Below are 57671 nucleotides of genomic sequence, written 5' to 3'. Positions count from 1 at the left end.
GTCTCGAGAAACGGGACGAAGCCGGTGGCGGCGGTGAACGTGAGCACGTACACGTAACTCGTCGGCGTTTCGTACGGCCGGTACGGCAGGCCCGGCGGCATCTCGAGCGTGACGGTTTGCTGCTCGCCCGCCTGCAGCCGCAGCACGTGCCGCGAACCGGCGGCCGCCACCGTCACGACGTTCGGCTTGATGCCGTTGGTCACGCGCGCGTGCAGGCGCACGATCTCCTCGCCCAGCCAGCGCCCGCCGCCGAGGTCCCGCAGCGGCGCGCGGACGATCACGTCCGAGCGCCGGCCGCCACGCAGCCAGAAGCTGTCTCCTTCGGGCGTGTAGGCGTTGTCATCCGGGAAGTACGCGAGCATGCCGGCCGCGAGGCGCCTCTTGGACCGATCGGGGCTGGCTGCAAACGGGAGGTCGTTCAGCATGCTCAGCTCGATCGGCAGCATGCGCAGCGGACCGGACTTCGGATGTTCGGCGGGATGGAACGAGCTCCAGAACGGATTGAACACGATCTTGGCGGTGAACAGCGCGCCAACGGCGAAGGCGGCCAGCGCCGGGGCGACCGACGCCACCGGCGGCATCAGGAACAGGAAGAGCGGATAGAAGCTGAGGAAGTAGCGATTCCCGATCGGCCCGCCGCCCCCCGCCCAGGTGTAGGGCGTAATGAACAGCAGGGCGAACACCTCCGCCGCGACCGCTCCGACGAGCAGCCACTGCCACCAGCAGCGCGCGCGCCGCCGCACCAGGAACAGCGCGAGCGCGAGCACGCCGGGAAAGAAGTATGGCAGGAAGCCGCTGTAGCGCCCGAGCAGGAAGTACCCGGCGTTCTTCCAGAGCACCTTCAGCGTGTCGCGGTTCGCAAGCGTATCGACGAGCACGTCGCTCCGGCCGTGGACATTCCCGATGCTTTCGAACGTCTCGCGCTCGTTGGCGAACGGGAAGCCGATCGAGCTGTAGAACGTCTTCCGATACCCTCCCTGGTAATTGAACTCGCCGGTGATCGCGGCGTTCAGGCCGTACAGGGCGCCCGCCGCCGCCGCGAAAATCGCGCCGGCCAGCAGCGCGCGCCGCCACTGGCGGCGCGAGGCCGCGAGCAGGACGAGGGGGGCGATGAGCGGCGCGTGCGTGGGCTTGGAGAAGGTCAGGACGCCGACCAGCGCGGCCGCGGCATAGTCGGCGCCGGGTCCGGCAAGAACCCTCCCTCCGGCGGCGGCCACCTCCTTGTAGCTCCAGAGGAACACCGCCGCGAGCACCAGCGAGAAGTTGAACACTTCGGGGGTCAGCCAGATGAAGTACACAGGCGTGACCGACGCCAGCATGAAGGCCAGTGCGAAGACCGCGGCTCCACGCGGATCGGACCCGCGCGCGGCGAGCCACAGGTACGCGAGCCACAAGTCGAGCGCGAGGAGCAGCGCGTGAAGGACGAGGAACCCGCTGGTGCCGAACATCCACACGAACGGCGCCGCCACGAGCGGATAGATGTACGCCTTGCCGAAGTACAGCCGCGAGCGATCCGCGTCTTCGGCCTTGGCCCAGCGCACGAACGGGAAGGCACCGTCGAGTGAAACACGGACGTCCTTGCCGCGTTTCAGGAACACGCCCTCAGGCGCGTGGTATTCCTCCCAGACCCGCACGAGGTCCCGGCGTTCGTACGTGAAGTCACGGTCGCGGGCCAGGCTGTGGCCGAGCAGGTAATACGTCGCCTCGTCTCCCTTGAAGCCGAGCCCCGCACGCGGGAAATCGACCGACACCGCGATGCCGAGGAGCACGAGGCCGAAGGTCAGGGCCAGCGTCGCGCCGACGCGGTGTCCCCCGCGAACGCGCGCGCGCGCGAGGCGCTCCTCGCCTGGAGCCCGGGCCGTTACGGCGTTGGGATTCGACATCGGCGTCTCACACAAGCAGCAGTTTCGGGACCGTCTGTTCCCACGTCAGCCTCGCCGCCAGTTCCGCGCCCGCGCTCCCGAGGCGTTCGGCCGCGGCGCGGTCCCGCATCACGCGGGCGAGCGCGATCGCGAGCGACGCCGGGTCGGGAGCCGCGAGGTAACCGTTCACGCCGTCGCGCACCAGTTCGACCGGCCCGCCGCTGTCGGTGCACGTGACGACCGGCTTTCTCGCGGAGAAGGCCTCGACCGTCACGAACCCGTAGTCCTCATCGTACGGCGCAAAGCAGACGGCGCGGCAGCGTGCGAGCTGATCGACCAGCTGCGCGCCGTCCACGCGGCCGATCAGCTGCACGCGGGCTTCGAGCCCGCGCTCGCGCACGAGCGCCCGCAGCCGCGGCTCCTCCTCACCTTCGCCCGCAATCACGCACCGGATCCCGTCCGCCTCGGGCCGTGCGAGCGCCTCGACGAGCAGGCCCAGTCGCTTGAGCGGCGTCAGCCGCGACGCTGCGAACAGGTAATCGTCGTAGGCGTCGCAGCGATACGCGCGCGGCGGCGGCGGCGGATACACCACCGTCGAGCGCACCCCCTTGAGGACGCTCAGCCGCTGCTGGATCGTCCGCGACTGCGCGACCAGCTTCGTCACGTTCTTCGTGAGCAGGTACCGATCCGCGGCGCGGACGAGCGTCCGGCGAATGCCCTCCTTCAGCCGCCCCTTCCGGCCGAGGCCGGCGACCAGGCGCGGCCATAAATCGTAGTACTCCCGCATGGTGTGATTCAGCCAGCACAGGTGGCGCTCGTGCCGGACCGCGTAGCTTGGAAAGCGGAACGAGATGACCTGGTCGATGCGCCGCCCGAAACCGTCGACGCCCACGTCGGTGAGCCAGTTCGCGGCGTACGCCGCCGCCTGCCGCCCGAAACGGTTCTGGGGAGTGATGACGAGGTCCGCCTCGTGCCCGGCCTCCCGCAGCGCCCCGACGAGCGCCCGGGCGATGACCAGGTGGCCGCCTTCGACGAAGGGCGGGCTCGACGTCACGACGGCGACGCGGCTCACGTGGTCGCCCGCTCCGTCAGGAAAGACACGTCGTGGGTCAGCACCGAGCGCCGGCGCGTGGCGCGCGACGTCTCGTGCAGCAGGACGTAGAGCTGTTCCATCTTCCGGACGAACGCCCCGATGTCGTAGGCGCGGCCGCTGAGCCTCGCACCCTCGCCGAGCCGCCGCCGCTCGTCGGGATGATCCATCATCCACACGATCTCGCGCGCGAGCGCCGCCGCATCGCGTTTCGGCACGATGCGGGCGTCGCGATCGTGGGCGAGCACGTCCAGCAATCCGTCGGCATCCGTGGCGACGATGGGCTTGCCCATCGCGAGCGCCTCGAACACGGTCAGAGGGGTCCCCTCCCACAGCGAGGGAAACACGGACAGGTCGAAGGCAGACACCACGCGCGCCACATCCCGCGCAAACCCGTGGAACACGAAGCGGTCGCCGAGCCCGAGGCTGTGCGCCTGCGCCTCGAGCGGCGCGCGCAACGGCCCCTCCCCGACGAGGTAAAACCGCACGTTCGGCCGATCGTTCAGCACCAGGCGCGCCGCATCCACCAGGAACGAGTTGCCCTTCGAGTCGTGCAGCCGCGTCACCGTCCCGATCGCGAACTCGCCGGGCGCGACGCCAAGGTCCTGCCGCGCGCCGGCGACTTCGTCCTGGGTTCTGGCGCGGCTGAACTCCTCGAGCGGCACTCCCAGATACACGACCTTCACCCGCCCGGCGGGCACCTTGCGCGCGTGAATCAGGAATTCCGCGGTGCTGGCCGACACCGCGATGCCGATATCGGTCACCGGCGCGAGCGCGGCATCGGCGACCTTCTGGAACCACGGCGTATCCGTCAGGTTCGCGTGCTCGTGCACGATCGTCGGGATGTGCCGCATCCCCCCCGCCAGCCGGCCGAACGTCGTCGCGCCGTAGCCGTGCAGGTGCAGGATGTCGATCTTCCTGCGGTCGATCACCTTCAGCAGCGCGGGCAGCGTCGCCGGATCGAACTTCGACTTGTGCAGGTACGTGATGTCGATGCCCAGCGCATCCAGCGTCTCCTCGGACAGATCGCGCTTGCGCAGGCTGACGAGCGACACGTTGAAGCGCGTGGCGTCGAAGCGCGGGATCATCCACCCGAACAGCCGCTTGACGCCGTGCATCCGGGAGCCTTCCCATCCGAGGTGGTCGCAGATCTGGAGGATGTTCAGCACGATAGGTTCAGCACGATAGGTTCAAGACGATAGGTTCAAGACGATAGGTTCAACACGATAGGTTCAAGACAAGAGGTTCAAAACGCAAGGGTCTAAACGCGAGGTTCCAAACGAGAGGTTGACACAGCTTGCGTCATTCGCGCCGTCCGTCTTGAGCCCGACGCCTTGAACCCGACGCCTTGAACCTAACGTGCAGAACCCGCTTCATGAACAATCCGTGCGGGAATGCCGACGGCGGTTGCGCCGGCGGGCACGTCGCTCCGGACAACGGCGCCGGCGCCGATCACCGCGCGGTCGCCGATGTGCACGCCGTCGAGCACCTTCACGCCCGCGCCCAGCCACGCGCCGGCCCCCACGGTGACGCCGCGCGACACCCGGCCCTGCTCGAGCACCGCCTTCGACGCGTCCGCGGCATCATGATCGCCGCCGATCAAATAACAGTACGCCGCCACCAGCGTGCCCTCCCCGACGACGACGCGGCTGGCCGAGAACAACTCGCAGTTGAAGCCGATGTTCGCGCCGGCGTGCAGCTCGATGTCCCCGTTCTTGCACGACAGAATCGTGTTGCGGCCGACGAACGCGCCGCTGGCGATCCGGATGCCGCGATTGCTCTCCCCTTTGGCGTCCAGCAGGCAATGGTCGTCGATCACCACGTGATCGCCGATTTCGATCTTGTGCGGATGCCGCAGCACGACGTTCTGGCCGAAGATCACCCCGCGGCCGCATCGGCCGAGCAAGGCCGGGTAGAGCGCCTTCCGCAGCGCAAACCCGAGCGCACCGGGGACGGATTGCGCCACGAGCGTCACGATCTCGTGTTTGAGCAGCGCGCCCCACCCCGGCCGTCCCACCACCAGCGCAGAGTACTTCTCACGCGCCGACCGCCGGGCGTCGAAGATCTCGTCCTGCGCGCGAGGAATGCGGGTCCGTTCTACAGCCATCCGTGCTCCCGATACCACCCGAGCGTCTGGCGGATGCCCTCGCGCAGCGTCACGCTCGGGGCGTACCCCAGCTCCCGGCGGGCGCGCGTGATGTCGAACGCCCGCGACTTGGTGAAGAAGTCCACGCGCCGGCGGTACAGCGGCGGCTCGACTCCAAGCGGCGCACAGACGGCCTCGCACACCGCCCCGGCGATCCAGAACGGCCACACGGGAAGATGCAGCCGCGGCGGCAGTACGTTCGCTTCGGAGGCGATGATCCTCGTCAGCTCGTTCAACGTCGTCACCTCGCCGCCGGCGAGGATGTATGTCCGCCCGGCCGCAACCGGCACCTCACCGCACAGGCGGAAGCCCTCGCACAGATCGTTGACATGCGTGAGGTGGTAGAAAATCTTTCCGTCGCCCAGAATCACGAACCGCTGCCGCGCCACACCGCGAAACAGCTTCAACAGCCGGCGGTCACCCGGCCCGTAAATGCCGCTCGGCCGCGCGATGACCAGTTCGACGCCCGTCTCGGCTGCCGCCTCGCGGCCGAGCCGCTCCCCTTCCACCTTCGTTTCCTGGTAGACGTCCCCAGGACGGAGTGGCGCGTCCTCGCTCGCCGGCGGGTGCTCCACGTCGCCGTGCACGCCCACGGTGCTGCAATGCACCACGCGACGAACGCCCGCCTCGGCCGCGCGCCGCACCAGGAGGGCGACCGCTTCCGCGTTGACCGTGCGATAGGTCGACGCGGGCAATCCTGCCTGCCGGTAGAGCGCCGCGATGTTGTAGGCCACCTCGACGCCGCGCAGTGCCGCGTCGAGCGATGCCGCGTCGCGCAGGTCGCCGGTCACCAGCTCGACGCCCGCGCCGGCGAGGTCCGCCGCACGCGCAGGGGCCCTGACGAGCGCGCGCACGCGATTCCCTCGCGCCGCAAGCCGGCGCGCCAAATGACCGCCCGTGAAGCCCGTCGCGCCGGTGACGAGTGTACTAGTCACGTGCGAGGTGCCACGTGCGACGTGCGAGGTGCCACGTGCGACGTGCGAGGTGCCACGTGCGACGTGCGAGGTGCCACGTGCGACGTGCCACGTGCCACGTGCGTCACGTGCGGCGTGCGCTCGGCCAGCACCGTGACGGGCGAGCCGAACAGCCGCAGCAGCCCGACGCCGCGCAGCAGGCCTTCCGACGCGCGCGTGAACGCGCGGGATCCGATCGCCTTGTGCACGGCGATCGGCAGCACGAACTGCCGGTGGACTCGCGTCACGCGGAAGCCGCGCTCCGCAAACGCGCGACGGATGGTCCGGCCCGAGAACACGCGGTACGCTTCACGGTCGCGCGCCAGCCCGGCCCTCCGCGCGAGCGATTGCAGGAGCGCGAGGCTGCGCGCCGCCGGGTAATCCACGATGACGCGGTGGCGCGACACGCGGCACAACTCCGCGAGGCACTGGTCCCATCCGGGCGTGTGCATCAACACGCGCAGCGATACCGCCGCGTCCACCGAGCCATCCGGCAGCGCCAGCGCGTGCGCGTCCCCCGTCGTGAACTCGATGTCGAGCCCCGCCTGGTCCGCGCGCCGGCGCGCCACCGCCAGCATCTCGGCCGAGGCGTCGATCCCACGCACGGTGGCCCCGCGCGCAGCCATCGCCAGCGCGGCGCGCCCGGTGCCCGTGCCGACGTCCACGATCGCCTGGCCGCGGACATCGCCAAGAAACTCGAAGAGCACGCGTTCCTGCGCCTCGGCGATCAGGGTCCCAATCGGGCCGCTGAACCGCGCCCGGTCGAACCGCTCGGCCATCCCGCGATCCGCGTAGACCGTGTAGCTGTAGTGGCTCTCGTCGCGATGCCCGACACGTGCGCCGCTCACGCAACGCCTCCGGCCGCGACCTGCGGCGCCGCCGGGGGACCCGCGAGCCAGTCGCAGGCCTGGCGCGTGCGCCGGAGATACGCCTCGTAGCTGTACTTCGTCTCTGCGAGCGCCCGGGCCCGCGCAGCGACCGCCGCGGCCCGCCCGGGGTCGGCGATCAGCTCGAGAATCCCCGCTGCGAAACCGTCCGGCGTCGGCTCGGTCAGGACCGCCACGTCATCGTCGAGGACCTGCGTGTGCGTCAGAAGCCGCGTGGCGACGATGGGCCGGCCGGAACGCAGGTACTGATAGATCTTCAGCGGCGTGTTGGTGCCGGAGCTGCGCGGCGATACCAGCACGCTGGCGGCGTCCAGATACGCGGGCACTTCTTCGGCGGGCCGCTGCCCGGCAAAGATCGTCGCGCTCCGGATTCCCGCAGCCTCTGTCTGCGCGATTGCCGCGGCGACTTGCGCCGGGCTCCCCCCCACCATCAGGAGTCGCGCGTCCGGCCGCGCGCGGTGCACGCGCGCGAACGAGTTGAAGAGCAGGTCCAGCCCCTGGTAAGCCTCGAACGTTCCCGTATACAGCACGACCGGCGTCGACGCGCCGACACCACGCGGCGCGAGCGCCGCCCGCACGCTCGCGCCCGCGCCCGACTCGGCGACGTCCCCCGAACCCGGCGCGTTTTCAATCAACACGACAGGAACGCCGGCGCTGACCGCGCGCACGGTCTCGACCAGGTTCTGGCAAATGACGATGACGACCTTCGAGCGGCGGATGACGAGCCGCTCCATCCACTCGAAGGCGCGGCGCACCAGGCGCGAGCGGCTGAAATCAAAATTCGTGAGCTGCTGCGGCAGGCTCGAGTGCATGTCGTAGAGGTGCGGAATGCCGAGCAGCCCCGCCAGCACGATCCCAATCGCGGCCCCCTCCTCGTGCGAGTGCACCGCGTCGTAGCGCTCGGACAACACACGCCGGACGCACGTGAGGGCCAACAGCAGATCCAGCGGAATCTTCGCGAGCGACGGCCCGATCCGCACGTGCTTCAGAAACGGGGGGCGGAGCGAGCGGAAAATCCGCAGGCCGGGCATCTCGACGTCGCGACCGAACGGATACGTGACGAGATCCACCGTATGGCCGAGCTCGAGCAACGCACGGATGCGGTGATACTCGCTGAACGGAGTGCCCCGGGGCTCGAAGAACGGCTCCGGTGCGATCATCAAAATCCGCATGGAATCAACGAATTGTAGCAGACGCGCATGGTAGACTGGCTCGTTTCCTGAGATGAGAGTCGGGCGTCATGCGCTGCTGGTTGCGCTCAAACTTGCGGTCAGCGTCAGCCTGCTCAGCGTGCTGCTGCGCCGGGCCGATCTCGGTGGAATTGCCGCCGGCCTGCGCCAGGCTGAATGGAGCTGGATTGCCACTGCGCTGGGCCTGTATTTCCTGATGCTGGCGGTCAGCGCCTGGCGGTGGCAGCAACTCCTGTTCGCGCAGGGCGTGGATCTTCCCATCGGGCGGCTTTTCGAGTCGTTCCTGGTCGCCACCTTCTTCAACAACTTCCTGCCAAGCAACGTGGGGGGCGACGTCGTCCGCATCGCGGACACGGCGCGTCCCGCCGGCTCAAAAACGCTGGCGACGACGGTTGTGCTCCTCGACCGGGGGGTGGGCCTGCTCGGCCTCGTGCTCGTCGCGGCGGTCGGCGCCACAATCGCGCGATGGTCGGCGAGGGAGGCGGGTCCCGTTGGCGCCACGACGCTTTGGGCCGGGCTGGTGGCCGGCACCGTGGTGTCGCTGCCGGTGTTTCTCGCGCCCAGGACGCTGCACGTGCTCGCGGGCCCCATCCGGCGGCTGCACCCGGAGTGGATCGACGAGCGACTGGACCGGCTGACCGGCGCGCTCGTCCGGTTCCGGCAATCGCCCGCCGCGATGGCCGCCTGCTTTGGCGGCGCTGTCGTGGTGCAGCTCATCCTGGTGGCGTTCTACTACGCGCTCGCGCGAAGCCTGGGGATTCCCATCGGGTTCGCGCAGTTGTCGCTGCTGGTGCCCGTCAGCTTTTTGGTGCAGATGGCGCCGATCTCGATCAACGGCTTGGGTGTGCGGGAAGCGACGTTCGGTTTGTACTTCCGCCAGCTCGGACTGCCCCTCCATTCCGCCCTGCTGCTCTCGCTGGGCGGCGCGGCGGCGATCATGGCCGTCTCGGTCGCGGGTGCGGGAGCGTACATCGCCCGTCTGCGGCGCAGGCAGCGCATCGAACGCCCTTGACGGCAAGCAGTTACCGGCTTACTCTTTGAGCTGGCCCACGAACGGGCGCTCCCCCAACAAGCAACTCAGTCTATAGCTGGTTACAGGTCCGGCCGATAGCGGATCTGCGCGGTTCTTTACGTCCGTGCGCGGCCGCCGGTCTGTTTCGTGTGAGAGAACTGCCATGGCAGGATTAGCCCGACGTTCCACCCGCTCGCTGGTCGCCATTTCCGCGCTCCTGGTGCTCGGCGCCTGCGAGCACTCCAAGAGCTCGAATCCGCTCAGCCCGACGATCGCGGGCCCGCTGCCCGGCGTCGAGATTACGCAGCCCGTGCTGCTCGAGCCGGGCCAGGGCTGGAAGTTCAGGGACAAGCAGCAGCCGATCACGCTGCTCGTCGAGAACGCCTCCACCAACGGTGTGCGGCCGCTCGTGTATGCGTTCGAGGTGGCCGTGGACGCCGGCTTCAAGAACATCGCGTACTCGCGGCGCGACGTGGCGCAGGGCGACAACGGCCGGACGGCCCACAGGCTGCAGGACAACCTGCAACTGGGGCGGACCTATTACTGGCGGGCGTGGGCGTACGACGGCGCGAATACAGGGGCGTATCCCTCGACCGTGAGCTTCGAGGTGTATCCGCCCGTGGTGATCAACCCGCCGCAACTGGTCTCGCCAGGCAGCGGGAGCACGACCGGCTCTCTCTTCGTTGAACTGCGGGTGGCCAACTCGGCGCGCAGCGGGCCGGCGGGCAACGTCAGCTACGCGTACCAAGTCGCCAGGGACCAGGCGTTCACGCAGGTCGTGTCGGCGACCGGCGGTCAGCCCGAAGCGGTCTCGGCCGGGCAGACAGTGTGGGCGCCCACAGGACTTGCGAACAGCGTGACGTACTACTGGCGAGCCTACGCGACCGATGGCGAGGCCCGGAGCGGCTGGTCGTCCGTCTGGTCGTTCATCACGCCTGCGGAAGCGCCAAGCGGCGAAGGCGGTTCCACAACGCCGTGCGGCCCGCCCTATCCGACCACGCACCTGGGCATCATCGAATGCCAGCGGAGCAAGTTCGGCTCGCACATGTCGTCCGCCCAGCTCGTGACGTTCCTGCGGGCGTCGGCGCGCGACCTGAACGCAGGGGGACTCTCGGGCGGCCCGTTTGGAATCCTGCGCAAGACCAGCGGCACCAACTGCGGCGGGTACTCCTGCGACATCCTCTGCGCCGGCTCGGGCAGCTCACAGAAGCAGTGGGACGTGCTCGGCGACGCGGACGGTGCGCAGACGCCGGCGTGGATCGGTCCGAAGGTCTTGCCGGACATCCGCGTCGATACGTGCGAGATCCAGTAATGCGGAAAGCTCGGAAACAGCAAGGGCCAGCCTTTTCGGCTGGCCCTCTGTTTCTGTGAATGGACGGAACGCCTCAGAAGCGGAATCGCACTCCGCCGAGGACCTGCAGGCCGCCCACGTTCACCGAATCCACCAATCCGTCCACGTCGGCAGAGGCAAACAGGTACCTGGCGGTGGCACCGACGCCGATGCGCGGCGTGATGGCGTAAGCGGCGTCAACGCCGGCGTTGAAACCGACCGTCGTCTTCCTCTGCTCGGTGACCGTGATCTTGTCGATTCGCGGCTCGGTGAACGGAGGGTTCTCGGACAGCAGGTTGGCCCCGGTCACCACGTCCTGCTTCACGAAGACGATCGACGGCCCGGCGAACACCTGGAAGTCGATTTTTCTGGTGAACGGCACGAACCAGATGCCGTTGAGGTGAAGCGCTCCCGAGGTGTGCTTCACGCCGGACGCCTCGAAGCTCGCGACGCGGACCTGGTCGAAGAAGACCGGATGCGGCACGCGCGCGAGCACCGCGACGTTATCCTCGGTCGTGTAGAACGAGAAGGCCGCGCCGACGCCGTAGCGATTGCTGAACTGATACGCGAGGCTGGCGTCAAAGACGGGTTTGCTCTTGAGTTCACCGGCTGAGCTGAGCGTCGCCGTTTCCTCGAACGCCTCGAACGTCGTTTCGGTCGCGATGTCCTGGTTGATGATCTGGTAGCCGCCGTTGACGCTGACGAAGAACCGCGGCTTGGCGGGCGGTGTGTCCGGCGCCGGCTGCCGAGGCCGTGTCGTGGCCGGCGGTGCCAGTTCGATTTGCGGCGTGGGGGACGGCGGCGGCGGCTCGGTGGACGGGGGCGTCTGCCCGGAAGCGGAGATGCCGATAAACATGGTCAGGCCGACGGCCAGTGCGATTGGGCTCGTGATCCGCATCTATCTCCTCGTGATCGATGTGTGTCAGGGAAAGAACGCGCCATGTTATCACGCATTCCCGTGATTTCGCGGTTCGGCGCGGCGAAAGTTCAGGTATCATACGTGGAACCCCCAGTTGGTCGATCGAGAACGAACCGCTTTTCCTCAGGTGGAGAACAACTGAGCATGTCCCGAAAGTATCTGCTTGCCTCCGGTCTGGCCTGCGTCCTTTCCGTAGCAGTCGGCTGCGGGAAGGAGGCACCGACGCCTGTTTCCCCCACCACGACGGCTGATGTCGTGGACAACTCCGCGAACGCCGACGGCTCCACGCTGAAAGCGACCGCTCCCTCGATCCAATCCCCGACTGGCGGAACGCAGGTGGAGGGCGACGTCGTCCTGACGGTCGGGAACGCCGAAGCGAAGTTCGCCTCGGTTCCGCTGTCGTATCGCTTCGAAGTCTTCAACGACCAGAACGCCAAGGTCTACACCTCCCCGCTCGTGCCCGCGGGCAGCGGCCGGACGCAGCACGCGGTCGGCGGCGCGCTCGAGTTCAACAAGGTGCACACGTGGCGTGCCCGGGCGGAGTACCTCGGCGCGGCCGGCCCGTGGTCCGCGACCGCGTCGTTCAAGACGCCGGAAGGGGGCTACATCCGCGGCAGCGAGGTGATGGATCCGCTGACCAACGGAAAGACCGTCGGCGATGCCGTCGGCGTCACGTTCGTTCCGGGCCAGGGCGCGTTCATCGAAACCAACATGAGCCGCATTACCTATACGCTCGGCGCGACGCTGCAGGAAGGCGAGTACTCGTTCGTGGCGCAGGGGGTCGACGAAGGAAACCAGGGCGACAAGTCCAAGGTGATGTCCATGGCCGAGGGCTACGGCGACGTCACCAACAACGATTACCGGCAGACGCTCGAAGTCCGCGGGCGCGACTACGGCGGCACGCCGGGTACCGTGTCCTACCGCATCATCACGGGCGACGCAAACGATGAAGGGCGCATCTTCGACGTGCCGCGCCGCGTGAAAACCTGGTCGCGGCAGCAGACGTACTTCTTCCGGATGTGGTGGCGGCTGGGATCTGCCGGATACGAAATCCGGCTGGACGGTCCGGATGGCCCCCTGCACGACGAAGGGTCGATCTCGACGGGCAGCCGCCCGTACAGGCCGGGCGCCGACGGCTCGAATCCGCACGTCGCGCATATCGGAGCGCCCCTGACGCGGGCCGGCGAGCTGAACGCGTCGCATCCGCAGATGACGGTGCGCAACGTCTGGATCTCCTCGCGACCGCGGCCCCGGTTCTAGCGCCGGCCGCACGAGGCTCAACTCCCACGGGGCGCCGGTCTCGCCGGCGCCCCGTTCTGTTTCAGGCTCAGCGTGTTACGATAGGCGTCACTCGCATGGCCACCAACACGTTCCGGCTGCAGTACCTCGCCAAGACGGCCGCGGGCGTCCCGCGCGACCTGGTCAATACCTTCATCGCGACCAGCCTGAAAGCCATCCGCCCGACGGTGCTCATCTACAACTGCACCTGGGTTTGCGATGCGCGCTGCGAGATGTGCAGCAACTGGAAGTTCGGCGACCGCAAGAGCGACATGACGCTCCCCCAGCTCGGGCCCGTCTTCGAGCACCCGTTCTGGGGCGCGGTCGAGAACCTGAACATTTCCGGCGGAGAACCGACCACGCGGAACGATCTGCCGGAGATGGTGGAAATGTTCCACCGCCGGCTGCCGCGGATGCGCAAGGTCGGCATCAACACGACCGGACTGACGCCGTCCCGCGCGATCCCGATGCTCACGCGCATCGTCGAGTTCTGCGCGGACAAGGGGCTCCCGATCAGCATCCGGGTCTCGATCGACGGCGTGGGGGACCTGCACAACCAGGTTCGCAACGTGAAGCGCGGTTTCGACAAGGCCTCGCAGACGATCGACGCGATGCAGGCGCTCGCGGAACGGCACGACAACTTCCAGTTCGGCATCGCGTCCACGATTTTCGCGACCAACCTGGAGGACGCCGAAAACATCCTCGCATGGGCCCGCTCCCGCAAGCTGGACATCGTGTTCAACATGCTGCGGTTCACCGACGCGATGCTCCACAACAAGGAGCTGGAGGAAAAGATCGGCTTCCGCACGCGCGAAGAGGAGTACATGCGGAAGTTCTTCCTGGATCGCGTCCAGGAGGAGTCGGTCCTCTCCGGACAGACGTTCATGTACATGCACTACGCGGACATGATCGCCAACGGCTACAAGCGCACGATGCCGTGTCCGTTCCAGCGCCAGGGGCTGCTGCTCAATCCCAACGGCGATCTGTTCTACTGCGAGAATTCCGCGAGGCTCGGGAACGTCCTCGACACGCCCGCCGAGACGCTGTACTTCGACAGCGCGCACCTCGCCGGGCGCGAGGAGCTGAAGGCGAAGGTGTGCGGCACGTGCCTGAGCCCGTGCCAGGTCAACGTCGGCGCGATGAAGCAGTTCATCCCGTATGCGAAGTTCCTGAAGCGCGCGTACCAGGTCAAGCGCGCACCGGACAAGCACGCGTCGACCCTGCCCGCCCCGACCGCGTGAGTTCCGACGGCCGCAGCCCCAGGCCCCCCGGCGCCGGATCGGCAATTCTCTCCGCGTTTCTTTTCGGTCTTTCGCTGCTGCTGGCGGTGTGGTGGGCTGCCGGCATCGGCGGCGTGCTGTACGCAGGCGTGTACGCGCTCGCGGTCGCGCCGGGCCTCCCGGCTGGGTTCGCGCTGTTCGGGCGACGCCACGCCGCCGGTTGGATAGCCGGGATGCTTTTCGGCTACGGCGTGCTGCAGCTCGCGCTGTGGGCAGCCATCGCCGCACGCGTGGCCAGCGGGCCGATGTTCGTGCTCGCCTGGGCGTTACTCGCCTGTCTCAGCTGGCGACTGCATCGGCGACGCCGGAATGCGCCCGCCGTCACGCTCCCGTCCTGGACACGTCCGGACACGCGCGCGCTGTTTCTCGTGCTTCTGATCGTTCCGGCGCTGATGGCACCCCCCTACCGGAACCTGGGCCGCGCCGACGCGGAAGGCAATCGCTACTATCGCGCGTACTTCACCGCCGACTTCGTCTGGCACTCTGCGCTCGCCTACGAGCTGGGCAGGTTCACGCTGCCGCCGCGCAATCCATACATGGCGCCGCGGACCATGAACTACTACTGGACGTACTTCCTGCTGCCGGCGACGGTGGCCGAAACCGCGCCGGCGCCGCTCGGTGACGTCGAAGTGTGCCTCAAGACGAATGCCATCCTTCACGCCGCCGCGATGCTCGCGGCGCTGTTCGTCGTGGTCCGCACTGCGACGCGGCGCGCCGGCGCGGCCGCACTTGCCGTCCTGCTTGCGGCGGTCGCTGCGAGTTACGAAGGCACGCACACGCTCATCGATTTCTACCGCCGCGGTCTGCCATTCGACCTGCTGCGGGAGATGAACATCGACGCCGTGACGGCGTGGCAATGGAGCGGGTTGCGCATCGACAACATGCCGCGGTCGATGTGGTACACGCCCCAGCACACCACGGCGGTCGGCCTCGGGCTCCTGGGTCTGCTGCCCGCGATCGCGCAAGGGTCAGCCCTCAGCCCGCGCGGCGCTCTGGGCGCCGGTTGCGCGCTCGGGCTGGCGACCGCGATGAACCCGTTTCTCGGCGCGGCGTTCTCGGCGATCTACGGCGTCGTCATCGCCGTCGATACCGTCGCCTCCCGAACCGGCGCGCGGCCGCTGATCCGGCACGTGCTGGCCGCTGCTCCCGTGGCCGCCGCAGTGGCCTGGGGCATGCTGTCCAGGATGACGGATGGTGCGGCGGCGGCGGTCACGATCGGGTTCTCCGGCTACGCGCGTCAGCGACCGGTACAAACGCTGCTTGTCTCCCTTGGCCCGATCCTCCTCCCCGCGCTGGGAGGCCTCTGGCCCGGTCGCGGCTGGCCGTGGCGGCCGGTCGCCGCGGCGGCTGCCGGCCTGGCGGTCGGTCTGGGTCTTCTCTACTTCGTCACGATCTCCGAAGCGTCGTGGGTCGGCTTCCGCGCCGGGCAGATCCTGCTCGTCTCGATCCCGATCCTGCTGGCGCGCGTGCTCGATCGCGTTCCCGTGCTGGCGTGCAACGCCCTCGTCGCCATTATTCTGGTTGCCGGTCTGCCCACGACACTCATCGACACGTACAACGCGCAGGACATTCACAATCGCCGGCCGGGCCCCGGGTTCCGCTGGACGCTCTGGACGACCGCCGCGCAACAGGAGGCGTTCGCGTGGATTCGCGCGCACACGGCGCCGGACGCCATCGTGCAGATGGAGCCGATCGTGCGCGGGCGGGAGCACTGGACGCTCATTCCGTCGTTTGCCGGCCGGCGGATGGCGGCGGGCCTGCCGATCTCGCTGCTGCCCCAGCCGCAATACACCGAGCGGTCCGGGATCGTGCAGCAGATGTACATCACCGCGGAGCCGCGGGCCGCGTGGACGATCGCCAAGCGATTCGGCATCGATTACGTGTATGTGGATTCCGCGGAGATGGCGGCGTACCCGGCCGGGATGCCCAAGTTCGAGGAGCGCCGCTACTTCGATCGCGTCTTCTCGAACGCCGAAGTGCGGATCTACCGGGTTCGCTGACTCCCGGCGATCAGCCGTTCCTGAACCGGAAGAACGTTCGGGCGCCGGTGAACCAGTCGCGCACGCCGATCTTCTTCCCCTCCGCCCGCGAACGCGGAAAATACGAAATGGGAACTTCCACGATCTTCAGCCCCCGCGCCAGCATCTTCGCCGTGATCTCGTGATCCAGCTCGAACCCGCTGGTCGTCAGCGTAAGTGACGCCAGTTCCTGGCGCGGAAACAGCTTCAGCGCGGTCACCGTGTCCGACAGGTAGGTCCCGGTGAAGAGCCGGGCGACGAGGCTCAGGCTGCGGCCGCCGAGGTAGGCGGCGAGCGACTGGCCGGCATGCCGGCCGCCGGCGAGATAGCGGCTGCCGTACACGATGTCGCCACGCCGCTCCAGCAGCGCGCGGAGCATGGGGACGTAATCCCGCGGGTCGTATTCGAGGTCGGCATCCTGAATGATGAGCAGGTCGCCGCTCGCGATCGCGATCCCTTCCCGGACGGCGCGTCCCTTCCCGACGTTCCGCTCCAGCCGCTTCAACGTCACGCCCGGCACCGCCGCGACGATCTCCGGCGTCCGATCGCTCGAGTGATCGTCAATGACGATGATTTCCCTGCCGACGCCGAGCGGCTCGAGATCCACCGCACGGATCCGGTCCAGGAGCGTCCCGATGAAGCGCTCCTCGTTATACGCGGGAATGACGATGGAGAGCGTGCGGCGTGTCATGCCCGGCCGCGAAAACGCGCGCGCACGACGGTGCCGACGGCGCGGAGGCCGTCGACGGCCGTCGTCCGCCGGACCTGGTCGGGAGAGATCGAGAAAAACTGCACGGGCACCTCGAACATCTCGGCCTTCCGCCCGAGCAGGATCGGCAGCAGGTGCTGGTTCGCCTGTTTGTGGGTGAGCGGCACCGGCACGGCGAGCGCGTCTGAGGCGCGCACCGCGCGCGCCGCCGAGAGCGTGTCCGACACGTAGCGACCGTACAAGCCCAGATACATCAGGCTCAGCGCGTGGCTGCCGAGGTACGACACCGCGCCGGCCACGGCGCGGCGCCGGTATTTCAGGCGGTAGGATTCTTCGATGTCGCGCACTGACAGGCGGCGGCTGCCCCACACCGAGTCAAGGCGTCCCATGCTCAGATAGGACGCCAGCGTCCTGACATCCTCGCCGTTGTACATGCCCGAGGATTCGAACAGGATGACGTAATCGAAATGCTCGTCGGCGAGCGCCTTGCGGAAGGCCCGGTCGCGCTGCGATTCATCCCCCTCGAGACGCCGTACGGCGAACCCGAGCGACTGCGCGAATGGCTCGTCGAGCGGTTCCGGCGCGTCGTGAAAGACGGTCAGTGCCAAGGGAAGGTCGCGCACGCCGGCGCGGATCATCTCGAGGAGGCTCTGCACAAGCTTGTTCGCGGTCCGGGCCTCGTAAAAGAGCACCGCAACCTTCTGCGTGTCGTTCCAGCGGGCCAGAAACGCCTCCACGAACGGCCCGAGGATCTTGGCGGCGTCATGCCTGCCGGTGATCCCTTCTTCATAATTGCCGACGCGCACCAGGCGCGGGTCCTCGAGCGACTCGAGGCGGCCCAGCGGAACGTACGGCCGCTCAGGGCCGCCGCCGCGGGGATCGTTGACCAGGTAGTGCGTGATCAGGCATGGCGTCGGGATCGTCAGCCGCCCTTTTTCCTTCAAATAGAACACCGCGCGGTCGATGATGTCGACGGCGCTCTGGCCCGTGATCTCCGCGTCGGTCTCGATGTTGGTCACCAGCAGCTTGATCGCCGGCAGGTTTCGCGCGATCGCGCCGCTCAACCCCGGAGTCAGGTAGGACGGAAACAGGCTCGAGTGCTGCGTGCCGGGCGCGTACACGATCAGATCGGCGTCGGCCAAGGCCGGTTCGAGGCGCGGGTTCAACCGCACGGACCGGTCCGCGGAGTGCTCCCGGAGAAAGCGGTCCTGCGCCGGCCGGCCGTCGGCCGCAAGCCGGGCGCGCATCTCTTCGCTGACCGCGACGTCGAGGAGGTGGATGTCCTCGACCCGGTTGCGGCGCTTGGCGTCGACAATCTCCTCCTCGCTGCGCAGCAGCCGTCCGTCGGAGTCTACTCCGACCAGGAAGGCGTTCCTGCCGTCGGTGACGTTCTCGATCAGGCCGCCGGGAAGCGCCATCAGCCCGCAGCAGTAGTCGTCGACCGCCCTGTTGAAGTCACGCGCGCAGAGGAGGAACGAACCTGCGAACACGACGTTGCCGAGCGCGCAATCGCAGAAGCGAAACGGGCGGCCGGCCTGCAGCTCGCGGCTGAACGGCCGCAGCCGCTCGAGGACGGCACCGCGAAGCGACACCGGCAGCGCGCCGGCGAGCCGTGCCGCAGATGCCAGCGGGCCGTCGGCAGGCGCGGCCTGACCGTCGATCGCCGCGATCAGGCGCTCCCCCGCCGTGCGGACGTCGCCGTCCATGTCGACGCGCAGATCCAGCAGTTGGACGAGTTCCACGGGCCGGGTGCCGAGCAGCCGCGTGAGATGAGCCGCGTTCTTGCGGAAATCGGACGGCCCCAGCGCGTCTCCGAGGAAGCGGCGCACCTCGCCTGTCGATGCCCCGTCATCGTACCCGTTGATGGCAACGGTCAACGCGATGCGGGGGTTGGTGACAAGCTGCTCGGTCAGCGCGCCCGACCCGCGGCCGCCTGAGAACAGCACGACGCGCAGGTGCGAGCGCTGGGGTTGTGCGGGAGACACCGCGACCATTATGGCATGCGGGTCTCGAGTTGATCATGGGTGCCGCTCCCGTATAATTAATCCATTCATCATGCATGAACCGACCCGGGCCGACGTGCTCGAGCACGTCAGATGCGTTCTCTGCGGATCGGACGACGCCGACCTCGTGTATGAGGCTCAGTACCATCTCGAAACCGACGCGGACCTGGTCGAGAAGTTCCGCGCCTCCGGCGACGAGCTGCTCATCGATCAGGTCGTGCGCTGCCGGTCCTGCTCCCTCCAGTACATCAACCCCCGTCTCCGCGGCGACCTCATTGTCTCCGGCTATACCGACGGGGAGGATCCCACGTACGTGTCGCAGCTCGACGCGCGCGAACGCACCTTTGCCGGCTCGCTCGGCGCCATCGAGCGCGCACTCGGCGGAAAGGGACGGTTGCTCGACATCGGGACGGCCGCCGGGGCGTTTGTCGCCGCGGCGCGCAAAGCCGGCTGGGACGCCACGGGGTGCGAGCCGAACAAGTGGCTCGCGGAGTTCGGCTCGCGGCACTACGGCATCCATATCCGCCAGGGCAGCGTCTTCGACCACGATTACGAGCCCGGCAGCTTCGACGTGGTGACGCTCTGGGACGTGATCGAGCACACGCCGGACCCCGTCGCGGTCGTGGAACACTGCCGCACCCTGCTCAAGCCGGGGGGCCTGCTCGTCATCAACTATCCGGACGTCGGGAGCTGGATCGCGCGCGCGCTGAGACGCAAGTGGCTGTTCCTCATTTCGGTCCACCTTTTCTATTTTGACCGGCGGACCATGTCGCGGTTGCTCGGCGAACACGGCTTCGACGTCGTCCTCATGCGACCACACTGGCAGCGCCTCGAACTCGACTACGTGCTCCAGCGAGGCGCCAGCCTCGCTCCTCGTCTCTCGTCGGCGGCGCGGCGGCTCGTGTCCTGGCTCGGCGCCAGCCGGCTGCATGTCCCCTACTGGCTGGGCCAGACGTTGGCGATCGGACGTGCGGTGAAGCTGCTCGTCCCTGTGCTACTCTCTGATTTCTCTCTGATCCCGGTCGCGGAGGCATCGTGGTTAAGCACTCTGTCCTGATTCCCTTCATCGGCGCGTGCGCGATCGCCGCCGCCTGCTCCGGGTCCGGGGGCTCCCGCGAAGTGCCGGTCAGCCCGACGGCGCCCGATGGCACCGCGCTCCCCGCGCCGACCCTCGTCTCACCGTCGGACGACGCGCAGCTCGATACGCTGCGGCCGACCCTCACCGTCAACAACGTGTCGTCGGGCGCGGGGTCGCGCACCTACGAGTTCCAGGTGGCCGACAATTCCGGCTTCGCGCTGATACCCGGCCGGCTGGCGAGCTTTGCCGTCGCGTTCACGCAGTCCGGCGTGCCCGAAGGATCCAGCGGCCAGACCTCGGTGAGCGTGCCGACCGACCTGCAGCCGTCCACCCGGTACTATTGGCGCGCGCGCGCCATCCAGGGCGCGAGCGTGGGTGCCTGGTCCGCCGCGTCGCGCTTCAAGACGAAGATCGACAGCTTCAAGAGCGGCAACCAGGTGTTCGATATCCTCACGAACGGCCGAACGGTCGCCGACATGCAGAGCAAGGTGTTCTTTGTCCTCGACGACCAGAGCCCCGGGTTGAAACTGGACGACTCGGACAGCTATCTCGGGTATCGGATCTCCGCGCTGCCGGAAGGCGAGGTGTCCTTCGTCGCGATTCGGATCAAGCCCACCGGCGACTCGAGCTTCGCGGGGCAGTCGAAGATCCTGCTGATGCAGGACGGCACGGGATCGAGCAATCTCGCCGGCAACCAGCATCGCGTCCTCGTCGACCGCTTCTGGGACAGCGGCGCGGTGCGGTTCGACTGGAGTGGCGCGGCGGGAACGCCCGCCTGCGGATCTTCGAGGGCACGTCGGAAGCCGGGGCCACGAAGGTCGATCTGAGCACGACCTACCCGGGGAGCTACAACCCGGCCAGCCAGACCATCGTCATCGGGTCGCTGTACAACGACACCATGCGCGACATGCGCGTCAGCCGCGTGTACATCGGTCCAAACCCGCGGCCGATCTCGCTCGGCAGCGCGCTCAACGCCCAGTAGCCGCTTTGACTGCAGGCCGGCTCGCGCGGATTCTCGTCGCGGCCGGCCTGTTTCTCTTCCTCCTCTGGCGCGCGAACCCCGCTGCGGTGCTCGCCGCGGCGCGCGGCGCCAACCTGGCCTGGATCGCCGCGGCGGCCGGTCTCGTCCTGTTCGATCGCGCCCTGATGGCGTATCGCTGGCTGGTGCTGTTGCGCGCTGTCGAGCCGCGGCAGCGGCCGCCGCTCGCCGCCGTGCTGCGCGTGTTCTTCGTGAGCACCTTCGTCGGCACGTTCCTCCCCAGCGTCGGCGGCGACGTGGTGCGCGCGTACAGCCTCTCGTGCTACGGCGTGGACGCCGCACAGTCGGCGGCATCGGTCGCGATCGATCGGGTGCTCGGGGTCGCCTCGATCGCGATCGTAGGTGTGGCGGGCCTTGCGCTTGCCGGGGCCCGTTTCGCCGACCGGGGCGTGGCCGCCACGCTGGCGGTCTCGCTCGCCGTGTGCGCGGCGGGCGCGCTGGTCGTCTTCAGCGAGCGGGCGGCCGGCCTCGCGCGGCACGCCGCGCGCCGGCTGCCCGGCGCGCGCGTCCGGCATGCCGCTGAATCCCTGGTGGATGCCACCCGCCGCTACGCGCGCCATCGCGGCGGTCTCGCCAACGTGCTGGCCGGGTCCGCGGGGGTGCAACTGCTTCGGATCGTCCAGGCCTATTGCCTCGGCCGCGCGCTCGACATCGCGGCACCCTTCTCTGTCTATGCCGCGTTCGTGCCGCTGATTCTGCTGATCATGCTGCTGCCGATTACAATCAACGGCCTCGGCACGAGCCAGCTCGCGTTCGTCTGGTTCTTCGGTCAGGCCGGCGTTCCCCAGCCGGCTGCCTTCGCGCTGTCCGTGCTCTTCGTCGCATTGGGTGTTGTCGGGAACCTGCCCGGCGGGTTACTTTACGCCACCAGCGCGGGCGCCGCCTCGCCCGGCCGGCCGAAATAGATCCTCGCCGTGCTGTACGCGCTTCCCTTCGCCGCTGCCGCCTTGCCGGGAATCCCCCTTGGCCGAGCGCTCTTCGGCCCGCGTCATCCGGCCGCGTACGTGGGCGGGGCCATCCTGGGCTATGCCTTCAGCACGATAGGTCTCTGGGCGACGATCGCCGTGGGCGCGGCATCCAGGCCGGGGTTTCTGGCCGCATGGGCCGTCACGCTGGCGGCGGGCTGGATCGCCGCACGTGTGGTCCGGCCGCTGCCGATCTTCGCGTGGACGCGGGGCGACACGATCGCGCTCACCCTCGTGTGCGCGCTGACGCTGGCCGTGGCCGTACCCCCCTTCGCGCGCGTCGGCCAGCAGCAGCCGAACGGCGCGCGCCTGTATCGCGCCTATTTCACCGCCGACTTCGTGTGGCACATGGCGCTCACCGCGGAGGTCGGCAAGTTCCAGATGCCGCTGCGCAATCCATATCTCGCGCGGGAGCCCATTCATTACTACTGGGGCTATTTCATCGTCCCTGCGGCGGTCGCCGGGCGCGGCCCGGCGCCGCTGCGATCGATCGAAGCATCTCTGAAAGGCAACGCGATCGCCACCGGCCTGCTGTTCTGCGCCGTCCTGTACTTGCTGGCGCGCGTCGCGGCGGCGCGCCCCGCCGCCGCGGGGATCGCCGTTGCGCTGGCGATCGTGGCGAGCAGTGCCGAGGGCCTGTACGAGATGTGGCGGCTCTGGCGCCGCGATGTCCCGCTGTGGTACCTGCGGCACACCAACATCGACGCGATCGCGAACTGGCGGTTCCAGGGGCTGCGCATCGACGGTCTGCAGCGGGCGCTGTGGTACGTCCCGCAGCACACGATGGCGTACGCCGCGGGCGTTCTCGCGCTCGTCATCGGCGCGGCCGGCGGAGCGGTGGCGCCGATATCCGCGATTCTCGCCGGCGGCGTTGCGCTGGGCGCGTCGGTCCTCTGCAACCCTCTCGCCGGTGGGATGTTTTCCCTGGGCTACGCCGGCACGGTGATCGTGGATGCCGTCAGGACTGGCACGGTCCGGCGCGTCCCACTCCACGCGTTCGCGGCGCTGCCCGTGCTGGCCGCCATCGCGTGGTGCGCGGGCAACCACATGCTGGAAGGCGCCTCCCACGCGCTGACGTTCGGGCTCCACGGACTTGCGGCGAACGCGCCGATTGCGAGCCTTGCCGTGTCGCTTGGGCCCGTCCTGGCGGTCGCCCTCGCCGGCCTCATCGGTCCGCGAGGGCAGGCGCCGCTTGCCGCCGCGACACCTGCCCTTGTGATGATCCCGCTCTCGCTCGCGCTGATGCACTTCGTGAGCCTCGACGTGGACACGGCCTACATCGGCTTCCGTGCGGGACACATCCTGATCTGCGTGGCGGCCATGCTGATGGCGCGCGCGGCGATGGGGCTGTTCGACCGCGGACGTGTCGCGGGCGTCACGGCGGCGGTGATCGCGGCCGCGGCGATTGCGGGCCTTCCCACAACGGCGATCGACTGGTACAACGCGCGCGACACGGCCAACTACGAGCGCAGCATCGGCGGATTTCGCTGGACGATCGACCTGACCCCTGACGAGCAGGAGGCGTTCCGGTGGCTCAAGCGCGCGACGCCCGCTGGAGCCATCGTCCAGATGGAGCCCATCAGCCGGGGACGCGAGACGTGGAGCCTGATACCCAGCTTTGCCGAGCGCCGGATGGCCGCGGGCCTGCCGATCTCCCTCCTGAAGGTGCCCGCCTACAACGAGCGCTCCCGCGAGGTGCAGGAGATGTACGAGACCGCCGATGCCGGAGAGGCGCGCCGGATTGCGGCGCGGCTGGGCATCGAATACATCTACGCCGATCGCGTGGAGCGGGCGCTCTATCCCTCAGGGATCGAGAAGTTCGAGCTGCATCCCGAGTTCTTCACGCCGGTGTTCAGCAATCTCGAAGTGCGCGTCTTCGCCGTTCACTGAATCAGGCCGGCGGCCGCCGGCGCAGGGCCTCTTCAATCATCGCAAGCTCGTCGGGCGTGTTGACGCCGACGGCCTCGATATCTTCGGTGGCGGGAAACGTCACGATCGCACGCCGCGCGGCCAGCCAGGGAATGAACGGCAGGAAATTCCGCTCGCCCGTCGCAGCGCCCGCCTCGACGGCGCGTTCCGCCGCGAACCGCGGCAGGTCCTCCAGATAGGCGTCGCGGGACAGGCTGAACACCCCCATCTCGCTCTCCCCCGCCGCCGGCATCGGGTCGTGTTCCCGCCTGTACCGCACGCGAACGATCCTGCCGGTCTCGTCGCGCTCGAGCAGCGTGTAGGGATGCGCGCGATGCAAGGTCGGCAGAGCAAGGGCCACGCCCGGCCGGTCCGACGTCCGCGCGAGCGCCGCCACCGTCTCGTCGCGCACCGCCACCTGATCCGCCCACGTGATCCAGATCGTCTCCGCGTTCGCCGCGCGCACGGCACCCGATGCGAGCAGGATCGCATCCAGCATGCCCGTGGGGACGGCCTGGACCGCGAAGTCGACGGCGCCAGGCTGGACACGCGCGCAGTGCTCGCGAACCGCCTGCTCGGATTCGGGGTTCACGACGATAACGAAGCGCCCAACGTAGGGCCGGTACAGCGCAAAGAGGTGATCGAGCATGGGACGGCCCGCCACCGGTACCAGCGCCTTCGGCAGGGCCGAGTTCAGGCGCGTGCCGCGGCCGGCGGCGGGAACCACGAGCATCCGCTCAGGCATGCCTCTCGCGCCCTCCGGCACACACGATGACTCGCAGGCGCTCACTGGACATCCGCGCGCCGCTTCCAGATGTAGATCGTGGGACCCGGTCGTGACACCCCGTAGAACCCTGCGTACGGCATGAAGAACGCGTCCTGGTAATCGTAGACATTCCGTCGCTCGGATGCGGGCAATCCACGAATGACCCGGACCAGCTCGTAGCCCGCCTTGATGTCCTGCTGCATGCGCGGCGCGACGTAGCTGTACGGCAGCGGTGACTCGTGGACCACGATGTACTGGGGCAGCCCCGCGCGGGGGGACGCGCGGCGCCGGTGGAGATCGACGTAAGTACCCCACGCTTCCCAGTACTCCCAGTTGCGATAGGGCGCGTCGAAACCGAACCCTACTCGACCGTACTCGGAGCCGGATTGCGCGATGGTCGCACCCCGCGGGATGTGTGCACGCGCCCATTCCGCGGCAACCACGCGCGTGTCGCGCCGGCTGAGAAGGCGATCGAAGTCGACCGAACTTGCGAGCGTCGGGACCGCAATGATGGAGATCAGGGCAGCAGCCCCCGCGAGGACCAGCATCTTCGGGCACGCGCGACCGAGTCGCGTGAACAGGGCGTCGACTGCGACCGCCGCGGCGTAGCTGACAAACGGCACCAGCGGCACGGCGTAGCGCACGAACAACAGCCGCGATTCTCCCGCGAGCGCGTAATACGGCAGGACGAAGGCGCCCAGCACTGCCGCCTCTGCGGGCCGACGGCGGAGGATCACAATCGCTCCCGCCGCGGCCGCTGCCAGCATCGGCCAGCCGACGCCGTACCGGAGTGTCACGACGAGATGGTAGGCCCAGCCGCTGCCGAGATGATGCTGCGTCTTCATGCCCATCGAATACGACTCGGACAGCAGCGCCATGCCCAGGCGAAATCGTTCGAAGTCAAACACGACGTACGGGTTGAGGACCAGGAATACCGCGGCGCCGAGGGCCGCGTGTTTCAGGCTGCTCATGATGAGCCCGCGGGTGTCGATCCAGCCCTTCGTCCGCCAGACCAGCAACACCGCCGCGACGGAGAGCGCCGCCGGCACGGCGGAGTACTTGGTGGACAATGCCAGGGACGCCGTGCAGGTGCCGGCGAGCAGCGCGCGCGTGTCGTGCGCCTCGGCGGCCCGCACGAGCGCGGCGAGCGCGACCCAGCACAGGAACGTCATCGGCACGTCGGCCGTTGCGTAGTGCGAATCCCGAACGTGGAGGAAGGCGACGCTCAGAAACAACGCCGCGATCAGCCCCGCCTGGCGCCCGCTCGTACGAGTTGCGAGACGGTGGATCACGATCAGCGTCAGCACGCCCAGCACGGCGCTGATCCATCGGCCGAGGAGGAACAGTGGCGGCCAGTACTGCGTCCAGGTGCGCAGGAACTGCGCGAAGGTATCGAACCAGCCCGCCGTCACGGCGATGGCGCCGTACACCGCGTAGGCGACCGCAAGCAAGTACGGCATGAGCCGCGGATAATCGAAAAACAGCGGCCAGAAGCGGCCCTGGAGGAACTCCATCGCGACGCCGGCGAGCGCGCTCTCGTCGGGGCGCGCCGGGATGTCCGGCAGCCCGAAGCCAATACCCCACACGCGCAACGCAAAGCCCAGCGCCACGATTGCCGCGAGCAGCAGGTGGTGCGCGTTCATCTGCGCATCGGATCTTCGATCCGCTCCCACCGCAGGCGGAACACCGTCACTCCGTCAGAACCGGCCACGTGCTGCAGCCCACGATGCTCCGGCGCTTCTCCGTCGCCGTGGTAGACGACGACGTGGGTGACACCGACGCGCTCGAGATACGCAAGCGCGCGTTCGTCGGGAAACGTCTGCAACTCGGTCCAGTGATGCACGTAGCTCGAAGGCACGAAACCGGAGTATCCATTCAGCATCGGCTTCCAGTGAAGCGTGGAGTCGAGCATGTACTGCACGTTGCCGAACGGCACGGACGGGGAGGCCATCGGAAAGACGACGACGACCGCCCGCGGCTCGCCTGAGAGCAGGCCTGCGACCGCTGCCGGCTCCCTCGCGGGATAGTAGCCGATAGGCGCCACCCAGCTTTCCGCTGTCGCGATGACAATCGCCGTCACTGCCAGAACGCCCGCGACGCCCGGGCGTCGTATGCGGTGCCGGAGGTGAGCCAGCCCGAAACCGGCGAGCGCCGCGAGGGCGATCAGCGCCAGGTGCCCCGCGCGGACGGGTGCGCGGATGCCCTTCAACATCGGAACCGCTTGATACAACCAACCGTAGCCCGGAAGATTGGTGCCGAACGACAGGAGAATTCCCACGACGACGATCGCCAGCCACATGCGGACTCGCGTGTCGCGCCAGCGTGCCGCCACGGCGATGGCGCCTAGGCCGAGCGCCAGAACCCCGGGAAACAGCGGCGTCTTGCCCCCCGTACCCCAGACCACGTGGCTCCACGCCGCGAAGTGCAGCCGGCCGGGCGTGCTCAGGTAGTCACGCCAGGATCCGGAATACAGGGCCACGTCGTCGAGGCTCCGCACGATGCCAAGCGAGCGACTGACGTCGTAATACGGCCACAGGAACGGAACGACGATCAACATAGCGATACCCAGGGCCGCACCGGCCGGAACAACCAGCGGCCGCGCCCGCTCCCCCCACCAGTCCATCGGTCGCGCCAGCGCGGCAGCCACAAGCGCGAAGGCGGCGAACACGAACCAGTAGTAGGACGTGAGACCCTGCAGCGCGAAAAACGACCCGAGCGCAAGCCCGGTCAGGACGCGCGGGGACGCCAGCAGCCGGTCCAGACAGTAGATCGCAAGCGGGAGAAACTCCACGTGCAGGGCCTGCAGATGAGGAATGCGCGTGAAGCTGTGCGCGTTGAACGCCGCGAGCGAGCCGGCGGCGACCGCGGCGACGGTGTCTCCCGTCCAGCGGTGGACGACAAGGCACATCCCCCAGCCGGTGAGCGCGAATCCGGCCAGCACGAGGAGGTTGTACGCGAGGACGGGAGACGCGCCGGCGGCGAACAGCGGCACGCCCATCAGCCCCTGCACGATCATGTGCTCGGAGAAGGCCAGCGTCCTCTGCTCCGGGTAGAAGATGTTGGCGTCGAACAGCCGGACGGGATCGCGGGGAAGCTGGTGCGCCACCCACGCGATGGCCCACTCGTTGAGGACGGTATCGGCGTTGTCGTTCCGCGAGAGCGTGCCGGGCGCGGACGCGAGCGGCCACGTGTGGACCACAGCCAACACAGAGAACAGCGCGAGCAGGCCGATGGCGCGCCGGGCGTTCATGGGGTCAGCGAATCGCGAATCTCGAGCTCCCGCTTGATGGCGTCGAAAAACAGCTGGGCCACGGCCCCATACCCGAGCGTGTTCAGGTGCAGCCCGTCGCTGCTCATGAGGTCAGGACGCGCGCTGATGGCGGCATGGACGTCCACGAGCACGACACCCTCCGCCTGCGCGAGCGCCCGGAGGCGATCGTTGAAGACCGGAACCTCCGCGGCAGCCTCAGGAGAGATCCCCTTCGTGCCGGCAGGATTGATCGGAGGGATCGTCGCGAGAAACACGCGGACGCCCCGGCTCTGTGCCTGGTCGATCATCTTGCGCATGCCGTCCACGGCACGCGCAAGCAGGTCATCCGGGCTCGCGGGGTCCGCGGTCAGATCGTTGGTGCCCTCCATGAGCAGCACGACTTCCGGCCGCGCCGCATCGAGGTCCACCGGCAGCCGTTTCTGGGCGCCGGGGCTGTGCTGCGAGGCGCCCGAGATCAACTCCCCCCCTACGCCGTCCGGAATCACCGCCAGCGACTGCCCGCGGAAGTGCGCGCGGAGCAGCGCGTCCAGCTGTTGCGGGTAGGAGTTCGGGTAGTCGACGATCCGAAACGTGGGCATTTCGTTGGTGACGCCCTCGGTCAAGCTGTCGCCGAACGCCAGGAACCGCGAGAGCGCCAGCCGCGGCGGGCGTACCACCGTCACGTTGAAGCTGCAGATCGTGCCGCGGCCCGTGCTGTCGACGACGCTACAGGTGACGGTGCTCGTGCCGAGGCCGACCGCCGTACCGCTGGGCGGCGTGCACGTCACCTCGTACGGAGGCGTGCCCCCGCTCGCGCCCGGCGCCGAATAGGTCACGGCAACCGGCCCGCCATCCGGAGAATCGAGCTGGATGTCCGCCGGGCACTGCGTGAACGGGCCCGCAGGCGGCGCCGTGGGCCCTTTGCCGCCGCAGTGCGCGGCCGCCATGGACAGGATCACGGCAGCCGACACGCGGCACAGCCATCCGGCGCGAGGAGAAGGACTGGTCACCACCGACGAGGAGATCAGGGATAGCGCCGCCCAAGGGCGGCGGGCTCGCCCGCTTCGTCAGTCCGCGGCGATGCTTCGAGCACTTCGCGAATGACGTAGGTGGGCTTGTCCTGGGACTCGTGGTACGTGCGGATCTGCAGCTCCGCAAGCAGGCCGAGCGTGATTAACTGGAAGCCGCTGAAGATGAGCAGAATGCCCAGGAGCAGCAGCGGACGGTCTGCAATCGACTGGTTGCCGAACAGCCGGAGATACGCGAGATACGCGTTGATCACCGCGCCCAGGGTCGCCATGACGATGCCGAGCACGCCGAACATCTGGAGCGGCCGCGTCGAGTAGCTGAGAAGGAACTTGACCGTGAGCAGGTCGAGGATCACGCGGAGCGTGCGCGAAATGCCGTAGTTGGACCGCCCATGCACCCGCGCGCGGTGGTTCACCGGGCGCTGCGAGATCCGGACTCCCTGCTCGCTGGCAATCGCCGGCAGGAAGCGGTGCATCTCGCCGTACAGCCGCAGGGGTTTCACCACTTCGGCGCGAAACACCTTCAGCGAGCAGCCGTAGTCGTTCAGCCGCACGCCCGTCGCCCACGAGATCACCCGGTTCGCGATCATCGACGGCAGCCGCCGGTTCAGGAACGGATCTTTGCGGTCCTTCCGCCAGCCGCACGCGATATCGTCGCCATCTTCGATCATCTCGACGAGCGCGGGGATGTCGCGCGGATCGTTCTGGAGGTCGCCATCCATCGTGACGATGTAGCGGCCGCGCGCGTGGGCGAAGCCGGCCGCGAACCCGGCGGTCTGGCCGAAGTTGCGGCGGAAGCGGATGACCCGCAACCGCGGCTCGCCCGCCTGGATCTCGCGAAGCAGCCGGAACGTGTCATCCGTGCTGCCATCGTCGATGACGAGGATTTCAAAGGGGCGCCCCCAGCGCGACAGCTCGGCCACCAGCTCACGGCAGAGCTCGCGGACGTTCTCCGCCTCGTTGCGTACGGGGACGACCACAGACAGGTCCGGCTGCATCTGGAAGTTCTTGATTATATTACTGTTTCACTGTCTTTCGACGCCGGATCCGCCACAGCCAGCAAAGCACGCCGAGCGCCATCAGTCCGATGGTGAACCAGGCGGCGGGCTTCAGGTTGTCGTTCAGGAACGCGATGGCGGCTTTGCCGTACCACAACGCCAGCAGCGCTTCGCCGAAGTAGCGGGCGCCGCGGCCGATCGCCACCGCGGTGATGAACCGCGCCGATGACATCCCCGCAACCCCCGCCATCAGGACGAAGATCTTGAAAGGGGCGGGCGGCGGCAGGATCGCCGGGACGATGAGCACCCAGATGCCGTAACGCTGGAACAAATCGAGGCCGCGATCGACGTGCCGCCGGTGGAAACGCTTGCGAACCCACGCCTCTCCTCCCTTTCGAGCCAGGAAGAAGATCGCGTAACAGCCTGCAACCGACCCCGCGGTGGCCATCGTCGCGTAGAGCAGCGTGCGCCCCGGGTGCTGCGTGGTCATCCACACGAGCAGTACGTCGGTCACTTCCGGCAAGGAGAGAAACGACGAGTCGAGAAAGGAAATCAGGAAGACGCCCGGCGCTCCGAGGGCCATCGCGAAGCCCTGGAACCAGGCTGCCAACCTGCGGATCAAGACAGGCCCCTGCGGGTCAAACAACACTCCGTTGCATGAGATAAACTGCGGAGCTTGTGATCATAACAGACCGCACTGGCGTGGGGCACGTGCGCAGCGCGAACCGGCTCGCGATCGGCAGCGCGATCGCCGTGGCGCTCGCCGGCCTGGCGGCCGCGTTGTATTACGCACGGCTCGACCTGACGCTCAGCCACTACGACGCGAAAGGGCACCTCGTCGTGGCGCGCCGGGTGATCGACAGCCTCACACCGGGCTGGCAACAGATCGGGGCGGTTTGGCTGCCGCTTCCCCACCTGCTGAACCTGCTCCCCGTCCAGGTGGACGCCCTCTATCGAACCGGCGCGTCCGGTGTGGCGATTTCAATTGCGAGTGGCGCGCTTGCCGCGTACTCCCTCGCGGCGGCGATTCAGCGCCACACCGCGCCGAAGAGCGGCGCGATTGCAGCCGTCACACTCCTCGCGCTGAACCCCAACACGCTCTATCTCCAGAGCACGCCGATGACAGAGCCGCTGCTCGTCGCGCTCCTGCTGTGGTCTGTGCTCGCCGTCACGCGGTGGCTCGACGGCCCGCGGGACTCCGCAGGCGCCCGGCGCCATGCGGGGGTCTCGCTCTTTCTCGCGTGCTGGACGCGATACGAGGCCTGGCCGGTCACCGGCGCGCTGCTCGGCCTCGCTCTCGCCGCGCGTCTACGGCGGGGTGAGCACGCGGCGCGTGCAGCGATCGACGTCGCACGCCTGGCAGCGTACCCTGCGGCCGCCGCGGCGCTCTTCGTCATCATCAGCCGGATGACGGTCGGTGAATGGTTCGTGAGCAGCGGGTTCTTCGTGCCTGAAAACCCGGCGCTCGGACACCCCCTGGTGGCCGCCGGCCAAGTACTGGGCGGGGCAATCACCATCGCCGGTGCGCCGCTCGTGGCCGCCGGTCTCGCATCCGCCGTGGCGATCGCCATCCTCGCCATCGCGAGACCTGCGCGCGCGTCGATGCTGTTGCTCCTGGCGCCTGTCGCCGCGGCCGCGCTTCCCTGGTACGCATTTCTGCAGGGACATCCCTATCGCGTGCGGTACATGGTTGTGCACGTCGCGTCGATGGCGCTCGTGTCCGGCGCCGCGATCGGTCTGCTGCGTCTGCGGCTGGCTGCGGCCTCCGCCGCTATCCTGGTCCTCGGTACCGTGGCCGTGCGCCCGCCGCTCGATCCCACCGCCGCGATGGTCCGCGAGGCGCAGTGGGACAGGCCGAACGCCGCTGCGAGACGCGCGGTGACCGCTTACCTGCGCGAGCACTGGGACCACGAGCCGATCATGGCGAGCATGGGATCCCTGGGGCATTACATGCAGGAGCTGTCGCACGCGGACATCCGCATCGGCGACTTCCTGCACGAGGGAAACGGCGATCTCTGGAAAGCGGCGCTGCCGCGGCCGGCGGCGCACGTGCGGTGGATGCTGATCGAGGAGAAGGCTGAAGGCGGAGACATGCTGGCGGCGCGCGCCCGCACGGATCCCGCCTTCCTCAGGGGATTCTCACGCGTCGCCGCGGGTGGCGGCGTGGCCCTGTACCGCAGGCAGAGCTGACCACAGGGGACGCGTCCCCTGTGGTTCAAATCCGGAGTTCAGAACCGGAAGCCCAGCGTGAAGTTCCCGTTCCAGCCCCCCAGATCGATCTTGCTCGCGATGAACCCGTCTTCGCCACCCGTGGGCAGGTCCCCCTCGCCGCTCTGGTAGCGCAGCTCGCCGCCCACGAGCAGGCGATCGCCAACCGGGTACCGGAGCCCGCCAAGGAACACCGGAGCGACCGTCGAACCTTTCCCGACGTACCGCGCCGGAAAGATGGCGTTGTCCGAGGGATCGATGAAGTCCCCCGCCTCGCTGAACCGATAGTTCAGCCGCGACACGCCCGCACCGAGATACGGCTGGAATCCCTTGTATTTTCCCATCGGAAAGACGCGCAGTGTCGCTGTCACGGGCGCGATGCGGAGCCGCAGGTCCTGCTCGATCTCCGATCCGTTCGGCCGCACCGAAAGCTCGTAGATGCTCGGCACGGTCCGGCGATAGTACGACGCGCCCACGCCCGCCTCCAGGTAGTCGCCGAGGCCAATCAGCCATTCGGCGCCGATGTTCCCGCCCGCGAAGTCGCCAATCTCGAACAGCAGCGGGTCGCCGCTGCTCAACTCGGCGAGCAGCACGTCGTCGTCCACGCGGCCGTCCTGACCTTTGGGAGCGAAAAAGCCGGCCGTCAACGTGATCGACTGGGACTGGGCCATCGCCGCGGCGGGTGCGAGTAGAAAGGCAATGGCGAGGGCGCCAAGGATCATCCGCCCCATCTTCGAGCGCAGCATGGTTCTGACCTCCGACTCGGGCAACATGCCCACTGACCGGCTGAGCATGGCATGTGCCAGAGCCGGGTAAGGGGGACAGTCACACTTTTCCCTCGGGAAAACGCCGGAAAAGTGTGACTGTCCCCCTTATCCCGCTGCGCCTTGTCCCGACCCCTTTTTCGGTCATTCCGTCCGCTTTCGTGAACGGTACTTGGCGATGGTGTCGAGCATGGCGTCGTGAATCCGGCCGTTTGATGCGACGATCTCGCCGGATCGAGGTGTGAACAGGCCGCCGTCGAAGCCCGTCACTTTGCCGCCGGCCTCCTCGACGATCAGCGCGCCCGCGGCGATGTCCCACGGACTCAACAGCCGCTCCCAGAACCCGTCGAGGCGTCCCGCGCCGACGTAGCACAGATCGATGGCCGCCGATCCCAGGCGGCGCACGGCGCGCGCCCTTCCCACGAACTCCGCGAACAGCCCGACGATCTCTTCCACGATGGCGTGCACGTTGTACGGGAACCCGGTGCACAGCATCGAGTCGATGAGCTGTTCGGACGCCGAGACTCGCAGCGGCACCCCGTTCAGCCGCGCACCACCGCCGCGCTCGGCGGTAAACAGCTCCTGGCGGCTCGGATCGAACACGGCGGCCACCTCAACCCGCCCATCGATTTCAAGAGCGAGCGACGAGCAGAAAATGGGCATGCCGTGGGCGTAATTCGTCGTCCCATCGACCGGGTCGAACAGCCAGCAGTAACGCGAGCCCGCCTCCCCCTCCGTGCCCGCGCCGAACTCCTCGGCGAGGATGCGATGGCTGGGGAACCGCTCGGCCACGAGCGCGCGGAACATGCGCTCGATCTCGAGATCCACCTCCGTGACGAGGTCGATGTCTCCCTTCTTCTCGATGTGCTGGAGCTTGCCGAAATGGGCGGCCTGGATCGCGCCGGCGCGGGTGACCACCTCGATGGCGGTCGCAAGATAGATCGGATCAAGAGGCATGACCGAGCTTCTTCACCATCCTCACCTCCATCCCGCCTTCCGGGACGCGGCGCACCTGCACGTCGTCCATGAAGCTGCGCATGAAAAAGATTCCGCGCCCGCTCGACTTGAGCACGTTCTCGGGCGCGAGGGGATTCCCGACGTCCTCCACTTCGAAGCCCCCGCCCTGATCCACGATCCGCACGACGAGCTCGGTCGGCGAGTCCGGCGCGTCCAGCGCGAACTCGATGGTGACGATCTTCGATCGGTCCTCGCGGTTCCCGTGCTTGATCGCGTTGATGACCGACTCGCGCACGGCGACGCCGACCCAGTGAACGGCGTCCTCGTCCAGCCCGTACATGCGCCCCAGTTCGTCGCTCACGACCTGGACGAAGTCGAGCATTTCGAACGTGCTGTGGATCTGCAGGCGGACGACGCGCTGGCGGTCGCTGGTCATGCAGGCTGAAAGGATAAGATACAACAAGAACGCCGCAGGCCACCGCCATGACCCTCGCGCACCATGCCATCACCGTCCTTCCTGCCGCCCGCCTCCGCGGGACGCTGGAGGTGCCGGGAGACAAGTCCATTTCGCACCGCTACGCGCTGCTGGCCGCGATCGCCGCCGGTCGTTCGCGGATTTCCGGCTACGCGCCCGGCGCTGACTGCGCCGCCACGCTCGCGTGTCTCTCCGCCCTGGGCGTCGATGTGGGCCGTACGGCCGGCGGCCAGGTCGAGATCGCGGGCCGTGGTCTTCGCGGCCTCTCGTCGCCGGGTGAGCCGCTCGACGCCCGCAACTCCGGCACGACCATGCGGCTGCTGGCCGGTGTCCTGGCCGCACACCCGTTCGACACGACGATTGTCGGCGACGCGTCGCTCAGCCGGCGGCCGATGCGGCGTGTCATGGAGCCGCTCTCGCGCATGGGCGCCCGGCTCGACTCTGACGCCGGCGGCCGGCCGCCCCTGCGGATTCATGGCACCGACCTCCACGGCATCGAATACGTGATGCCCATCGCCAGCGCGCAGGTGAAGAGCGCCGTGCTGCTGGCGGGCCTCCACGCGCGCGGCACCACCGTCGTGCGCGAGGCGGTGGCCACGCGAGATCATACGGAACGGGCGCTCCGCGCGTTCGGCGCCCCGCCGCGTGTCAGCGGGGACGCGATCGCGGTTGACGGAGGGCGCGGTCTCACGGGCGCCGTGCTTCACGTGCCCGGCGACGCCTCCTCTGCCGCGTTTTTCGGCATCGCCGCCGCGGCGATCCCGGGGTCGGACGTGCGGATCGCGCGCGTGGGCCTCAACCCGTCGCGCGTGGCGTGGGTGGACGTGCTTCGGCGCGCCGGCGCGCGCGTCGAGGTGGACGTCGATGCCGAAGAGGGTGGCGAGCCGCTGGGCACGATTCGCGTCAGGCACGGCTCGCTTTCACCGCTCGAAATCGGCGCGGCCGAAGTGCCGGCGGTGATCGACGAGCTGCCGGCGCTGGCGGCGCTGGCCACGCACGCAGGCGAGATCCGCGTCACCGGCGCGGGAGAGCTGCGGGCGAAGGAGAGCGACCGCATCACGTCGGTCGTGAGCGGCCTGCGCGCGCTCGGCGCCGAGGCCGAGGAACTGCCCGATGGCTTCGTCGTCCGGGGCGCCCACGCGCTCGCCGGAGGTATTGCCGATGCGGCCGGGGATCACCGCCTCGCGATGGCATTCGCGATCGCCGCGCTCGGCGCGCGGCACGCCTGCACGATCACCGGCGCGGATGCCGTGGCGGTGTCGTACCCGGGATTTTTCGCGGATCTCGAGAGGCTGCGCACCTGATGGCCTCGATCCACCGCGACAAGATCTATCTGGTGGGCTTCATGGCCGCCGGGAAGACCAGCGTGGCCCGGCTGCTGGCCGACCACCTGCACTGGCGCGCCGAGGACATCGATGAGCTGATCGAGGCGCGCGAGCGGATGACGGTCACCGACATCTTCTCCCGCTTCGGGGAGCCGTATTTCCGGACCGCCGAGCGCGAGATGCTGCGGATCGTCCTGCCGCTGCGCAATACCGTCGTGGCCACCGGCGGGGGAACGTTCGCCGACCAGGACAACCGCGCGGCCATCATGCTGGACGGGCTCTCGGTGTGGATCGATGTACCCTTCGCCGAGATCGTGGCGCGATTGCCGCCCGACGGCCGGCGCCCGCTCTCCGGCGACCTGGCGCAGCTCGAACGGCTGTATCATGTGCGGCGTCCCGCGTACCAGCAGGCTCACGTCCGCGTCGATGCCTCGGGTGCTCGCGTGACCGAGGTCGTCGAGCAGATCGTCGATGCGTTATCTCGTCCTCTCTGACATTCACGCGAACCTCGAAGCGCTCGAGGCGGCGCTCGCCGCCGCCGCCGGTGGGCACGATCGCGTGCTGGTGCTTGGGGACCTGGTCGGCTACGGTGCCGAGCCCAACCGCGTCGTCGAGCGGATCCGCGCGCTCTCCCCCGCGTTCATCATCCGCGGCAACCACGACAAGGCGGCCTGCGGGATCGACGACGCGTTGTCGTTCAATCCGGTGGCGCGCCGGGCCGCCGAATGGACGTACGAGACGCTGACGGCCGACAATCGCGAGTTTCTGCGGGACCTGGCTGCCGGCCCCGTGCTGGTCGACAGGGACATCGAGATCTGCCACGGCGCGCCGTTTGACGAAGACGCCTACATCTTCGACGCGGCGGACGCCTGGCGCGCCCTCGAGCTTACCAGAGCCGGCCTCTGCTTCTTCGGCCACACGCACATTGCCGTGGCGTTTCTTCGCAGCGGGCAGGCCTTCGAGGCCATCGTGCCGGAGAACGGGGAGACGACCGTACAGGCGCGAAACGGCCGGCGGCTGCTGGTCAATCCTGGTTCGGTCGGCCAGCCGCGCGACGGGGACGCGCGCGCGGCCTTCGCCATCTACGATGATCAGACGGGAGTCGTGGTGCTGCGCCGGGTCGACTATCCGATCGCCCAGGCGCAGGAGAAAATCATCGCGGCGGGCCTGCCGCGCGCTCTGGCGAACCGGCTGTCCGTGGGACGTTGAGGCCACTGCCCACTACACCTTCACTCTTCCTTCTGCCTCGCCCTGCGCGCGGCGTCCTTTCGCTGTTCGGACGCGTAGGCGTCGGCGGCGGCGCGGGACCCCAGCACCCATCCGATCACGATCCCGACCAGCAGGACCGCGGGGATGAAGATGAGGTGCGCCGCCGACATCTCCGAAAGGTTCATGTCCGGCTGCGCTCCCCGACGCGGCGCGCGACCTCTCCCAGTTCCTTCTCGACCTTCTGCAGACGCCGCCAGATCGAAAAGAGATAGAAGAAGATGGCCAGCCACGCCACGGCGTAGGCGGCGATGACGAGCGGAGCGGCCGGGATCTGGTCGGCCTGCGGGAGTTCGTCGACCGGAACGAACTCGCTCTGCTGGGCGGGTGGTCGAGGCTGTTGCGCGTGGGCGGCCGCGCGCGCGGGCACGAGCGACGCGATCAACAGCGCGGCGCAAAGAACGCGAGTGAGCGTGGTCAACATGCTATGAAGCCTCAGTCTTCGAGCGAAAGGTACAGTTCGTCGAGCGCCGCGCGCTCCCGTTCGAGGCGCACGCGCGCGGCCAGCGTGAGCGCCATCAGCACCAGGAAGGAGGCGGCGCACCACCAGAACGCGCCGCGCATGCCCGGCCCGAGCGTGGTCACCACCGACGTGGTCGGGTGGATCGTGCGCCAGATGTTGACCGACACGTACACGAACGGCACGTTGGCCATGCCGAACACGGCGAGCGCGGCCGAGAGTTTGTCGGCGCCCGGCCCACCGTAGCGGCGCACGAGCAGGTAGGCGACGAAAATCAGCCACAGCAGCAGCGACATGGTCAGGCGTGCGTCCCACTGCCACCAGACACCCCACGCCTTTCGACCCCACAGCGGGCCGGTGATGAGACCGATGAGGCCGAACACCACCGTCAGTTCTGCCGCGCTCAACGCGAGCCGATCGGCCAACGGCGTGTGTTTGTACAAATACACGGCGCTCGCGAGCCCGCAGACGAACACGCCAGTGAACATCACCATCCACGATGGGACGTGGTAGTAGAAGATCTTCTGGACGAGCCCCATCGTGGCTTCGTACGGCGCGTTCGCGATGATGATGGGGGAATAGGCGAACATCGCCGCCGCGACCACGACAAGAGGTAGATACAGCTTCTTCATGATGCTCTTTCAGCCCTGGCCCCTGACCCCTGACAGTATCAGTCCGTCATCACCGGCTCGAACACCCAGAACGCCAGCGTCAAGAACACGGCGTCGAACGCGCCGAGCAGCCCAATCCACATCCAGGCGGTCGGCAGGTCTGCCGACGGCTGGAGGAGCGCTGCCGTGCCCCGCACGCCGCCGATAATGACCGGGACCGTCACCGGATACAAGAGCACCGGCAGCAGCACGTCGCGGCTGCGCGCCCGGACCAGCATGGCGGCGAACAGCGTCCCGACTGCCGCATAGCCCACCGTGCCCACGACGACCAGGACGGCGAGCGGCAGCGCGTGCCGGACCACCGGGGCCTGGAACAGCAGCCCGACGATCGGGACCAGCACGAGTTCCACCGCGACCATGATCACGAGCATGCCGGCGAGCTTTCCGGCGTAGATCGCCGGACGATCGGCCGGCGCGAGCATCAGCGCGCGCAGCGTTTCGCTCTGCCGCTCGCGCTCAAACGTCCGCCCGAGCGCGAGCGTGCCCGCAAAGGCAATCGCGATCCACAGGATCCCCGCCGCCGCGTCCTCGAGCGCGCGCCCGTCCTTCACGAAGCTGAACGCGAAGACGAGCACGCACGACGCCGCGAAAAACAGCGTCGTGTACAGAATCTCGCGGCTCCGGAACTCGACCGTGAGATCTTTCCACAACACGAGGGCGACGGTACGGGTGAACGCTGCGATCATGATCTCTGTCTATCGGGAGACCGATTGCCGATAGATCTCCGACAGGCTCCCTCCCCCGTCGGCCGTCGCCACCAGCCTGCCCCCGCGGAGCAGCACGGCGCGGTCGAGCGCCGCGTCCACGGTGCCGAAATCGTGGGTCGCGACGAGCACGATCGCCCCGCCGTCCCGCAGCGCGCGCAACCGCTTCAGCATCGCCTCCCGCGCGTCCTCGTCCAGGCCGGTGAAGGGCTCGTCGAAGAGGACGAGCCGCGGCCCGTGCAGCAGCGCGCGCTCCACGGCAAGCCTCTGTCGCATGCCGCGCGAGAACCCGGACACGGCGTCGTCGGCGCGGTCGGCGAGCCCGGCGCGCGCCAGCGCGGCGTCGACGCGCGCAGCCACGCCGTCCAGCCGGTACAACCGGGCGAAAAACTCCAGGTTCTCACGCGCCGTGAGTTCGGGATAGAGGTGCAGGTCGTGGGCGAGCACGCCGATCCGCGCGCGCAGCGCCGCGCCCCCCTGCCGCGCCGGCGTCTCGCCGTAGCGCACCTCGCCGGTGCTCGGCGACATCAGCGTCGAGGCGAGCGCCAGCAGGGTCGACTTCCCCGCCCCGTTGGGGCCGAGCAGCCCGACCACTTCCCCGGCGCGGCACTCGAGCGACACTTTGGCGAGCGCCCGCCGGCGGCCAAAACTCTTGGAGACTTCGTGAAAGGTGACGCGGTCGAAATCCACGGTCAGGCGGCCGCGCCTTCGTCGAGATCGCTGTACACCCGCTCGAGGTCTTCCACGATCTGGTGGCGCCGCCGCGCGTACTGCCCGTCGGAGATCGATCCTGCGCGGTGACGCTGTTCGAGGGAGGCCAGCTCGCCCAGGAGCTTTTCACGGCGCGCCTGCAGCTGCTTCACGAGCCCGACTTTCTGGGCGGCGCGCCGGCTCGCCGTCGCACTCAGCCACGCTCCGCCGCCCAGGATCGCCGCCGCCAGCGTCAGCGCCAGGAATCGCGGCCACCGAGGATGGCTCGGCACGCCGTTCACCGTCACGTCGAGCGGTGTGCCCGCAGGGACCGCCTTCGCGTGCGCGACGAGCAGCACCTGCCCTTCGTTGGCCATCTCGCGCGTCTCGTGAAAGACCGCTGACTGCAGCGCGATGCCCGGCGCCTTTTTCGCGATGGACACGACGGGCTGCTCGATGCGCGCGGGGAACGCCTGCGTGAATCTCACGCGGCCGCTCGAATACGGCAGGCGGAACGCCGCCTGGACCATCGTTGCGCCAGGCGCGAACGGCCCCTGCACGCGGACCGTGCGGCCGGCAGCGGTCGCCGACGGATGCGACCCCTCGAGAATCGTGCTGCCGGACGTCCCCTCGGGCAGCTCGATCACGAATGGCGTCGCGGGCTGCACCGGTGTCTTCGCACCGTTGAGGATTTCCAGCAGGTAGTAGACGTCGGCCCCTTCTTCGCCGGGCTCGACGTGAATGCGCGTCTGGGAGCCGAGCGTGACGGTCCCGGGTTGCGCCGGCAACTGCGCCTGCCGGGCGGCCTCCTTCGCGGCGCCCGGATCGGTCGCCACGAGCATCAGGCGCATGCCCCCCTGGGGCGGTACGCGGAACGGCCTCGAATCCACGGTCTCGTCGCCCACCACCGCGCGGACCGTGACCGTCCCCCCGGTCTTCAGGCCTTCGAACGTCGCCCGTCCCGCCTCGTCGGTGGTCGCCGTCTTCTTCTCGCCATCAATCGTCAGCTCCACAACCTGCTTCGTGACGGCGTTCGACATGTCGCCACGCACGACGCGGACCGAGACGGTGCCGGGCGTCATCTCGGCCATCGGCAGTGGCGTGCCGGACATCTGCCGGGCGTCGGGCATCTGCGGCTGCGCTGAGGCGGGTGCAAGGGCGAACACGAGCGCGACGGCCGCAAGAAGCGCCCTCACGCGACACCCGCCAGCCTGACGCCGCACTTCTTGCAGAAGCGGGCGTCCGGGTCGTTGGTGGCACCGCACGCGCAGAAAAAGGGGTCGGGAGCCTTTGTCGCGCCCGCCGGCGGCTCGAAAGAGGCTCCCGACCTCTTCTTCAGCCTTTCAAGGTCCTTCTCGATCATCTCCCGGTACGACGTGCCCTGGTCGAGCAGCTTCATGATCGCGATGGCGCGCGCGCGCAGGCGCGTCACCATGTCGTTGAAATCCTCGTCGGCAACCTTGCCCATGGCGCGGTCGAACTCGAGCTCCTTGATCGATCGCAGCACGAGCGTCTTCTCGCGCTCGAGCGCCGCGCGCGAGCGCCGGCCGAGCGGCTCGCTCGTGAGCTCCGCGTTCGAGCTGACCAGCGGCAGCAGCGTCCGATGGAACGCCGCACCCACCAGGCCGGCGGCGGCAAGCGTGACGCTGATCAGGATCAGGTGCTCGGGCGTCGGCGAGGGCGCCATCAGGACGGCCACGGTCGCGGCCATCAGCGACGCGAGCACGAAGAAATGCCAGGGGCGGAACCCCGCGCCGGCATCTGCGGGATCCGCGTTGTGCGCCAGGGGGGGCCTAGTCGAGATCTCGGAGTTCATCGTCCAGCCTTGTGCTCAGGGATTGGTCGGCCTCGACGCGCGCCTCGGTCGCCCCGTCGTCTGCGGCCGCGCTCGCGGGCTTCCGCGACCAGCGCATGGCCATGGTCACGATGAGGCCCAGCCCTGCCGCGCCAAACACGTACGGCAGGAGCCAGGCGAGCCGGTTGAAGCCCTCGTCGATCGGCGCCGCGAGCGGCTCCTGGCTGCCGTACTTCTCGATGTAGTAAGCAAAGATCTGATCTTTCGTCCTTCCCTGGTCGAGCAGCGTCCTCACCTCGGCACGCATCTGGGCGGCGTAGCCGCAGCAGAAGTCGCCAATCTTCTTGCGGCCGCACGTGCCGCACATGCACACCAGCTCGCGCCACAGCTCCTTCTCGACCGGCGTGCGCGCCACTTCGACCGCGGCGGACTGCGGCGTCTCCACGTGCTGCGGCTCGGCGGCGGCGAGCGCCGCCGGCCAGAGCAGCAGCGAGAGCAGCAGCAGCGTGGCGGTGACGGTGCCGGCCGGCGCGCGCGCGGCGGCGAACGCGAACGTGCTCTCCGGCAGGAGCGCGATGCCGGTGCCCATCGCCATGACGGCGAAGCCGAACCAGATCCAGTTCACCAGCGGGTTCACGACGAGCATCAGCGTCGCCGACTGCGTCTGCATGTCGTACCCCGCGAGGACGACGTACACGTCCTCGGCGACGCCGCGACGTATCGCCACTTCCGTGGTCGGCTCCTCTTCGCGCTTGCGGAAGAAGTGCCGTCCGGGCTCCATCGCGCCGACCTGTTTCCCATCGCGAAACAGCGTGACGTGCCCCGTCACCATCTGCTTCTGCCCGTCGTCGGTGATGCGGATGCCGTCGTAGCGAACGGTGTAGCCGCGCAGGGTCGTCTGCTGGCCCGGCTTCATCAGCACCTGTTCCTCGGTCTTGAAGCCTTCGCCGGCAAAGCCGAGGAACATCAGCACGATGCCGAGATGAATGACGTAGCCGCCGTAGCGCCGGCGCGAGCGGGCGACCAGTCCGACGAGCGCGGTGAGGACGTCGGTGCCCGTTCCTCCCTGGCGCACCCGCGCGCCGCGCCAGAACTCCTGCGCGATCGTGCCGAAGACGAACGCGCTCAGCGCGAAGCAGAGCCCCGAGCTCCAGACCCGCACGCCGAGCGCCACGACCGCCCCGCCAACGACGATCGCCGAGACGACGGGCCACAGGAACTGCTCGCGCAGGTTGCGCACCGTCGACTTGCGCCACGCGAGGAGCGGGCCCACGCCGGTGAGGATCAGGAGGATCAGGCCGATCGGCGCCATCCACTTGTTGAAGAACGGCGGCCCCACGGTGAGACGCTGGTTCATCAGCGCCTCGCTGATCGTGGGGAACATCGTCGCGAACAGGACGAAGAACGCGGAGAAGAGCAGGACCCAGTTGTTGGCGAGGAACGCCGCTTCCTTCGACACCCACGAGTCCAGCTCGTGGCGCGACTTGAGCAGCGGGAGACGATGAATCACGTAGCCGAAGCTCACCCCGAGCATCAGCACCATGAAGACCGTGAACATCAGCGCCAGCTCGCGGTCCTCGCCGAAGGCGTGCACCGACTGCACGACGCCGGAACGCGTCATGAACGTGCCGAAGATCGTGAGGAAGAAGGTCACGATCACGAGCGAGACGTTCCACACCCGCAACATGCCGCGCCGCTCCTGCACCATCACCGAGTGCAGGAACGCCGTCGCGGTGAACCAGGGCAGCAGCCCGGCGTTCTCGACCGGATCCCAGCCCCAGTACCCGCCCCAGCCCAGCTCCTCGTAGGCCCACAGCATCCCGAGCACCAGGCCGAACGACAGCGCGAACCAGCTGATCATCGTCCAGCGGCGGACGGCCCGCAGCCAGGAGTCATCCAGGTAGCCGGTGATCAGAGCCGCCATCCCGAACGCGAACGGGATCGTCATGCCGACAAACCCGATGTACAGCGCCGGCGGGTGGAACGCCACGTAGAAGTTCTGCAGCAGCGGGTTCAGCCCGGCGCCGTCGGCGTGCGTCTCGGTCAAGTACGTCTCGAACGGGTTGTTGTGGATCACCATCAGGAAGAGGAAGAACATCTCCACGATGGCGATCGTGGCCACGACGTACGGGATCAGCTCCCGCTGGCGCTCGCGGTTCGAGTGGACCGCGATCGCGCCGAACACCGACAGCAGAAAGACCCAGAACAGAATCGATCCGTCGAGCCCTCCCCAGTACGATGCGAGCTTGTACGCCAGCGGCTGCGCCATGTCCGAGTAGCGCTGCACGTACTTGATCGCGTAGTTGTTCGTCACAAACGCATGCACGATGATGCCGGAGGCCAGCACCATCAGCGCAGTCACCAAGTAGAACGCGCCGAGGCCGCTTTCAATCAACCGGCGCGAGCGGCGGCGCGCCCCCACGACCGATGCGGCCGCGGCATACGCACCCATGACGAACGCGGCGAGCAGGACGAAGGTGCCGAGGGATGGCATCAGCTATTTTCCAGGCTCATACTTCGACGGGCACTTCGCCATCACGCCGTTCGGCGCCACGTCGAAGCCGTCGGGCCCGAGCGTGCCCTTGAGCACGACCTCCGAGCCGTCCTTGAACGTGTCGGGCACGACGCCGGTGTACCGCGCATCGATCACCGAGCCGTTGCTCTGAATCTTGAAGCGGTAGTCGAGCGAGTCCCGCCTGCGCAGGATCGACTTGTCCACGACGAAGCCGTGCAGCTGCAGCTTCTTCCCGTACCAACGGGAAGGCTCGCCCGACACCTCCTCGACGTGCTTGTAGTATTCGGTGCCGTCCCGGAGCGTGGAGTACAGCAGGCCACTGAAGGCGCCCACGAGGACGAGGGTGGTCAGAGCGATCTTGATAGCTCTTTGCTTCATAAGGACTTGTCGCTGCCGGCGTATCCGGCCATTTTACAGCACCCGGGCCTGCCGCAGGAGCCCGCACACGGCCGGCACAGGCAGCCCGACCACATTCGTGTACGATCCTTCGACCCTGTCCACGAAGCGCGACGCCAGGCCCTGAATGGCGTAGGCACCGGCTTTCCCGCGTGGCTCACCGGATGCAATGTACCAGTCGATTTCGCCTGCGCTCAGGGGCAAGAAGCGTACCCTGGTGATTTCGAGCGCCGTCCACTCGCCGCCCCCAACCTCGAGCGCCACCCCCGTCAGCACGTCGTGGACGCGTCCTGACAGGCGTTGCAGCATGGTTCGGGCCTCCGCGTCGTCCGAAGGTTTCCCAAGGATCCCGCCGTCCACGACCACCGTGGTGTCCGCCCCGAGCACGGGACTGCCGGATTTCCGGCGGGCCACCGCCAGGGCCTTATCGCGGGCGACCCGGAGGACGTAGGACTCGGGCGGTTCGTTCGCCAGCGGCCATTCGTCGATGTCGGGGGTCTCGACCGTGAACGGGATGCCGGCGGCGCGCAGCAAATCCGCGCGCCTGGGGGAGGCCGAAGCGAGCACGAGCATCACGCGAGTGTAGACTGAATGGATGCGTCGCAGCAGAAAGTTGACGCCGGTGCCCCAGTTCGCTGCGTCCGTACTGTCGGAGGTCATCCGCCGCCAACCACTCTCGCCCGGCAAGGTCAGCCTCGCCTGGCAGATGGCGGCGGGGCCGCAGCTCGCGCGCGCGGCCGACGCGGCTTTCGAGGCGCCCTGCACCATCCGCGTGCGTCCTAAAGACGTACGGTGGGCCGCCGAGATTGAACGCAGCCTCCCGGTGCTCACCGACCGGCTGAACGCACTGCTTGGCGTCCCGGGACTGTGTTTGGAGATCACGCCGGCCTAGGAGGCCGGCGTCTACACGTGCTCCTGAACCCTGAACCTGAACCTTGAACCCTGATATGCCCACCCCCGTCATCCTCTCGGCAGTCCGCACCCCGACCGGTAAGTTCATGGGCGTGCTGAAAGATTTCGAGGCGCATGAGCTGGGCGCCATTGTCGTACGCGAGGCGGTCGCGCGAGCCCGGATCCCTCCCGATGCCGTGACCGAGTGCATCATGGGCAACGTCATCTCCGCCGGACAGGGACAGGCGCCGGCGCGCCAGGCGGCGTTGCGCGGCGGCCTGCCCGACACGGTCGCGGCGATGACGATCAACATGGTGTGCGGCTCGGGCCTGCGGGCCGTGATGCTCGCGGCGCAGGGAGTCGCCGCCGGCGACATCGAGGTCGCGGTGGCCGGCGGCATGGAGGCGATGAGCCACGCGCCGTACCTGCTCCCGCGCGTCCGCGAGGGGCTCCGCATGGGGCACGCCGAAATCGTGGACTCGATGATCGGCGACGGCCTGTGGTGCTCGTTCGAGGGCTGTCACATGGGGATCTCCGGCGAGGTGGTGGCCGAGGAGTACCACGTCTCCCGTGCCGAGCAGGACGCGTACGCCGCCGAGAGCCATCGCCGCGCGGCGCACGCCACGCGCGAGGGATGGTTCAAGGACGAGATCGTGCCGATCGAGATCCCGCAGAAGAAGGGGGCGCCGATTCGCGTGGATCGCGACGAGCCGATCCGCGAGGACACCACCGCCGCGTCGCTCGGCGCGCTCAAGCCGGCGTTCAAGAAGGATGGAACCGTCACGGCCGGCAACGCGCCGGGGGTCAACGATGGCGCGGCGGCGGTCGTGGTCGCGAGCGAGGAACGCGCCCGCGCGCTCGGCCGGACTCCGCTCGCCCGCATCGCCGGCCAGGCCACGAGCGGGCTTGCGCCGAAATACGTGATGATGACGCCCGTCGACGCCGTGAAGCGACTGGCGGCGAAGACGGGCTGGAATTTGAAGGACGTGGACCTGTTCGAGATCAACGAGGCCTTCGCCGTGCAGGGGGTTGCGGTCACGCGCGAGCTGGGAATCGACCTCGAGCGCGTCAACGTGCACGGCGGCGCCGTCGCGCTCGGCCACGCGATCGGCTCGAGCGGCGCGCGCGTGCTGACCACACTGCTCTACGCGATGCAGCGGCGCCACGCCAAACGCGGCATCGCGGCGCTCTGCCTCGGCGGCGGGAACGGCGTCGCGCTCGCGGTGGAACGAGAATGAACGTCAACCACGAAGACCGCCAAGATCACAAACGCTGGGCACAAGGGAACGGCGATTTCCGGTGCCCTGCTTCGTGACCTTGGTGGTCGTTGTGGTGACAGTCCGGGCGAATTCCTCATGACCATTCAACGCATCGGCGTCATCGGCGCGGGCACGATGGGCAACGGGATCGCCCAGGTGTTTGCCGCCAACGGTTTTGAAGTCCTCCTGCACGACAGCTTTCCCGGCGCGCTCGATCGCGCGCGCAAGACCATCGAGCGCAGCCTTGGAAAGTTCGTGGACAAGGGCAAGATGGCCGCGGCAGACCGCGACGCCGCGCTCGGACGGCTGCACGCCGCGGCGACGCTCGACCCGCTCGCCGAGGCCGACTACCTCGTCGAAGCGATCGCGGAACACGCCGACGCGAAGCGCGAGCTGTTCGCGCGGCTCGACTCGCTGGCGCGGCCCGGCGTGATCCTCACCTCCAACACCTCCTCGATCTCGATCACGCTGCTGGGCGCCGCGACGAAACGTCCGGATCGCGTGCTCGGCATGCACTTCATGAACCCCGTGCCGATCATGACGCTCGTGGAGCTGATTCGCGGCCAGGCGACGTCCGCCGAATCGATGGCCGTCGCCACCGCGCTCTGCCGGCGCCTGGGCAAGACCGCCGTCGAGGCGGCCGACTACCCCGGCTTCATCTCCAATCGCATCCTGATGCCGATGATCAATGAGGCCATCTACGCCGTCATGGAGGGGGTCGGCACGCCCGAGGCGATCGACACGGTCATGAAGCTCGGGATGAACCATCCCATGGGCCCGCTGACGCTCGCCGACTTCATCGGGCTGGACGTGTGCCTGGCCATCATGGAGGTGTTGCACGGCGGCCTGGGGGATCCGAAGTACCGCGCGTGCCCGCTGCTGCGGCGCATGGTGGCGGCCGGACACCTGGGAAGGAAGAGCGGCAGAGGGTTCTACCAGTACGCGCCGGCGCCGGCCTAAAGGCCGGCGCCTACACGTACTGATCGAGTTGCTCCCGCACCTTCTGGAGGAGGACCGAGGGCCGGAACGGCTTGGGCAGGAAGGACGGCTCGTGCCCCTCTGCCCCGTGTTGCTTCAGCGCATCCTCGGCGTAACCCGACATGAAAATGCAGCGCAGTGTCGGCATCCGCTCGCGCAGGTGCGCGGCCAGCGCCGGCCCGCTCAGCCCCGGCATCACGACGTCGGTGACCAGCAGGTCGATCGCGAAGGCGCCCATCTCCAGCATCCCGATCGCTTCTTCCGCCGTGCGCGCCGCGCGCACCGTATAACCCGCCTGCTCGAGGACCTGCTGCGCGAGCGCACGGATCGCGTCGTTGTCCTCGACAACCAGGATCCGCTCCCCGTGCGCGTGCGCGGCGCCCGCGGCACCCGCGGGTGCGGACTGCGCCTCGTCGGTCGCGGCGCTGACCGGCAGGAACACCACGAATGAGCTTCCTCGCCCCGCCCGCGTGTCCACGACAATGTGGCCGGCGCTCTGCTTGATGATGCCGTAGATCGTAGCCAGCCCCAGCCCCGTGCCACGCCCGCGCTCCTTCGTCGTGAAGAACGGCTCGAACAGGTGGCTGCGTACCTGGGCATCCATGCCCTGGCCGGTATCGCTCACCGCCAGGGCGACGTATTCGCCCGGAGTCAACTCGGGCAGCCCGGCTCCACCCGGATCGTGCAGCGTGCGGTTGGCCGTCTGAATGACGAGGCGGCCGCCCGAGGGCATGGCGTCGCGCGCGTTCACCGCGAGGTTCATGATGACCTGCTCGATCTGCCCGCGGTCGGCGCGCGTCGGCTTGAGGCCCGGATCCAGCGCCGTGACCAGGACCACGTCCTCGCCGATGACGCGCGCGAGCATCTTGGTCATCTCGCTCACGACGGTGTTGAGGCTGAGGACCACGGGCTGCAGCACCTGGTGCCGGCTGAACGCCAGCAGCTGGCGCGTCAGCGAGGCCGCGCTCTCCCCCGCCTTCCTGATCTCGGAGAGGTCGTCACGCAGCGGATCGCCGTCGCCAATGCCCTCGAGCGCCAGTTCCGTGTACCCGACGATCGCGGTGAGGAGGTTGTTGAAGTCGTGTGCGACCCCTCCGGCGAGCCGCCCGATCGCCTCCATCTTCTGCGCCTGCCGGAACTCGGCCTCCAGGCGCTTGCGGTGCGTGATGTCTTCGAAGGAGGCCAGCCATCCCTGCGTGCCGTCGGGCAGCTGCACGGGAGATGGCTGCACGAAGGCATCGAAGCGATCGCCGCTGCGCCGCAGCACCTGCGTCTCGTAGCCCTGCGGCTCCACCTCGCCGCGCAGCAGCCGCGTGAACCACGCCAGCCGCGCGTCCCGGTCCTCCGGGCACCAATACGGGAACGGGGCCGTCAGCCCCACCAGCTCGCGTTCGTCGTAGCCGGTCATCTGGTAGAGGGCACGGTTGGCGTATGCCAGGCGCCCTTCTGAGTCGGTGATCACCAGTCCGACGCGGACGCCATCCTCGACCGCCTTGCGGTACGCATTCGCCTGTTCGATGGCGTTCATGGCCTCGCGGCGCTCGGTCACGTCGCGCGAGTTGATGATCGCGCCGATGACGCTTCCGGTCTCGTCGAACATGGGGCGGCCGTACGATTCCAGCCACCGATAGCCGCCGTCCTTGTGCAGGTACCGGTACTCGATCCTCTGCGGCTCGCAAAGGGACACGCCGCGCGCGAAGGCGGCGCGAACGCGATCCCGGTCGTCCGGGTGAAGCAGCTCGAAGGCGTCGCGGCCGACGATCTCCTCCGGTGCGTAGCCCATGATTCGCGGCGTCGCGGGCGACTGGTAGGTGATGACCCCCTTCACGTCGACCGTGGCGACCACGTCCGTGGCGTTTTCGATCAGGCTGCGGAAATGCCGCGCGCTTTCGCGCGACGCGTCCTCCGCGCGCTTCCACTCGACGCCGAGGCGGCCGGTGATATCCCTGGCGACCCCCTCAATGGCCACCAGCGTTCCAGGCTCGTCGCGTTCGGCGAAGACGCGCGTTTCCATCCAGACGATTGACCCATTCCGGTGGACGTAACGCATCTCCATCGCGCCGTCGAGATTCCGGCCCGCGGCGAGACGCGCGAGCGCGTCATCAAGGCGCGCGCGGTCGTCGGGATGCACGATCTTCCGGACGAGCCGCGGATCGGCGTAGTGCTCTTCGGGCGTGTAGCCAAGGATGCGCGCCGCCGCGGGGTTGATGTATTCGAACCCAGCCGCCGGATGGACGCGGTAGCGGAAAATGACATCGTGTGCGTGGTCGAGCAGGTCGCGAAACACCAGGGTCACCGGAGCAAGCCGGCTGCCGTCGCGCGCGGCGCGTTTTGGCAGGAAACGCAGGCGGTCAGGCGCGCGGGTGCGTGTGCGCGCCCAGAAGCGCACGCCTCACGCACGGGACTGATCCGCGACCGATCCGAAATGTTCATCGAGCGCTCCGCACAGCACGCGTCCACCACACAATCAGCAGGAGCGGAACCAGCAGCACGAGCTCAAACATCAGCGCACGCAGGTTATGCTCCCAGAAGCCAGTCAGCCAGTACCGGCGCGTGATGGACGGCATCACGGCGATCGGCGACATGAAGTACCCATCGGTGAGAGGCCAGAGCGCCATCACCCCAAAGGGAGCTGACGTATCCGCCCCCAGCCAATCCAGAAGGATATGCGACGCATAGGCGCATGTCACAGCGAGCGGCGTCACAGCGTACGCGGACCGGGGGGCGGCGCGCCGCGCTCCCCAGGCAATCGCGCCGGCGAGGAGCGCGGCCCCGACGCTGTGGGTCGGGCCGCTGTGCCAGCCGAACAGAAGATCGATGTCGGGCAGCATGCCGACGACCACCAGCACGAGCGCCTGGCGGATCCACGCGGGGTATGGCGCGTGCCCGGCGGCCCCCCATCCCGCGACCAGACCCCCGATGGCGTGCCCGACCGGGCTAGGCATATCCCGCCATCATGTCACATGAAAAGCGCTGAAAAAGCTGCGATCCCCGAACAGGAGGCGAAAGTCGCTGCCTGTCGCTAAGTTATTGCAATCTAACAATGTAGTGCCTATCTGTGGGTGTTTTGCACTTGACACTTTCGCCGGCACGCATCTAGAATGCACGAGTTTTCCTATGGCGACATCGCGCAGGAGTGGGGCGGACCTTTCAGCTCCGCCGCGCGGGCCTGAAAGGCCCGCGCCACAGAAATCGGGAGGATCAATGGACAGGGAACGACTCAAGGCCGTGGAACTGGCCGTCGGCCAGATTGAAAAGCAGTTCGGCAAGGGTTCCATCATGCGCCTCGGCCAGAAGGACGCCATCCTGCCCGTGGCGTCGATCCCCACCGGCGCGATCAGCATCGACTATGCGCTCGGGATCGGCGGCATGCCGCGCGGCCGCGTCGTCGAAGTGTTCGGCCCGGAATCCTCCGGCAAGACCACGCTCGCGCTGCAGGTGATCGCGCAGGCGCAGGCGCGCGGCGGCATGGCGGCCTTCGTGGACGCCGAGCACGCGCTCGACGCCCAGTACGCGAAGAATCTCGGCGTCGACCTCGAGAACCTGCTGGTCTCGCAGCCCGACAACGGCGAGCAGGCGCTCGAGATCGTCGAGGTGCTGGTGCGATCAGGCGGCGTGGACGTGGTGGTCGTGGACTCGGTCGCCGCGCTCGTGCCCCGCGCGGAGATCGACGGCGAGATGGGCGACGCGCAGATGGGCCTGCATCGAAGTCGAAGACGTGCCTGATCTTCATCAACCAGCTGCGCGAGAAGATCGGCGTGATGTTCGGTAATCCCGAGACGACGACCGGCGGACGCGCGCTCAAGTTCTACGCGTCGGTGCGGGTGGACATCCGCCGCATCGGCGCGATCAAGGATGGCGATCAGGTGGTGGGAGGCCGCACGCGCGTCAAGATCGTCAAGAACAAGGTCGCGCCTCCCTTCCGCGAGGCGGAGTTCGACGTGATGTACGGCCAGGGGATCTCGCGCGAAGGAGACCTGCTGGATCTGGGCGTCGAGAAGAAAATCATCGAGAAGAGCGGCACCTGGTTCGCCTACGGCGGCGAGCGGCTGGGCCAGGGACGGGAGAACGCGAAGCAGTTCCTCAAGGACAACCCGGACACCTTCCGCGCGATCGAAGAGCGCGTGCGGAAAGAGCTCGGGCTCGTTCCCGAGGAAGTGGCGGCGGTGTGACCAGGCCGCCCTACTGGTTGGTGAGGCTGTGGTTCTGCGAGGCGCCCAGCAGATCGTCGTAGTGCCCCCGCACGAGCCGGTAGCAGTCGCAGCTGATCCCCTCGAGGCCCTCGCGGTTCACGATCCGCAACATGCCCCGTGACGACTCGATCAGGCCGGCGCGCTGGAGCGCGCCAGCCGCGAGCGTCACGCTGGGGCGCCGGACCCCCAGCATCTTCGCCAGGAAATCGTGCGTGAGCGGCAGCGACTCGCTGCCCAGCGTGTCGGCAGACGCGAGCAGCCAGCGGGCGAACCGCTCTTCGAGCGAGTGCAGCCGGTTGCAGGCCACCCACTGCACGGTCTGCACGTAAAGCGCGTGGATGTAGCGCCCCACCAGGGCCGTCACCGCCTGGCAGCGCGTGACCTCCGACCGGAACGCGTCGGCGTCGATCCGGATGGCTTCGCCCGGCACCTGGGCAATCGCCGTCGTGTAGGCCGTGTCCACGCCAAGGTGGACCGAGATGCCGATGATGCCCTCGCGGCCGACCGTTCCCACCTCGACGGTGTCGGTATTGGCCGCCGGCGCCAGCAGCGAATACAGTCCACTAACGGGAAAAAACACATGGCGGATGGTCCCGCCGCGTTTGACGAGGATGCTGCGGAAATCGAGCTTGACGAGTGTCGCCCGCGCAAGCAGGCGCCCGAGTTCGTCCGGGGGGACCGCCGCAAGGATGCGATTTTCGCCTGCACGTGTCGACACGTCCTCAGCCATTGAAGAGCGGTCAAGCAAAGATCTGTGCCAGCTTTACAGCCGCGTTAGCGGGCGCGAACGAAGACGAGGATTTCACCCCGCCGGATAAGGCCGAGGTCCTGTCGGGCGATCGATTCGATGCTGATGGGATCCTCGCGAAGCCGGCGGGCCAGATCGCGAAGCTGATGGTTCTCGTCGCGCAGGGTGGAGATGCCGGCCACGAGCCTTGAATACTGCCGGCGGGCACGCCACGTCTCGAGCAGCCCGCGGTCGCCGACAACGGCGTTGACGAGGAGGATGAGGGCGACGAAGGACAGCGCCAGGTCGAGGCGCCGGCGCCGCCGCTCCCCCCGGCGCGGGATCGGCGGCAGCGCGGGTCCGCCGGCTTCCGCGTTGCGATCCACCATCGTGCGATGAGAGTAAACCATTTCCGGGAAAAGTACAAGAGCAAAAACCGAAAGAAGGGCATCGGGTAATTGGCAGTCGGGGAATCGCGGGCCGCGGGGATGCTTATGCTATGATCGAAATTCTGCCAGCCATGCGATTCTGAGCCCCGTGCCGAGGTAGCTCAGTTGGTAGAGCACGTGACTGAAAATCACGGTGTCGGCAGTTCGATTCTGCCCCTCGGCACCAACCTTCTCCTCGCGGGGCGGCCTGCTCGCGGCGCGTCGGGTGATTCGCTAAGCGACTCCGCATTCCCCAACACTTTGCGGTGATTGATCTTCTCCTCGCGGGGCGGCCTGCTCGCGGCGCCTCGGGTGATTCGCTAGACGGCTCCCCTTACGCTCCAGCCTTTGCGGCGCTCTTCTTCTCTTCTCCTCGCGGGGCGGCCTATTGCGACGCGCCGGGTGATTCGCTAAGCGACTCCGCATTCCCCTACGCTTGCGGCGATTGATCTTCTCCTCGCGGGGCGGCCTATTGCGACGCGCCGGGTGATTCGCTAAGCGACTCCGCTTTCCCCAACGCTTTGCGGCGATTGATCTTCTCCTCGCGGGGCGGCTCCAGGTGCGGTATCAAGGCAGGCCCTCCGTGAGCCGATAAGCTCTTTGTTCAGGCTCCTGTAGGACAGTCCAGCTTTGCGTTGTGGAAGGGCTTCAATTACCCTGAGCGCGGCTTTCGCGTGCGAGCCTGTTGCCCGTTCGTCGTTTGGCGGACCGTCGTCTTCTTGTGCCGAAGGCCCACCGAGCTGTCGAGGCGTCGGTCGAACAATGCGATGAGTATTTGCGGCAGAGTTTGAGGGACGCTGTGCCAAACGCCGATCTCTGTCTCGTGTGTCGAGTACTGACGCGACTCTGTGCATTACCGCTCGGGCACGTGTCGGAGACGATGCGCCCCCTTCCTGTCGAACGGGTCGCGGGAGTTCCGCCCGCGGTTCGTGGCGTCTCGATCATCCGAGGGGCCCCGGTGCCTGTTGTCGATGTTGCGTGGGTTCTTGCCGGTAAGGAATCCCACGCGACTCGGTTCGTCACGGTCAACACCGGCGACCGTCGCGTGGCGCTCGCCGTTGACACGGTGATCGGCGTACGACGCATTCGCAGCGAAGCGTTCGATGAGCTTCCACCGCTGCTCAGGGATGCCAACACCGACGTGGTCTCCGCCATTGGAACGCTGGACGCCCAACTGCTCGTGGTCCTCCGTAGTGCTCGACTTATTCCAGAACCCGTCTGGAGCGCCCTCGCGGCCGGCGGGGCCTCAACATGATCGCGACGTTTGCCACGCCTGACCTCGAGCGGTTCCGCGCGTTGATCGTGCGCTGTCTTGGTCTCCAGTTTGAGGATGCCAAGCTGGGCTTCCTTGCCGATGTTCTTCGCCGACGGCTCGACGCGACAAAAGAAGAACCGGACCTGTACCTGGCGCGGTTGGACGCGAAGGCCGTGCCGCATGAAGTCGTCATGCTCGCCCAGGAGTTGACCGTGGCGGAAACGTACTTCTTCCGCCACGTCGAACAGTACCGAGCGTTCGCGGAGGTTGCTCTGCCAGATCGCTTGCGCTACGCCCAGGCTGCAGGAGGTCGCCTGAGCGTCGTGTCGACCGGCTGTGCGTCGGGAGAAGAACCTTACTCGCTGGCGATCACGGTTAGAGACACCATCCCCGACCGTGTAGACGCCGTGTCGATTCTTGGAGTCGATATCAATCCCGCCCTCGTTGAAAAAGCGACGCACGGACGCTTCTCATCGTGGGTCTTGAGGGATACGCCGCCGGACGTCCAGCGCCGGTGGTTTCGAGCCCAAGGCCGAGAATTCGTTCTCGACCACACCGTGCGAAGTTCCGTACGCTTTGAGGTCTGCAACCTGGCCGACGATACGTCGGAGTTGTGGCGACCTCACTCCCACGACATCGTGTTCTGTCGGAACGTCCTCATGTACTTCGCGCCGGCCAGTGCACAAGCCTTGGTCAGCCGTATCGCGCTCTCGCTTCGGCCAGGAGGGTACTTGTTCCTCGGACACGCAGAAACACTGCGTGGTCTCTCCAATGACTTCCACCTGCGACACACGCACGGGACCTTTTACTACCAGAGGAAGGACCGCGCGGAGCTCGGTTCGGCCCTCCCCGCAGTCGTGGCCCCCCGAGCCATGTCGGCTGGCGAGCCGACGCCGCTCGCGGACTGGGTGGAAGGCGCGAACACGTGGATCGACACGATTCAGCGGGCCTCCGAGCGCATCCGGTCGCTCGTGGAGTCGCCGTCGCACGCAGGGTCTGCACCTGGCGCCTCGGGGTCTCGTCGAGCGAAGCCAGCGCGGGAGATCGGGCTCGTGCTGGAACTTCTCAGGGAGGAACGATTCGCGGAAGCGCTGGAGGCGGTGAAGGCACTTCCTCCCGAATCCGAACGGGACACCGAGGTTCTTTTGCTGCGGGCGGTTCTCCTGACACACGGTGGTCAACTCGCTGTGGCGGAACGCGCGTGCGAACGACTACTCGAGATCAATGAGCTCAGCGCGGAGGCACACTATCTGCTCGCCCTGTGCCGCGAAGGGGTTGGTGATCGGGCCGGGTCGCTCTATCACGATCAAGTGGCGGTCTATTTGGATCCCAGCTTTGCAATGGGGCACTTGCACCTTGGTTTGATTGCGCGCCGAGCCCAGGATCTCGCAACGGCGCGCCGCGAGCTCGAACAGGCCATCGCGTTGCTCGAGCGAGAAGACGCCTCGCGGCTCTTGCTGTTTGGCGGAGGGTTCACCCGAGATGCGCTCATCGGACTGTGTCGAGGAGAACTGCTTCGCTGTGGGGGGCGCCCGTGAGTGCCGACGGATCGGAGCCGGTCATGAGTGCCGGCGAGCTTCAACAGACGTTCGACAGAACCTTTGCTGAAGCTCCCCGTGCCGATGCGACCCCACAGGAGGATCTCCTCGCCATCACCATCGGAGGCGATCCCTACGCGATGCGACTCTCCGAGGTCGCAGGTCTGTATCCCGACAGGAGAATCACGTGGCTTCCAGGATCGGTGCCCGCGCTGCTTGGCTTGGTCGGCCTGCGAGGCGCCCTCCTGCCTGTGTACGATCTTCGCACGTTGCTCGGGTATCCGAAGGCCGCCACTCGTCGCTGGTTGGCGGTGATGGCGGATGGCCAGGTCGCCCTCGGGTTCGAGCAATTCGACAATCATCTTCGGGTGCCGCGTTCAGCCATCGCCGAGACGGGCACGGGAAGCGCCACAGGTCGACCGCAACCTGTTCGCGAGGTCGCGCACACCGACGGTCTCGTCAGACCTATCATTCATTTACCGTCTGTGCTTGAAGCGATCGCCGTGATGGCACATCACGCCGCACGGCCGAAGGAGTAACGACTGATGACTCGACACTGGACTTTTGGACAACGGATCGGCGCGGGATTCGCCGTGACAGTTGTGCTGGCCGTCGCGATCGGTGGTATCGCCGTTTATGCCCTGCGAACCGTCGTGGCCAGCAAGGATCGTGTGATCGATGTCGAAAGCGAGCGAGGCGCGCGCGTTCTTGCTGACTCGCGACGAGCGAGTTGCCGCCGGTGTGCGGGACGCGCGGGCACGATGCGCGCAAGCCATGGAGCGGCTCCGGCAAGACGTTCCCACCGAAGAGGGCAGGCGCCAACTCGAAACGATCGTGCGCGCTGAGGAGGAGCATCAGCGCGCCGTCGAGCAGGTCATCGCGCTCCGTCGCACCGACGCGTCGATCGATGCGGTCAGTCGTGCGTTCGACACGCACGTAGGCCCGCCGCGCGAGCAACTAGACAATGCCATCCAATCCTTTGTGTCGAGGGAACAACAACTTCTTCGGGAGGCCGAAGAGGCCTCGACGAACACTGCGTCGTCCGCGACAACTGCGGTCACCGTGATTACGGTCGTTCTCGTGGTCGGCGCCATCATCACCGCATTTGTCCTGACCCGACTGCTTGGCCGGCAAATCGGCACGGCTGTGGGACAGGTGCAGAGTTCGTCCTCGGAGCTGCAGGCAGCGGCGAATCAGCAGGCGACCGGTGCGAAGGAGCAGGCGACGGCGATGAACGAAATCAGCACCACCATTAGCGAACTCCTGGCCACGTCGCGCCAGATTACGGAAAGCGCCCAGCGCGTGGCCCAGATCGCCGCGGACACGGCGCGATCAGCGCGCGGTGGTGAAGACACGGTCGAAAAGACTCACGAATCCATTTCCGGGATTCGGCGACAGGTGGATCTCATCGTGAATCACATGCTCGACCCCGGCAAGAAGTCGCAGCACATCGGCGCCGTGCTTGACATTGTGTCGGAATTGGCCGAGCAGACGAACATCCTCGCCATCAACGCCACGATAGAAGCCGCCGGGGCGGGAGAGGCGGGACGCCGCTTCGCGATCGTCGCGGACGAGATTCGCAAGCTGGCCGATCGCGTCGCGGGCTCCACCAAGGAGATTCGCGGTCTCATTGAGGACGTCCGGAGCGCAGTCAATACGACGGTCATGGCGACGGAGACGGGGTCGAAGACCGTGGACGCAGGCACCAAGCAGTTTGATCAGGTTGCCGCGTCGTTCAAGCAGATTGCGGGTCTGGTCGCGACTACCACCGAAGCCGCACGGGAGATCGAGTTGTCCACAAAGCAGCAAATGACGGCCGTTGAGCAGGTGAACGTGGCCATTGCCAACATCGCCCAAGCGTCCAAAGAGACGGAGGCCAGCTCCAGCCAGACGCTCCAGACCGCCTCACAGCTTGCGGGTCTGTCAAAGGACCTGCTGCGACTGGTCCAGTCTCAGGCCGCTGCGTAGCACATGGCTCGGGACCAATTCCGATACTTTCGCATCGAAGCGCGAGAGCTGTTAGAGCAACTCGGGCAGGGTGTGCTCGACCTGGAGAAAGGTAGTCCGGGTCCCGATCTCGTGGCGCGTTTGCTCCGACTGGCGCACACCCTGAAAGGTGCAGCCAGGGTCGTCAAGCGACAGGAGATTGCCGATCAGGCACATGCGTTGGAGGACGCGTTGGCGGCGCTTCGTGAATCTGACGAAGCGGTTGCTCGTCGTCAGATTGATCTCCTGCTGAAGCTGCTCGATGACATCGGTGCGCGTGTCGCCACGTTAACGCCGGCGACGACTCCTGGGGCGGAGGCCAGCACCATCGCGTCGGAAGAACTTTTTCGTGCGTTCCGGCCGGACGTTGACGAGATGGACGTGCTGTTGAACACCATGGCGGAGACACACGGGCAGCTCGCCTCTCTGCATCCGATGCTGAAACGTGTGGAACGAGCCAGCCATCTCGCTGACTTGGTGC

The 57671-nt window shown here is 67.7% G+C and carries 54 protein-coding genes, 1 tRNA gene and 1 pseudogene (1 of these 56 running past the window's edge); 23 read left to right on the top strand and 33 right to left on the bottom strand.

The annotated features are described in order from the left end of the window. The 7 genes from HYU53_09350 to HYU53_09320 form a co-directional block, all read right to left on the bottom strand. A protein-coding gene (locus HYU53_09350) for a hypothetical protein (protein MBI2221400.1) crosses the window boundary here: on the bottom strand, positions 1-1883 show its 5' portion. It extends 64 nt beyond the left edge of the window; the window shows 1883 of its 1947 coding nt (coding positions 1-1883); it begins with the start codon at positions 1881-1883; its stop codon lies off the left edge, out of view. 7 nt (positions 1884-1890) lie between these two features. Beyond that, the gene (locus HYU53_09345; protein MBI2221399.1) at positions 1891-2934 is read right to left on the bottom strand and encodes a glycosyltransferase family 4 protein; all 1044 of its coding nucleotides are present in this window, start codon (positions 2932-2934) and stop codon (positions 1891-1893) included. Continuing rightward, positions 2931-4121, bottom strand: a complete 1191-nt coding sequence (locus HYU53_09340; GenBank protein ID MBI2221398.1) for a glycosyltransferase — start codon at positions 4119-4121, stop codon at positions 2931-2933. The genes HYU53_09345 and HYU53_09340 overlap by 4 nt, the downstream gene beginning before the upstream one ends. 185 nt (positions 4122-4306) lie before the next feature. Next, on the bottom strand, positions 4307-5059 hold the full coding sequence (locus tag HYU53_09335; GenBank protein MBI2221397.1) for an acyltransferase: 753 nt from the start codon (positions 5057-5059) through the stop codon (positions 4307-4309). After that, entirely contained in the window at positions 5050-6033 is a 984-nt protein-coding gene (locus HYU53_09330; protein MBI2221396.1) for an NAD-dependent epimerase/dehydratase family protein, read from the bottom strand. Before HYU53_09330 ends, HYU53_09335 begins: the two co-directional genes overlap by 10 nt. Then, entirely contained in the window at positions 6030-6899 is an 870-nt protein-coding gene (locus HYU53_09325; GenBank protein ID MBI2221395.1) for a class I SAM-dependent methyltransferase, read from the bottom strand. The genes HYU53_09330 and HYU53_09325 overlap by 4 nt, the downstream gene beginning before the upstream one ends. Further along, positions 6896-8110, bottom strand: coding sequence for a glycosyltransferase (locus HYU53_09320; protein ID MBI2221394.1), 1215 nt, complete (start codon positions 8108-8110; stop codon positions 6896-6898). The genes HYU53_09325 and HYU53_09320 overlap by 4 nt, the downstream gene beginning before the upstream one ends. A gap of 52 nt (positions 8111-8162) precedes the next feature. Here HYU53_09320 and HYU53_09315 point away from each other — a divergent pair, with 52 nt between their 5' ends. Together HYU53_09315 and HYU53_09310 are read left to right on the top strand one after the other, a co-directional pair. Continuing rightward, on the top strand, positions 8163-9140 hold the full coding sequence (locus tag HYU53_09315; GenBank protein MBI2221393.1) for a flippase-like domain-containing protein: 978 nt from the start codon (positions 8163-8165) through the stop codon (positions 9138-9140). 163 nt (positions 9141-9303) lie between these two features. Beyond that, the gene (locus tag HYU53_09310; GenBank protein MBI2221392.1) at positions 9304-10452 is read left to right on the top strand and encodes a hypothetical protein; all 1149 of its coding nucleotides are present in this window, start codon (positions 9304-9306) and stop codon (positions 10450-10452) included. Between the two features lie 73 nt (positions 10453-10525). On the opposite strand, the gene HYU53_09305 is transcribed toward HYU53_09310, so the two are convergent. Beyond that, positions 10526-11368, bottom strand: a complete 843-nt coding sequence (locus HYU53_09305; protein MBI2221391.1) for an outer membrane beta-barrel protein — start codon at positions 11366-11368, stop codon at positions 10526-10528. A gap of 276 nt (positions 11369-11644) precedes the next feature. On the opposite strand from HYU53_09305, the gene HYU53_09300 reads away from it, so the two are divergent. From HYU53_09300 to HYU53_09290, 3 genes are all read left to right on the top strand, one after another. After that, positions 11645-12649, top strand: coding sequence for a hypothetical protein (locus HYU53_09300; protein MBI2221390.1), 1005 nt, complete (start codon positions 11645-11647; stop codon positions 12647-12649). 95 nt (positions 12650-12744) lie between these two features. Beyond that, positions 12745-13908: a radical SAM protein gene (locus HYU53_09295; GenBank protein ID MBI2221389.1), complete on the top strand. Its 1164-nt coding sequence runs from the start codon at positions 12745-12747 to the stop codon at positions 13906-13908. Further along, complete coding sequence (locus HYU53_09290) at positions 13905-15947, top strand: hypothetical protein (GenBank protein MBI2221388.1); 2043 nt, start codon at positions 13905-13907, stop codon at positions 15945-15947. The genes HYU53_09295 and HYU53_09290 overlap by 4 nt, the downstream gene beginning before the upstream one ends. Before the next feature lie 10 nt (positions 15948-15957). Here the strand turns inward: HYU53_09290 and HYU53_09285 are convergent, their stop codons facing one another. Both HYU53_09285 and HYU53_09280 read right to left on the bottom strand, forming a co-directional pair. Next, positions 15958-16629: a glycosyltransferase family 2 protein gene (locus tag HYU53_09285; protein MBI2221387.1), complete on the bottom strand. Its 672-nt coding sequence runs from the start codon at positions 16627-16629 to the stop codon at positions 15958-15960. Between the two features lie 23 nt (positions 16630-16652). Next, the gene (locus HYU53_09280; protein ID MBI2221386.1) at positions 16653-18668 is read right to left on the bottom strand and encodes a YvcK family protein; all 2016 of its coding nucleotides are present in this window, start codon (positions 18666-18668) and stop codon (positions 16653-16655) included. A gap of 61 nt (positions 18669-18729) precedes the next feature. On the opposite strand from HYU53_09280, the gene HYU53_09275 reads away from it, so the two are divergent. The 4 genes from HYU53_09275 (at position 18730) to HYU53_09260 (ending at position 23649) form a co-directional block, all read left to right on the top strand. Beyond that, the gene (locus HYU53_09275) at positions 18730-19734 is read left to right on the top strand and encodes a class I SAM-dependent methyltransferase (GenBank protein MBI2221385.1); all 1005 of its coding nucleotides are present in this window, start codon (positions 18730-18732) and stop codon (positions 19732-19734) included. After that, on the top strand, positions 19713-20582 hold the full coding sequence (locus HYU53_09270; protein MBI2221384.1) for a hypothetical protein: 870 nt from the start codon (positions 19713-19715) through the stop codon (positions 20580-20582). Before HYU53_09275 ends, HYU53_09270 begins: the two co-directional genes overlap by 22 nt. Before the next feature lie 160 nt (positions 20583-20742). Then, entirely contained in the window at positions 20743-21699 is a 957-nt protein-coding gene (locus HYU53_09265; protein ID MBI2221383.1) for a flippase-like domain-containing protein, read from the top strand. A 9-nt stretch (positions 21700-21708) separates the two neighbouring features. Beyond that, positions 21709-23649 carry a hypothetical protein gene (locus HYU53_09260; GenBank protein MBI2221382.1) on the top strand — a complete coding sequence of 647 codons (1941 nt, stop codon included), beginning with the start codon at positions 21709-21711 and terminating at the stop codon, positions 23647-23649. A gap of 1 nt (position 23650) precedes the next feature. Here the strand turns inward: HYU53_09260 and HYU53_09255 are convergent, their stop codons facing one another. From HYU53_09255 to HYU53_09230, 6 genes are read right to left on the bottom strand one after another with little or no spacing between them, the layout of a single operon-like run. Continuing rightward, positions 23651-24412 (bottom strand): NTP transferase domain-containing protein, encoded by a 762-nt coding sequence (locus HYU53_09255; GenBank protein MBI2221381.1) that lies wholly within the window; start codon positions 24410-24412, stop codon positions 23651-23653. Positions 24413-24453: 41 nt separating this feature from the next. Next, positions 24454-26076 (bottom strand): glycosyltransferase family 39 protein, encoded by a 1623-nt coding sequence (locus HYU53_09250; GenBank protein ID MBI2221380.1) that lies wholly within the window; start codon positions 26074-26076, stop codon positions 24454-24456. Continuing rightward, positions 26073-27683, bottom strand: a complete 1611-nt coding sequence (locus tag HYU53_09245) for a hypothetical protein (GenBank protein MBI2221379.1) — start codon at positions 27681-27683, stop codon at positions 26073-26075. Before HYU53_09245 ends, HYU53_09250 begins: the two co-directional genes overlap by 4 nt. After that, complete coding sequence (locus tag HYU53_09240) at positions 27680-28654, bottom strand: SGNH/GDSL hydrolase family protein (protein MBI2221378.1); 975 nt, start codon at positions 28652-28654, stop codon at positions 27680-27682. Before HYU53_09240 ends, HYU53_09245 begins: the two co-directional genes overlap by 4 nt. Before the next feature lie 53 nt (positions 28655-28707). Next, the gene (locus HYU53_09235; GenBank protein ID MBI2221377.1) at positions 28708-29709 is read right to left on the bottom strand and encodes a glycosyltransferase family 2 protein; all 1002 of its coding nucleotides are present in this window, start codon (positions 29707-29709) and stop codon (positions 28708-28710) included. A gap of 19 nt (positions 29710-29728) precedes the next feature. Then, a complete protein-coding gene (locus tag HYU53_09230) occupies positions 29729-30319 on the bottom strand; it encodes a DedA family protein (GenBank protein MBI2221376.1) in 591 nt (196 codons plus the stop codon). Between the two features lie 101 nt (positions 30320-30420). On the opposite strand from HYU53_09230, the gene HYU53_09225 reads away from it, so the two are divergent. Continuing rightward, positions 30421-31899, top strand: coding sequence for a hypothetical protein (locus HYU53_09225; GenBank protein MBI2221375.1), 1479 nt, complete (start codon positions 30421-30423; stop codon positions 31897-31899). A 38-nt stretch (positions 31900-31937) separates the two neighbouring features. Here the strand turns inward: HYU53_09225 and HYU53_09220 are convergent, their stop codons facing one another. The 3 genes from HYU53_09220 to HYU53_09210 form a co-directional block, all read right to left on the bottom strand. Beyond that, positions 31938-32711, bottom strand: a complete 774-nt coding sequence (locus tag HYU53_09220; protein ID MBI2221374.1) for a hypothetical protein — start codon at positions 32709-32711, stop codon at positions 31938-31940. 114 nt (positions 32712-32825) lie between these two features. Further along, the gene (locus HYU53_09215; protein ID MBI2221373.1) at positions 32826-33638 is read right to left on the bottom strand and encodes an inositol monophosphatase; all 813 of its coding nucleotides are present in this window, start codon (positions 33636-33638) and stop codon (positions 32826-32828) included. After that, positions 33628-34074 (bottom strand): ATP-binding protein, encoded by a 447-nt coding sequence (locus tag HYU53_09210; protein MBI2221372.1) that lies wholly within the window; start codon positions 34072-34074, stop codon positions 33628-33630. The genes HYU53_09215 and HYU53_09210 overlap by 11 nt, the downstream gene beginning before the upstream one ends. A 47-nt stretch (positions 34075-34121) precedes the next feature. Here HYU53_09210 and aroA point away from each other — a divergent pair, with 47 nt between their 5' ends. The 3 genes from aroA to HYU53_09195 are packed head-to-tail and all read left to right on the top strand — an operon-like array spanning position 34122 to position 36647. Further along, positions 34122-35417: a 3-phosphoshikimate 1-carboxyvinyltransferase gene (aroA, locus tag HYU53_09205; protein MBI2221371.1), complete on the top strand. Its 1296-nt coding sequence runs from the start codon at positions 34122-34124 to the stop codon at positions 35415-35417. Then, the gene (locus tag HYU53_09200) at positions 35417-35932 is read left to right on the top strand and encodes a shikimate kinase (GenBank protein ID MBI2221370.1); all 516 of its coding nucleotides are present in this window, start codon (positions 35417-35419) and stop codon (positions 35930-35932) included. The genes aroA and HYU53_09200 overlap by 1 nt, the downstream gene beginning before the upstream one ends. Then, positions 35910-36647, top strand: coding sequence for a metallophosphoesterase family protein (locus tag HYU53_09195; protein MBI2221369.1), 738 nt, complete (start codon positions 35910-35912; stop codon positions 36645-36647). The genes HYU53_09200 and HYU53_09195 overlap by 23 nt, the downstream gene beginning before the upstream one ends. A gap of 20 nt (positions 36648-36667) precedes the next feature. Here HYU53_09195 and HYU53_09190 read toward each other — a convergent pair whose 3' ends face one another. From HYU53_09190 to maf, 10 genes are read right to left on the bottom strand one after another with little or no spacing between them, the layout of a single operon-like run. Further along, positions 36668-36832, bottom strand: a complete 165-nt coding sequence (locus HYU53_09190; protein MBI2221368.1) for a hypothetical protein — start codon at positions 36830-36832, stop codon at positions 36668-36670. Next, positions 36829-37128, bottom strand: coding sequence for a CcmD family protein (locus HYU53_09185; protein MBI2221367.1), 300 nt, complete (start codon positions 37126-37128; stop codon positions 36829-36831). The genes HYU53_09190 and HYU53_09185 overlap by 4 nt, the downstream gene beginning before the upstream one ends. Before the next feature lie 11 nt (positions 37129-37139). Continuing rightward, positions 37140-37796: a cytochrome c biogenesis protein CcsA gene (ccsA, locus tag HYU53_09180; protein ID MBI2221366.1), complete on the bottom strand. Its 657-nt coding sequence runs from the start codon at positions 37794-37796 to the stop codon at positions 37140-37142. Between the two features lie 38 nt (positions 37797-37834). Further along, positions 37835-38521 (bottom strand): heme exporter protein CcmB, encoded by a 687-nt coding sequence (locus HYU53_09175; GenBank protein MBI2221365.1) that lies wholly within the window; start codon positions 38519-38521, stop codon positions 37835-37837. A gap of 9 nt (positions 38522-38530) precedes the next feature. Further along, a complete protein-coding gene (locus HYU53_09170; protein ID MBI2221364.1) occupies positions 38531-39229 on the bottom strand; it encodes an ABC transporter ATP-binding protein in 699 nt (232 codons plus the stop codon). Positions 39230-39231: 2 nt separating this feature from the next. Then, complete coding sequence (locus HYU53_09165) at positions 39232-40425, bottom strand: hypothetical protein (GenBank protein MBI2221363.1); 1194 nt, start codon at positions 40423-40425, stop codon at positions 39232-39234. Beyond that, a complete protein-coding gene (locus HYU53_09160) occupies positions 40422-41045 on the bottom strand; it encodes a zinc ribbon domain-containing protein (GenBank protein MBI2221362.1) in 624 nt (207 codons plus the stop codon). The genes HYU53_09165 and HYU53_09160 overlap by 4 nt, the downstream gene beginning before the upstream one ends. After that, positions 41023-43518 carry a cytochrome c biogenesis protein CcsA gene (gene ccsA, locus HYU53_09155; protein MBI2221361.1) on the bottom strand — a complete coding sequence of 832 codons (2496 nt, stop codon included), beginning with the start codon at positions 43516-43518 and terminating at the stop codon, positions 41023-41025. Before ccsA (HYU53_09155) ends, HYU53_09160 begins: the two co-directional genes overlap by 23 nt. Before the next feature lie 3 nt (positions 43519-43521). After that, complete coding sequence (locus tag HYU53_09150) at positions 43522-43917, bottom strand: cytochrome c maturation protein CcmE (protein MBI2221360.1); 396 nt, start codon at positions 43915-43917, stop codon at positions 43522-43524. Positions 43918-43950: 33 nt separating this feature from the next. Further along, positions 43951-44508 (bottom strand): septum formation inhibitor Maf, encoded by a 558-nt coding sequence (gene maf, locus HYU53_09145; protein ID MBI2221359.1) that lies wholly within the window; start codon positions 44506-44508, stop codon positions 43951-43953. Positions 44509-44530: 22 nt separating this feature from the next. Between maf and HYU53_09140 the strand changes: the two genes are divergently transcribed. The 3 genes from HYU53_09140 to HYU53_09130 all read left to right on the top strand — a co-directional run bounded on the left by HYU53_09140 (position 44531) and on the right by HYU53_09130 (position 47045). Then, on the top strand, positions 44531-44827 hold the full coding sequence (locus tag HYU53_09140; protein ID MBI2221358.1) for a DUF721 domain-containing protein: 297 nt from the start codon (positions 44531-44533) through the stop codon (positions 44825-44827). A 55-nt stretch (positions 44828-44882) separates the two neighbouring features. After that, positions 44883-46064: an acetyl-CoA C-acetyltransferase gene (locus tag HYU53_09135; protein ID MBI2221357.1), complete on the top strand. Its 1182-nt coding sequence runs from the start codon at positions 44883-44885 to the stop codon at positions 46062-46064. Positions 46065-46181: 117 nt separating this feature from the next. Then, entirely contained in the window at positions 46182-47045 is an 864-nt protein-coding gene (locus HYU53_09130) for a 3-hydroxybutyryl-CoA dehydrogenase (protein ID MBI2221356.1), read from the top strand. 10 nt (positions 47046-47055) lie between these two features. Here the strand turns inward: HYU53_09130 and HYU53_09125 are convergent, their stop codons facing one another. Then, positions 47056-49359 carry a PAS domain S-box protein gene (locus tag HYU53_09125; GenBank protein MBI2221355.1) on the bottom strand — a complete coding sequence of 768 codons (2304 nt, stop codon included), beginning with the start codon at positions 49357-49359 and terminating at the stop codon, positions 47056-47058. Positions 49360-49492: 133 nt separating this feature from the next. After that, a complete protein-coding gene (locus HYU53_09120; GenBank protein MBI2221354.1) occupies positions 49493-50008 on the bottom strand; it encodes a metal-dependent hydrolase in 516 nt (171 codons plus the stop codon). 259 nt (positions 50009-50267) lie between these two features. On the opposite strand from HYU53_09120, the pseudogene recA reads away from it, so the two are divergent. Continuing rightward, a pseudogene (gene recA, locus HYU53_09115) lies at positions 50268-51235 on the top strand (recombinase RecA). A 10-nt stretch (positions 51236-51245) separates the two neighbouring features. Here the strand turns inward: recA and HYU53_09110 are convergent. Further along, positions 51246-51974 (bottom strand): Crp/Fnr family transcriptional regulator, encoded by a 729-nt coding sequence (locus tag HYU53_09110; protein MBI2221353.1) that lies wholly within the window; start codon positions 51972-51974, stop codon positions 51246-51248. A 56-nt stretch (positions 51975-52030) separates the two neighbouring features. Continuing rightward, positions 52031-52393 (bottom strand): septum formation initiator family protein, encoded by a 363-nt coding sequence (locus HYU53_09105; GenBank protein MBI2221352.1) that lies wholly within the window; start codon positions 52391-52393, stop codon positions 52031-52033. A gap of 129 nt (positions 52394-52522) precedes the next feature. Between HYU53_09105 and HYU53_09100 the strand changes: the two genes are divergently transcribed. The 6 genes from HYU53_09100 to HYU53_09075 all read left to right on the top strand — a co-directional run. Further along, positions 52523-52598: transfer RNA gene (locus HYU53_09100), tRNA-Phe, on the top strand. A gap of 612 nt (positions 52599-53210) precedes the next feature. Beyond that, positions 53211-53666, top strand: a complete 456-nt coding sequence (locus HYU53_09095; protein ID MBI2221351.1) for a purine-binding chemotaxis protein CheW — start codon at positions 53211-53213, stop codon at positions 53664-53666. Beyond that, on the top strand, positions 53663-55204 hold the full coding sequence (locus HYU53_09090; GenBank protein ID MBI2221350.1) for a protein-glutamate O-methyltransferase: 1542 nt from the start codon (positions 53663-53665) through the stop codon (positions 55202-55204). Before HYU53_09095 ends, HYU53_09090 begins: the two co-directional genes overlap by 4 nt. Before the next feature lie 23 nt (positions 55205-55227). Next, entirely contained in the window at positions 55228-55743 is a 516-nt protein-coding gene (locus HYU53_09085) for a chemotaxis protein CheW (GenBank protein ID MBI2221349.1), read from the top strand. Between the two features lie 139 nt (positions 55744-55882). Continuing rightward, positions 55883-57172 (top strand): CHASE3 domain-containing protein, encoded by a 1290-nt coding sequence (locus HYU53_09080; GenBank protein ID MBI2221348.1) that lies wholly within the window; start codon positions 55883-55885, stop codon positions 57170-57172. A 3-nt stretch (positions 57173-57175) separates the two neighbouring features. After that, positions 57176-57671: Hpt domain-containing protein (locus HYU53_09075; GenBank protein MBI2221347.1), on the top strand; the 496-nt coding region annotated here is incomplete at its 3' end.

The sequence above is a fragment of the Acidobacteriota bacterium genome, assembly GCA_016184105.1.
In the GTDB taxonomy this organism is placed as follows: Bacteria; Acidobacteriota; Vicinamibacteria; order Vicinamibacterales; family 2-12-FULL-66-21; genus JACPDI01.
This window is presented reverse-complemented; position numbering and strand designations above follow the sequence as displayed.

What these genes read in the sequence shown, in the direction of transcription:
- HYU53_09215 (MBI2221373.1), bottom strand. Translation starts at nt 33,638, where the DNA reads ATGCCTCTTGATCCGATCTATCTTGCGACCGCCATCGAGGTGGTCACC.
- aroA (MBI2221371.1), top strand. Translation starts at nt 34,122, where the DNA reads ATGACCCTCGCGCACCATGCCATCACCGTCCTTCCTGCCGCCCGCCTC.
- HYU53_09090 (MBI2221350.1), top strand. Translation starts at nt 53,663, where the DNA reads ATGATCGCGACGTTTGCCACGCCTGACCTCGAGCGGTTCCGCGCGTTG.
- HYU53_09130 (MBI2221356.1), top strand. Translation starts at nt 46,182, where the DNA reads ATGACCATTCAACGCATCGGCGTCATCGGCGCGGGCACGATGGGCAAC.
- HYU53_09140 (MBI2221358.1), top strand. Translation starts at nt 44,531, where the DNA reads ATGCGTCGCAGCAGAAAGTTGACGCCGGTGCCCCAGTTCGCTGCGTCC.
- HYU53_09135 (MBI2221357.1), top strand. Translation starts at nt 44,883, where the DNA reads ATGCCCACCCCCGTCATCCTCTCGGCAGTCCGCACCCCGACCGGTAAG.
- HYU53_09160 (MBI2221362.1), bottom strand. Translation starts at nt 41,045, where the DNA reads ATGAACTCCGAGATCTCGACTAGGCCCCCCCTGGCGCACAACGCGGAT.
- HYU53_09200 (MBI2221370.1), top strand. Translation starts at nt 35,417, where the DNA reads ATGGCCTCGATCCACCGCGACAAGATCTATCTGGTGGGCTTCATGGCC.
- HYU53_09235 (MBI2221377.1), bottom strand. Translation starts at nt 29,709, where the DNA reads ATGCAGCCGGACCTGTCTGTGGTCGTCCCCGTACGCAACGAGGCGGAG.
- HYU53_09255 (MBI2221381.1), bottom strand. Translation starts at nt 24,412, where the DNA reads ATGCCTGAGCGGATGCTCGTGGTTCCCGCCGCCGGCCGCGGCACGCGC.
- HYU53_09220 (MBI2221374.1), bottom strand. Translation starts at nt 32,711, where the DNA reads ATGCTCAGCCGGTCAGTGGGCATGTTGCCCGAGTCGGAGGTCAGAACC.
- HYU53_09320 (MBI2221394.1), bottom strand. Translation starts at nt 8,110, where the DNA reads ATGCGGATTTTGATGATCGCACCGGAGCCGTTCTTCGAGCCCCGGGGC.
- HYU53_09120 (MBI2221354.1), bottom strand. Translation starts at nt 50,008, where the DNA reads ATGCCTAGCCCGGTCGGGCACGCCATCGGGGGTCTGGTCGCGGGATGG.
- HYU53_09280 (MBI2221386.1), bottom strand. Translation starts at nt 18,668, where the DNA reads ATGGTCGCGGTGTCTCCCGCACAACCCCAGCGCTCGCACCTGCGCGTC.
- HYU53_09295 (MBI2221389.1), top strand. Translation starts at nt 12,745, where the DNA reads ATGGCCACCAACACGTTCCGGCTGCAGTACCTCGCCAAGACGGCCGCG.
- HYU53_09250 (MBI2221380.1), bottom strand. Translation starts at nt 26,076, where the DNA reads ATGAACGCGCACCACCTGCTGCTCGCGGCAATCGTGGCGCTGGGCTTT.
- HYU53_09305 (MBI2221391.1), bottom strand. Translation starts at nt 11,368, where the DNA reads ATGCGGATCACGAGCCCAATCGCACTGGCCGTCGGCCTGACCATGTTT.
- HYU53_09210 (MBI2221372.1), bottom strand. Translation starts at nt 34,074, where the DNA reads ATGACCAGCGACCGCCAGCGCGTCGTCCGCCTGCAGATCCACAGCACG.
- HYU53_09275 (MBI2221385.1), top strand. Translation starts at nt 18,730, where the DNA reads ATGCATGAACCGACCCGGGCCGACGTGCTCGAGCACGTCAGATGCGTT.
- HYU53_09310 (MBI2221392.1), top strand. Translation starts at nt 9,304, where the DNA reads ATGGCAGGATTAGCCCGACGTTCCACCCGCTCGCTGGTCGCCATTTCC.
- HYU53_09080 (MBI2221348.1), top strand. Translation starts at nt 55,883, where the DNA reads ATGTCGAAAGCGAGCGAGGCGCGCGCGTTCTTGCTGACTCGCGACGAG.
- maf (MBI2221359.1), bottom strand. Translation starts at nt 44,508, where the DNA reads ATGCTCGTGCTCGCTTCGGCCTCCCCCAGGCGCGCGGATTTGCTGCGC.
- HYU53_09245 (MBI2221379.1), bottom strand. Translation starts at nt 27,683, where the DNA reads ATGAACGCCCGGCGCGCCATCGGCCTGCTCGCGCTGTTCTCTGTGTTG.
- HYU53_09085 (MBI2221349.1), top strand. Translation starts at nt 55,228, where the DNA reads ATGAGTGCCGGCGAGCTTCAACAGACGTTCGACAGAACCTTTGCTGAA.
- HYU53_09175 (MBI2221365.1), bottom strand. Translation starts at nt 38,521, where the DNA reads ATGATCGCAGCGTTCACCCGTACCGTCGCCCTCGTGTTGTGGAAAGAT.
- ccsA (MBI2221361.1), bottom strand. Translation starts at nt 43,518, where the DNA reads ATGCCATCCCTCGGCACCTTCGTCCTGCTCGCCGCGTTCGTCATGGGT.
- HYU53_09195 (MBI2221369.1), top strand. Translation starts at nt 35,910, where the DNA reads ATGCGTTATCTCGTCCTCTCTGACATTCACGCGAACCTCGAAGCGCTC.
- ccsA (MBI2221366.1), bottom strand. Translation starts at nt 37,796, where the DNA reads ATGAAGAAGCTGTATCTACCTCTTGTCGTGGTCGCGGCGGCGATGTTC.
- HYU53_09335 (MBI2221397.1), bottom strand. Translation starts at nt 5,059, where the DNA reads ATGGCTGTAGAACGGACCCGCATTCCTCGCGCGCAGGACGAGATCTTC.
- HYU53_09190 (MBI2221368.1), bottom strand. Translation starts at nt 36,832, where the DNA reads ATGAACCTTTCGGAGATGTCGGCGGCGCACCTCATCTTCATCCCCGCG.
- HYU53_09315 (MBI2221393.1), top strand. Translation starts at nt 8,163, where the DNA reads ATGAGAGTCGGGCGTCATGCGCTGCTGGTTGCGCTCAAACTTGCGGTC.
- HYU53_09150 (MBI2221360.1), bottom strand. Translation starts at nt 43,917, where the DNA reads ATGAAGCAAAGAGCTATCAAGATCGCTCTGACCACCCTCGTCCTCGTG.
- HYU53_09185 (MBI2221367.1), bottom strand. Translation starts at nt 37,128, where the DNA reads ATGTTGACCACGCTCACTCGCGTTCTTTGCGCCGCGCTGTTGATCGCG.
- HYU53_09105 (MBI2221352.1), bottom strand. Translation starts at nt 52,393, where the DNA reads ATGGTTTACTCTCATCGCACGATGGTGGATCGCAACGCGGAAGCCGGC.